Below are 52155 nucleotides of genomic sequence, written 5' to 3' on the forward strand. Positions count from 1 at the left end.
CGCTTAAAAATGGGATGATTACCGGGGCTTTGGCACGCGAAGCCTCGTAGGGTGGGTTAGCCGAAGGCGTAACCCACCGGGCGGCGGGTGCGGCGAGGGCAGACGGTGGGTATCGCTTCGCTCAACCCACCCTACCAATGCTAGCGCTTTGATGGAGAGGGTTTGTAACGACCGGATTGCAACTCGGCACGCCCAGAGGTGCCGTCTTTCGCGGCCGCTTTGAGCGCACGTTCTATCATGGCCCGGTCAGGGCGCTTTTGTGAACTGGTCGAAGATTTCATAGCTTTGTCCATTCCACTTATACCAATACCACAAGTCCGGCAGGTGACGATAGGTTGCTTCAAACAACTCCAATCCCCGATGATAGCGGCGTCTTATGTCCTTTTCAGGAATTCCGTGACCACCCATGGCCACGCGCTTTTCGACACGCGCGACGGCGAAGTCAGGCCCGGGGACTTCCAGAAAGATCAGGGTGACCGTGTACCCCTCAACCTGCCAAGCGGGAATTCTTTTGGTATATTGATTTGAGGAAAGCGTTGTTTCCACAATGAAATCCCGGTGGGCGGCAACCGTTTCCTCGAGTCGGCGGATGAGTTCTCTGCCGGCCGCCAATGGCGAAGCTGTCGTTGCGCTTTCTGCCTGTATCTCGTCAGCATTGAGGAACACTGCATTGGGGAAAGCCATCGGGACAAAGTGGCGGGCAAAAGTGGTTTTGCCCGCACCATTCGCGCCAGCTATGATAATAGCGTCCGGCATTCCGCTTTAATCAATCGCCTCTCTCTTCCGGCCATCCTCGGAGAGATAAATCTCCCCGCCCTTGTCCAGGAACTCGCGGCTTTTTTCCTCCATGCCCTTGCGGGCTTCGGCGGCCTGTTTTTCCAGGTCCATCCGTTCGTTCTCGGACATTCCGGCGGCGTAGTCGCGGACTTCCGCGGTGATCTTCATCGAGCAGAATTTCGGGCCGCACATGGAGCAGAAATGGGCCACTTTATGTGCGTCTTTCGGCAGGGTCTGGTCGTGGAAGTCGCGGGCGGTTTCGGGGTCGAGCGCCAGGTTGAACTGGTCTTCCCAGCGGAATTCAAACCGCGCGCGCGACAGCGCATCATCGCGCAGCTGCGCCGCCGGGTGGCCCTTGGCGAGGTCGGCCGCATGGGCGGCGATGCGGTAGGTGATCACGCCGACCTTCACATCATTCCGGTCCGGCAGGCCCAGATGCTCCTTGGGCGTCACATAGCAGAGCATGGACGTGCCAAACCAGCCGATCATCGCCGCGCCGATGCCGGAGGTGATGTGGTCATAGCCCGGAGCAATATCGGTCACCAGCGGCCCGAGCGTGTAGAAGGGGGCTTCGCCGCAGGCTTTGAGCTGCTTGTCCATGTTGATCTTGATCTTGTGCATCGGCACATGGCCGGGCCCTTCGATCATCACCTGGCAGCCCTTCGCCCAGGCGATCTTCGTCAGCTCACCGAGCGTTTCGAGCTCTGCAAACTGGGCCGCGTCGTTCGCGTCCGCAATCGCGCCGGGGCGTAGGCCATCCCCCAATGAGAAGGAGACATCATAGGCGCGCATGATGTCGCAGATTTCCTCGAAATGGGTGTAGAGGAAGCTCTCCTTGTGATGGGCGAGCATCCATTTCGCCATGATGGAGCCGCCGCGCGAGACGATGCCGCAGACGCGCTTTGCGGTGAGGTGGATATAGGCGAGGCGCACACCGGCATGGATGGTGAAATAATCGACGCCCTGTTCGCACTGCTCGATCAGCGTGTCGCGGTAGACTTCCCAGGTAAGGTCTTCGGCAATGCCGTTGACCTTCTCCAGCGCCTGATAGATCGGCACGGTGCCGATGGGCACGGGGCTGTTGCGGATGATCCATTCGCGGGTGTTGTGAATGTTGCGGCCGGTGGAGAGGTCCATCACATTGTCCGCGCCCCAGCGGGTCGCCCAGACCATTTTCTCCACTTCCTCTTCCACGGAGGAGGCAACGGCCGAGTTGCCGATATTGGCATTGATCTTCACAAGGAAGTTGCGCCCGATGATCTGGGGCTCAAGCTCGGCATGGTTGATGTTGGAGGGGATGATGGCGCGGCCACGGGCAATCTCTGAACGGACGAATTCGGGTGTGATGAATTCGGGGATCTCCGCGCCGAAGGAATTGCCCTGGTCAATCTGCGCGCGGGCGTTTTCGAGCGCCTGCTGCCGCCCGAGGTTTTCCCGCTCGGCCACATAGATCATCTCCTTGGTGATGATGCCGGCGCGGGCGAACTCGTATTGGGTCACCCTCTGGCCGGGCAGGCCGCGCAGGGGCCTGTGCTTCACCGGGAATTCGCGGGCGAGATATTTGCCGGTGGCGCCGCCATTGTCTTCGGGCTTTACGTCCCGGCCTTCATATTCCTCCACGCCGCCACGCTCCAGGATCCAGTCGCGGCGGCCGCGGGGCAGGCCTTTTTCCACATCGATCTCGGCGGCCGGGTCCGAATAGGGGCCGGAGGTGTCATAGACGCGCACCGGCGGCTCATTGGCAGACGGATGAAGGTCAATCTCCCGGTGGGGCACGGCAAGGCCGGGGGCGGGATGGGTATAGACCTTGCGGCTGGCGGGCAGGGCGCCGGTCGTGACTTTGGGGGCGTCGAAATCGCCGGGCTTGGTGGGCTTGTTCATCTGGGTCTCCAATCAACTGTGAAGACCCGGGAGCGTTTAGCGTCTCGGTTTCCGTTCCTACGCCGGCGCGACCCGGATCAGGTTCAAAGGGTGCTGGAGCGGTATCGGCCCCATCTCAGCGCTTGCCATGCGCGCCCCTCGGATAGGGGAACCATAGGGGAGATGGGCGGCCGGGGGAAGGGGGTGTGGGGAACCTTTGGCGCGGACGCGCATTGGTTAATTCGATAGGTTGAGCAGGGGCATCTGACACCAATGAAAGCGTTTCATGCAATCGTGACGGCCATTCTGGTCTTGTTCTTCGCCATCATGATGATCTTCCGCCTGGTAGACGGGTCCTTCGAATCCGCCGGCGCGCGGATGGACCGGATGATGGGCGCGGCGGCGACCGAGGCGAGCGCTGCAGCGAATGAGGTCGTCGAAGCGACCGACGCGGCGGTTGAGGATATCGCCGCTGATATTGCCAATGAGCGCGACGAGAACTGATCAGTCTGCGGCCAGGCTAGCGCCGACGGCCTTTTTCCATCTATTTGCCCGCTCGAGCTGTTCGTGGTCCTTGGCTGTCAAGGTTTCGGGAAGCTTGTAGAGTGCGTCCAGATAGGGCTTTGCCTTTTCTGCCAGCGGGCGGGCGCGGGCATCGAATTCCGCTTTCCGCGCCAGCATCTCGTCTTCTTCGAAGATCAGGTCACGAAGCATTTCGTGGCGCCAGTACCAGCCTCCATTTCGCATCTGGAAGTCTTCACTGTAATGATGGCCCCAGCCGGTGAGCACTTCAACTTCCTGGCCGTATAGCCGGGCGAGGTAAAAGTTGAGGTCACGGCGATGGCTGGGGCAGGAGGCTTGCAGCATCTGGAGCCGGGTTTCAGCCAGGACAAACAACGGCTGATCGGATTTCATGAAAACGTTTTTGTCCCACAGTCGGGCCTCGTCCGCCAAGCGGCTGGCGGAATGGGCTGCATATGGGCAGCCGGAATAAGGTTCTCCGGAAAGCAGGCGCGGGGGCATACCTGCCTCTGCCAGCGCCACCCCATAGGGCAGCACCCGGTCAATCAGTACGCCCGTGGCCTGACTGTACCCGAAGTAATCGATACTTGAGCCATCGGACTTCTTAAGGACGGCCGGGCCAATTCGCGGGTTCCATGAACTGTCATTGAGGCTGATCGCGCGCTCGGCAAGATCGACATAGTGGGCCAGCTTCTGCCTGTCCGGGGTGGCCTGGATTACGGCGCCCAGCAGCGTGGCAGCGAGGGCCTGAACATGAGTTCTGGCTTGGCAGGTTGCCACCGCCCATTCGGCCAGCGTTGCAACGGGCGCTGCGTCGGATTGCGCGCCTCGCCCAATGGATTCAACCATTTCATAGAGGCGTTGCTCGGCATCCTCGGGGCAGGGTTCGGCTTCTGCATGAGCGGTGATGCTGAAAGCCAGCAGGCTGAACGCGGCGAGGGCAAGGCGCATGAATGGGCGGCTCCGGGTTGGTGCTCGCCAGAAACTAACGGAGGGCCTGCGGGTCTCCTACCCCCGGAAGAGGGGCAACGACGAAACCATTAGGCCAAGGCGATCAACTGGAAAGTTAGGGGATAACCTAAGTATATTGACTCGCCCGGCGGCGCGCGATACTAAGGCATATGACTAACCATTCACCGATCGATCCTCACCTTCTCGACCGGGGTTTCAGTGCCCTGGCAGATGCGACGCGCCGGGACATCATTGCGCGACTGTCGACAGGGGAGGCAAGCGTGACCGATCTCGCGGCGGGCTATGACATGGCTCTCCCAAGTTTTCTGCAGCATGTGCGTGTCCTGGAAGCGGCGGGCCTCATAACCACGGTGAAAACCGGGCGTGTGAGAACTTGCCGGCTGGAGACGCAGCGTCTTGCCGACCTGGACCGCTGGATCACCCGTTATCAAGCCGCCTGGCAAAGCCGGCTCGACCGGCTCGGCGACTTGCTCAATCAAAAAGGAGATACCCAATGACCCATCAGACGATGGTGCACCGGACCGAAACACTCGAGAGAACCTATGCGGCGAGCCCCATGCGGGTGTTCCGGGCTTGGGAAGATCCAGAGATACGGCGTATCTGGGGTGCTCCGTCCACTGATGTCGAGATCCGCAATGAAGCCGCGGATTTCCGCGTTGGCGGCGAAGATATCCAGATCTGCATGGTGGGCGGCGAGCCGGTGGCCACGGTAGTCGGGCGCTATCTTGATATCGTGCCAGACGCGCGGATCGTTTATTCCGAGGCAATCAGCGAGGGATCCACACTGCTGGGCGTGAGCCTGATTTCGGCCGAGTTTATCGGCGTGGAAAACGGAACGCGTATGGTGCTTACCCTGCAGACAGTCGCGGTGGACGGTTCAGACCTGCTCGAAGGCGTCAAGGTCGGATGGACGAATGCGCTCGATAACCTTGCGGGCGTGCTGATCCCTGCCTGACGATCAGCGCTGGCTGTTGAAGAAGGTGAGAAGGGTGTCTTCGATCTGATAGCTGGCGGCGGCCCGCGAAGCCCATTCATGGCCGCCGGTTTCTGCGCTCAGGGCCAGCAGGGTTGAGCCTCCTGCGCAGGCGCGTCGGATTTCGGTCAGGCCGGGCGCAGGCGAGGCGATGCCTGGCGCGCCGCAGCCTTTGAGGCGGGCAAGCTCTACTTCCGCCTTTTCAAAACCAAGGTGCGGCTGCGTGCGCCAGCGTTCGGCTTTGTCATCCGGGTTGCCGGAATAACTCAGCACCTCGTCATCCTTGGCATGGTACATGAAGATCGACGTACGCGCGGGAAGGGCGGGTTGGTCGGCAAAGATGGCGCCGCTGATCGGGGCGATGGCACGGGGAGCGTCTTTCATCTGCCCGGCGACCCGGTAGGACAGCATCGCGCCGTTGGAATGGCCCACCAGGAATATCCGTGTGCGGTCTATTCCGATCTTGCGGTCAAGCGCGTCGACCGCCGCGTTGATGTAGGTGGCTTCATCGATGTTCTGGCGCTGGGCATAGGCGCAGCAATGGGCGGCGTTCCAGGTCCGCAGCTTTTCGCCGTCCCTGCGGGAGGAGCCGTTCATATAGACCACCGCATAGCCCGCTTCGGTGAAGGTGCGGGCCAGCTTGCGGGATTTTGACGCCATCCACTCTGCGCCGCCGCCGCCGCCATGGAAAACCAGCACAACGGGCATACCTCGGCGGGTGTCTTGCGGAGTGTAGAGAATAAACTCGCGTTGGTCCTTGCCTGCCTTCACCGAAAGGGTTTCGGCTTTGGGGGAGGGGCCCGGCGCGGCGGCTGCCACCCCTCCGAGCAGTATGCAGCTTAAAATCAGGGTCGCGATCAAGGGGCGCATCACACGTCTCCGGCAGCCAGTCCGTGTTCAACGTATGGCGGCTTTATCATCCGTCGCGCGGCCTGGAGAAAATTTCGGGCGCTTTGCCCTCGCTGTTCTCGTCAGCCGATCTTTGCCTTGGTTTCGGCGGTCCAGCCTACAAGCACCTCATCGCCCGTCTCGATCACCGGGCGTTTGATCAGAGTGGGGTTGCCCAGCAGCAAGCCTTCGAGAGTAACACCGCTCGCCCGCGCCTTGTCTTCGTCCGACAGGCTGCGCCAGGTGGTGGAGCTGCGATTGACGAGTTTTTCGCCCACCGCCGCAATCCAGCGTGGCAGTTTGGAGGGAAGGTCGGCCTCGGCGCGAATGTCCACAAACTCGGCGGGTTTTCCGGCCGCTTCGAGCTCCTTGATCGCCTTCTTGCAGGTGTCGCAGTTTTTCAGGCCGTAAAGCGTGGGCGTCATGGGGGGGCTCTTCCAATTATTGGTACGGGGTCTGGGAGGCAGATATGGCCGACCCGGAGGATCCGCAACCGGCTTATCCGACCTGTAAGAAGCGCTCAGCAGTCAGGCGGGATCGTCCACGAAAACCTCGCCATCGAGATCATCAAGACCCCGCTGCAGGTGCATACGCACATCCTGCACAGCTTCATTGTAGACTGCCGGACCGATCAGCGCCGTCATGCGGTCCACCAGTTCGCCCGCCTGGAACGGGCTGAGGGCAATGTCGAAATCCTGCGACGCCAGCTTGCAGAGTTCATCGACAAGGCGCTGGCGGCGTTCTGGCGAAAGGACGAGTGTTTTCATTCCCGGATGACGCCGACGATGGGGCCCATGTCCAGCCCGGTCTCGACGCGCTCCAGCGCTGGCACATACACCTTTGAGACCGCCCCATCGAGATAGAGCGCGTTGGGCGTGCCAAGCTCGTCCCGGAAGAGGCGCGCGAACGAATGGAAGTTCACGGAAACATCGCTGATGACGAAATAGACAGTGCGGCCATCTGCGCTGACGCCAACACCGTTGCGGCGGCGCAGGCTCGTGCCATCCGGATTGAGCGCCGGGTGAAGCTCGCCATCAATCACCAGCATCGGGCCGGACTGGGTGGCAAAGCGCGGCGGGGCATCCTTGAACCGCTCATCGAAGGCAAGGGTTTCGGAAACGCCCGCCCGGCCGTTATCGATCCAGAAGACCCCATTGGGCAGCATGCCGAAATTGCCGGGCCCAGCCGAGCGTACCAGGCCCATCTCCGCTTCGCCGTCCTCGATATAGAGGCCCACGGGCCGGCGGTCGTCATGATACATGCCGGCATTCATGGCGAAGACGAGGTTGCCCCCCTGAGAGGCTACGTGATTGGCCAGCCGGTCAAACTGGCCGAAGGGGGTGCCGGTCTCATCGCGCAGGAAAAGCCGGATTGTATCCTGCGAAGCATCAAACTCGCATACAAGATAGGGAAGGTTTTCAAAGGTTTGCGTCTTGCAGGGGCCTTCTTCCGCGCTGCCGCAGGCTGAAAGAACCGCGCCACAGAGGGCCAGGAGAAAGGGAGGCAAACGCATTCCTTGCAGGTTAATCATCAGCCGTGGATTCGCAACTGCGCCAAGTGTCTATGCTGTGAAAGCTGTCCTTTACCCCCCTTTGATAGTCTTGCGTTAAAGGGGTCCTCGATGAACCAGCCTTCCGCCGCCCACGCGCCGCCCGCCGGTCCCCTCCTGCACAGATTTGCCGGCTTGCCCTTTGTCGTGACCGTGTTTCTGTCAGCGGCGCTGGTCTTCCTCGTCCAGCCAATGTTTGCCCGCATGGCAACGCCGCTGCTCGGCGGGTCTCCGAATGTCTGGAATGTGTCGCTGGTTTGTTTTCAGGCGGCGCTGCTGGCTGGATATGCCTACGCCCACCTGCTGACGCATCTCGTGAAGTCGCTTTCCCGGCAGGTGATGGTGCATGGCGCGCTGCTCGTTATCGCCGCGCTTGTCCTGCCGTTTGAATTGACCGGCCTCTTTGGCGATCCAGATCCCGCGCGCCCGGCGCTCTGGCTGATCGGGGTGTTTGCCGTTTCGATCGCGCCGCCCTTCGCGATCATTTCGGCAACCGCCCCGCTGATCCAGGCATGGTATGCGCGCACGGGCCGGGACGATGCCCACGATCCCTACCATCTCTATGCCGCCAGCAATGCCGGTTCGCTCCTCGGGCTGGCAGCCTATCCGTTGCTGCTGGAGCCGCTCGCGCCGCTGGCAGGGCAGGCGATGGCCTGGTCGGCCGGGTATGGCGTGCTGCTGGTGCTGCTGATCGGCTGCGGCCTGCTGACGATGCGCGCGCCTGCCGAGGGAGCAGTGCCGGTTTCTACAAGCCAGGCGGCACGTAGCGCTGAGCCCTCTCCAAGCGTCTGGCGCCAGCGCCTCTGGTGGCTTGTTCTGGCCTTCGTTCCCTCCAGCCTTCTCGTCGGCGTGACCACGCATATCTCCACGGATGTGGCCAGCGCGCCCTTCCTCTGGGCGCCCCCTCTGATGCTCTATATCGGCAGCTTCATCGTGGTCTTCGCCAAACGGCCACCTATCAGCCTGCCGGCCGCGATGACCATCCTGCCGGTATGCGCGGGGCTTGCCCTCTTTGTGCTGACGAAGGTGTCGGGCGTGCCGACACTGCTTACCTTCGTTGTCCATCTGACGGCCCTGTTCTTCGCTGCCGTTGCCTGCCATGGCCTTCTGGCAAACGACCGCCCGGAGACGGGCCGCCTCACCGAATTCTATCTTCTGATGTCGCTGGGGGGTGTCCTGGGCGGCGCGTTCAATGCGCTGCTCGTGCCTGTCATCTTCACCACTGTCGCCGAGTATCCGCTGATGCTGTTGGCGGCGCTGCTGCTGATGCCTCAGCGTTACTGGCTTGGGCCGACCTGGATGATCGTGGTGGCGGCGGTTGCCGGCGGCTTGGCGATCATTGCGCAGTATGTGTACGAAGTTCCCGCCTTGGCGCGTGAGCCGGAGCGATCCTTCTTCGTGCTTCTGGTTCTGGCGCTCGTGGCGCTTTACGCAGTGCGCCGCTCCCGGCTTGCCAGCGTCGGCGCTGCCGCCGCAATCTGGGCAATAGGCGCCGCGACGAGCCCGACGGTGGGCACTTATTCAGAGCGCGGATTTTTTGGCGTGGTGAAGATCCACGACCGGGACGGCTACCGCGTCATGGTGCATGGTACCACGCTGCACGGCGCCCAGGCCCTCGGTGAAGAAGCCTGGCGGCCTGCCACCTATTATGCGCCGGAAACACCCATCGGCCAGGTCTTCGCAGGCCATACGCGCCCCGGCAGGGTTGGCGCGCTGGGCCTGGGGGCGGGGTCTGTGGCCTGCTATGCCGGGGAAGGGCAGCACTACACCTTCTATGAGATCGACCCCATCGTTGCCCGCCTCGCCAGCGATCCGGCACGTTTCACATACCTCTCTGAGTGCACGCCCGATGCGGACATTGTTCTGGGCGATGGCCGGCTCACCCTGGTTTCAGAGCCGGAAGGCGCATTCGACATTCTGCTGATCGATGCCTTCTCGTCAGACTCCGTACCCGCTCATTTGATGACCCGGGAAGCCGTCGCGCTTTATCTTTCCCGCCTGAAGGAAGACGGCGTCCTGCTGCTGCATGTTTCCAACCGCTATATGGCGCTCGAAACGGTCGTTGGCCGCGTCGCCGGTGAACTCGGCGCGCCCGCCCGCATGCAATATCACACCGTACGGGAAACGGGCTATCGCGCTCAATCCAGCGCAGTCGTGGCGATTGCCCGAAATGATCTCGCGCTCGCGCCCCTGGATTCCACCGGCGTGTGGAGTGTTCTGGAAAGCGATGGGGGCCGTGCATGGACGGACGACTATTCCAATATTCCCGGCGCCATCTGGGACCGCCTGGTGCACAAGCGCCGCTGATGCAGGGGCTGTTAGCCCTGCGTTTCTGAGCCTTCGGCCGCCAGGCGCTGCTTGCGCAGTTCGCTGGCGCGGACCTTGACGCTTTCCGACCGCAGCTGCCCGCAAGCGGCGAGAATATCCCGGCCGCGCGGTGTGCGGATGGGGGAGGCATAGCCTGCGCGGTTCAGCACTTCGGCGAAGGCTTCAATCGTCTCCCAGTCCGAACACTCATAGGGCGAGCCTGGCCAGGGATTGAACGGGATGAGGTTGATCTTCGAAGGCACGCCTTTCAGCAGCTTCACCAGATCGCGCGCTTCGGCCAGCGTGTCATTGACGCCTTTCAGCATCACATATTCGAAAGTCACGCGCTTGGAATTGCCAAGGTCCGGGTACGCACGGATCGCTTCGAACAGCGTTTTGATGTCATACTTTCGGTTCAGCGGGACGAGTTCATTACGCAGATCGTCATTGGTGGCGTGCAGCGAGATGGCCAGCATTGCGCCGGTGCGCGCGCCAAGCTCCGGGATCTTCGGGGCGACGCCTGCCGTTGAGACCGTAATGCGGCGCCGGCCGATGGAAATGCCATCGCCATCGGAAATCGTGTCGATCGCCTCGGCCACATTGTCGAGATTGTAGAGCGGCTCGCCCATCCCCATGAAGACGATATTCGTCAGGCGGCGGTCTTCATTGGAGGAGGGCCATTCGGCAAGCGCGTCGCGGGCGATGATGACCTGCTGGACGATTTCCTGCGCGGTCAGGTTGCGCACCAGCGCCTGGGTGCCGGTATGGCAGAAAGTGCAGTTCAGCGTGCAGCCGACCTGTGAGGAGACGCACAACGCGCCTGCCTTGCCGACATCCGGAATATAGACGCTTTCGCCTTCAACGCCGGGGGCGTAGCGGGTCAGCCATTTCTGCGTGCCATCGCGGCTCACCTGATGGTCGGCGATATCCGGACGGTCGATCTCGAACTTCTCGGCAAGCTGCGCGCGCAGATCCTTGGCGATGTCGGTCATCGCGGCAAAATCGGTCACCCCGAAATGGTGAATCCAGCGGCGCAGCTGGCGCGCGCGCATGCTGGCTGGCTTGGGCTCAAGGCCGAGGGCCTCCAGCTCCGCCTTGAGCGCGGGAACCGAAAGGCCCGTCAGGCGTTCCTTGCCAGGCACAGCGTTATTCCGGCGGCTGAGGTCGAGGGTTATTGTCATGGGCGGGCCTATAGCATGAGCAGACGCATAAGGAAAACGGCGCGAACATGGACAGAGTTTAACGCGCCAGAATTCGAAAATCCCTTCATTTCAGAGGGAAAATAGAAAATTCATCGCCCAGTTGGCCTCCGTTCATATTGATCATGCCACAGGCGGTAATGTTACTTCATCCACAGGGAGTCCTTCTCATGAAGAAATCAGTTCTCATCGCGGCCGCACTGATGCTGCCGATCGTTCATGCTTGCGAAACCGGCCCCAGTCAGCGCGTTCTCACCACGGGCGCTGCCGGTGCAATCCTCGGCGCTGGCGCCGGGATGATGGCGGGCGGTGACGACAGACGTAACGCGGCCATCGGCGCTGCCGTTGGCGCCGTCGCTGGCGCATCGGTTGGCGTCTACATGGACCGGCAGGAAGAAAAACTGCGTCAGCAGACTGCAGGCACCGGCATCGAGATCGAGCGTCAGGGTGATCAGATTGCTCTGACCATGCCCTCGGGCATTTCCTTCCAGCAAGGCAGCGCAACGATCCAGCCGAGCTTCTTTCAGACGCTGAACCAGGTTGCTGCCACGCTGAACGAGTACCCCTCGACCGCTGTTGACATCCGTGGCCACGCCTCTTCGGAAGGCGCCCGCGATTTCAACCAGCGCCTGTCGCAGCAGCGCGCCGATGCTGTGCGCGGCTACCTCGTCAACCAGGGTGTGCAATCGGTTCGTATGTCGGCTATCGGCATGGGCATCGACTATCCGGTGGCTGACAATTCGACCGAAGCGGGCCGGTCTCAGAACCGCCGCGTTGAGATCATCCTGACGCCGGTTACCCAGTAATCGCGGCAGGTTCAGGAACCTGAGCAGTCAGGCGGCGGTCTCCTTCGGGAGGCCGCCGCTTTTCGTTTGGCCGGTCAGCGGCAGGCTTCTTCGGCCTTGGCAATCGCGTCGGCCGAGCCGCTGAGGGAGAATCGGTAAGTGACATTCGTTCCGCGCGCTGACTGGGCGGTGACGGTCAGGCTGGAGCCTTTCTTCAGCGCGTCGACAATGCGCGGATCATCGGCATCGTCCGCAAAGCTCTCGCGGCCGGCAACAAACATCTGCCAGGAAGACCGCCCGATGGTGGTCTTGGGGGCTTTATCGGCCTTGAGATCATAGGTGACCCGGAAGCTCGGCTGGTTCCTGGCCTGGCCAGACTTCCAGCTGGTCACATAGTACCAGACATCGCCATGCTTGACCGAAGAGGGGGCCTTGGAGCTGGCCTCGGTGGCGGCATAGCAGATCAGATCACCGCCTTTTTCCTCGGTGAACACCGCCCAGTCCTTGAACCGTCCAAGCGCTTTTGGCTCGGCCACCGCAGCCCCCGAAATGGCGGCCGCCAGGATCACGAGACCGAGAGGCCGCGCGATACGTGTCGTTTTCTGTTGCATGTTGGATAAAATACTCACACATTACCTCCGACGCTCCCAGACCCATACACCGGGGGCTATCTCAAGCAAAACACCTGACGCGGGCACAACAGGGAAATTACAAGCGCCATGGTTGCCTTACCGTTCCTGAAGACAGACAATGCGCGTTCGTATCCCCGAAAGGCCCGGCGCGTGTTCGACCATACCGTCCGCATAGCAGACCCGGTCATGCGGGAACGGCATGCAGACCAGATGGCTGCCATTGCCGAACGCCGGTGCCGCAACGCCTTCTCCGAACTGTTCAGCTATTATGCCCCGCGCGTGAAGGCTTTCATGTTGCGCTTGGGGGCGGGGGACGCCGAAGCCGAGGAACTCGCGCAGGAGGTGATGATCGCCGTCTGGCAGAAGGCGGGAATGTATGACCGGCAGCAGGCCTCGGTCTCTACGTGGATTTTCAGAATTGCGCGTAACCGCCGGATCGACGCCCAGCGGCGCCAGCGCCGCCCCGAACTCAATGCAGACGATCCGGTGCTGCAGCCACCGGAGATCCAGACCCCAGATGAAACGGTATCCCGCGAGCAGCTGGACGCCGCCGTGCGCCAGCGGCTGGCCAGCCTGCCACAGGATCAGCTGATCCTGGTCCAGGCCGCGTTTTATGATGGTCTCTCCCATTCGGAGATCGCCAGAGCCTTCAATCTACCGCTGGGCACGGTCAAATCCCGTATCCGGCTGGCATTCATGCGGCTGAAAGGAGAACTGGAAGGCGGGATCTGACCCGGCAACTGCAATCTCCGGCTGTGTTTCCTTGACGAAATATCAAACCGGACAATGTTTGCTGAAAGGAATAGAGATACCCCTGACGCCAATGACTGCTGCCCCGCAAAACTCCTTCAGCGAACTCTACAGCGCCTATGCGGCGGGATGTATTGATCCCGCCTTTGCCATGATGCTGGAGGCCCAAAGTCTGATACGTGCCGATGTGCGCGGCTCGGTTGCCGTAAGCGAGATGATCGCTGGCAACTTCCTTGAGGCGGCGCCTGCGGCCCGGATGAGCGCCGGCGCGCTGGAGCGCACGCTCGCCCTGATCGACGCGCTCGAGGTTCCGGTTGAGATTCAGCGCGCTGCCGGAAAATCGGCTGGGGACGCAATTAACGAGTTGCTCAGCCTGCCTGAGCCTGTGCGTTCTGCGGCGCTTGATGCGGCAGGCCGGCAGGGCTGGCAGATGCTTGGGCTGGGCCTGAAGCGGCTCAAGCTGGATGTGGGCTCTTCCATGGATGTGGAGCTTTACCGGATCGCGGCCGGCTCCAGGATCCCGCGGCATTCCCATGGCGGCAACGAGTTCACGATGGTTCTTGCCGGCGGCTTCACTGATGAGCGGGGCACTTATGGGCCAGGCGATGTCAGCATGAATGGCCCCAACGATACACATCAGCCCGTCGCGGATGAGGACGAGGTTTGCTACGCCCTTGCCGTGCGCGATGGCGGCCTGCGGTTCACCGGTGTCATGGGCATGGTGCAGAAGCTGCTCGGCGTGCGCTGAAGGCTCAGCGGCCGGCTTTTTTTCTGTCAGGACCCTGAACATGTTTGCGGCGTGCGCCCTCCGGGCCGCCCGGCATGATGGGTTTGGGGCCATAGCCGCCCATCGAAAGATGCCGGTCATACATGACCAGAGCGCCCGCCAAGCTGACATTGATACAGAAACGGGTCGGGATCTTCACCACATGCGCGCAGCGCTCAAGCGCAGCGGCAGAGAGGTTGCCCTTTTCCGGCCCAAGGATATAGGCCGCCTGCGGAGGATGCCGGAAGACGGGCAGCTCCACGGCGTCATCGGTCAGCTCGATCCCGACCAGTTGGCAGCCTTTGGGCAGCTGCATCTCGTCCAGTGAGTCCCACTGATAATAGGGAATCTGGCCTGCGGATTTGGAGGTGTCCGATGCGTAGGCTTCCTTGAGATTGCGTTCTGCACCGATCGAGAAAACGAAGCTCGCGCCAAAGGCATGGGCCGTACGCATAAGCGCGCCGAGGTTCATCGGCTTGGAGATGCGCTCGGAGCCTATGGCGAAATAGCCCCGCATCAGAATGCCCCCAGCCAGAAGCGGCCAATCGCGACGACAATCAGCAGGGCAAGGGGGCCGGCCAGGGAAACCCGGCGGGCGAGCTTCATATGGGCAAGCGGTTTGGGATAGTCTGTCTCCAGATATTTCGCCGCCTCGGTGTCGGCCGGCTCCCGGCCCAGAGACAGGATGGCCGCGCGGTATTCGACATCATTCGGGCCGCCGCCAAACTTTGCGGCCAATGCCCGGCGCAGAACCATGGATATCATCATCCGCATCTGCGCGGCCAGCGCGATGGCAAAGACGATGATGACGGCGAGAGCCCAGAAAAGCACGGTCATAGGAAGGTTGCCACTTCGAAACGGCCTTTCCAGTCAGCTAGGCCGCGTTTCAGTCCGCTGGAATTGAACCCAGCTGCGAGGTCGCCATTGGCGGAGACGCCGATCATCCCGCCATTGCCGCCGAGACGTTTGACATCGTCCAGGGCGCCCCTGAGGGCAGGGGCCAGCGTCTCACCGCCATAGCGGATGCGGGCGGACACATCGGCGGCGGCGTTCGCCCGGATGAAATATTCGCCAAGACCGGTGCAGGAAATGGCGCAGCGTTCGTCCGCCCAGGTGCCAGCCCCGATGATCGGCGTGTCACCGATCCGGCCGGGGGTCTTGGAGAGAACACCGCCGGTGGAGGTGGCGGCGGCCATATCGCCATAGATGTCGAGCGCAACGGCGCCGACCGTGCCCATCTGCACTTTGCCGTCCTGGACGGTGTCTTCATCAACCGCCCCGTAATAACTTGCCGGATCAGTGACGCGGTCAAGGCCTGCGGCGCCGGCGATGGCAGCGGCGCCCTTGCCGACGATCAGCACGTTGGGGGTTTTCTCAAGCACGACGCGGGCGGCGCGGATGGGGCTTTCAAAGCCCTGCAGCGCGCCGACAGCACCGGCATTGCGTGTGCGCCCGTCCATGATGGCGGCGTCGAGTTCCCATTCCCCGGCCGTATTGGGGCTGGCGCCCTTGCCGGCGACATAAAGACCAGAGGCTTCCAGGTCGAGCACCATGGCTTCGACGACATCGAGCGCAGCTTCGCCGTTCGCGAGCGCCTCGGCCCCGCGTCTCAGCAGGCCTGCGATGTGTGCCTCTTCCGGGGCGTAGTCGCGGCCGGGGATCGGTCCGGCGCCGCCATGGATGGCGATGGCCCAGATTTTCGACATCGTTGCGGGTCCTTTCCCCTTGCGTAAGGCTTGGCGCCTGCTCGCGGCATGGCTACCGTCTGAAGGTCGAAACAACAAGCTTTGAAGGGAGAGGCATATGAAAGCCGTACTGTCGAAAGTGGTCGGTGGGCCAGAAACACTCGTGATCGAGGATGTGCCAGTGCCAACCCCTGGCAAGGGGCAGGTTCTGGTGCAGGTGAAAGCGTGCGGGGTGAACTATCCCGACGTGCTGATCATTCAGGACATGTACCAGTTCAAGCCGCCGCGCCCGTTCTCTCCGGGCGGGGAAGTGGCCGGGATTGTCTCGGCTGTGGGCGAGGGCGTTGCCCATGTGAAGCCGGGCGACCGGGTGCTGGCTTCCACCGGCAATGGCGGCATGGCCGAATATTGCCTCGCGCCGGCCCATGGCGTGATGCCGATCCCCGAAGGGATGCCGTTCGAGGAGGCCGCTGCCTTCCTGATGACCTATGGCACCTCTTACTACGCCATCAAGGATCGGGGCGATCCCAAGCCCGGCGAGAAGCTGCTGGTGCTGGGCGCTGCCGGCGGGGTGGGCATTGCGGCCGTGGAACTTGGTAAGGCCATGGGCCTGGAAGTGATCGCTGCCTGCTCCAGCCAGGAGAAGGTGGATTTCTGCCTGTCCAAAGGCGCGGACAAGGGCCTTGTCTATGAGCGCGAACTGGACCGGGACGGGCAGAAGAAATTCTCAGACGACATCAAGGCCGTTTCCGGCGGCGGGGTCGACATCATATATGACGGCGTGGGCGGCAATTATGCCGAGCCGGCCGTGCGCGCGATGAACTGGGAAGGGCGCTTCCTCGTGATCGGCTTCCCGGCGGGCATTCCGAAGCTGCCGCTGAACCTGACGCTCCTGAAAAGTTGCGATGTGCGCGGTGTATTCTGGGGCGCGGCGGTAGCGCGAGACCCGAAGGCCCACCAGCAGAACGTGAAGGAGCTGTTCGACCTCTACAAGGCCGGCAAGATCCGACCGCATGTTTCCAACACCTATCCGATGGAGCAGGCGGCCGATGCCATCCGTGAACTGCAGGACCGCAAGGCGCAGGGCAAGGTCGTGGTGACGATGTAGCATGCCGGGGAAATCAGCCACTCCGGATGAATTCATGGCGGCGCTTGCGCACCCCAAACGCGCAGAGGCCGAAGCCCTGCGCAAGATCATCCGGGGCCTGAAGGCCCCCCGCTTCGAGGAAGGCATTAAATGGAACGCGCCCAGCTATTCGCTTGGTGGTGTGCACTACCTCACCTTCAATTTCGGGGACCTGAAATCGGTTCGTCTGATTTTCCATTGCGATACGGCGCGCAAGGAAAATAAGGGCGGGCCGCCACTGATTGCCGATGAGACGGGGCTGCTGGTCTTCCAGTCCGATATTCGTGCCCTGGCGGCGTTTGGCGGAATGGAAGAGGTGACGGTAGCCGAGAAGAAGCTGCCTGGGCTCGTGAAGCGGTGGATTGAAGCGGCGCAGGCATAAGACCAGAAGCTCTGCCCGGCGCAGCGCTGCCCCGCAAAAGAAAAACCCCGCCGGAGTGATCCGGCGGGGTTTTGTTTGTGTCGGGATGAACCAGCCTTACTTGCGCTCGTCGACTTCTTCAAAGTCGGCGTCGACGACATCGTCATTGCTGGACTGGGGCGCGTCTTCCCCCTCAGTGGCGCCAGCACCCTGAGCGGCGTAGATGGCTTCGCCGAGTTTCATTGCGGCGTTCATCAGGGCCTGATGCTTGGCCGAGATGTCGGCGGTGTTGTCGCCGGCCGCGGCTTCTTTCAGATCGGCGATGGCTTTTTCGATCTCGCCTTTCACCACGTCGGAGACTTTCGAGCCGTGCTCGACCATCTGCTTCTCGGTCTGGTGGATCAGGGCTTCGGCGTGGTTCTTGGCTTCGACCAGTTCGCGGCGGGCCTTGTCACCGGCGGCGTTGGATTCAGCTTCAGCCATCATCTTCTTGATGTCGGCTTCAGAGAGGCCGCCATCTGCCTGGATGGTGATCTGCTGTTCCTTGCCGGTGGCCTTGTCCTTGGCCGAGACCGAAACGATGCCGTTGGCGTCGATGTCGAAGGTGACCTCGATTTGCGGCAGGCCGCGCGGGGCCGGGGCAATGCCTTCGAGATTGAACTGGCCGAGCTGCTTGTTGTCAGCAGCCATTTCGCGCTCGCCCTGGGCAACCTTGATGGTCACCGCAGGCTGGTTGTCCTCTGCCGTCGAGAAGACCTGGGACTTCTTCGTCGGGATCGTGGTGTTGCGCTCGATCAGGCGGGTGAAGATACCGCCAAGGGTTTCGATGCCGAGCGAGAGCGGGGTCACGTCGAGGAGGACCACGTCTTTGACGTCGCCTTGCAGGATGCCGCCCTGGATCGCGGCGCCGATGGCGACGACTTCATCCGGGTTGACGCCCTTATGGGGCTCGCGGCCAAAGAATTTCTTCACCGCTTCCTGGACGGCCGGCATGCGCGTCATGCCGCCGACGAGGACGACTTCGTCAATGTCGGAAGGAGACTTGCCGGCATCCTTCAGAGCTTTCCTGCACGGCTCGATGGTGCGCTGGACGAGGTCTTCGACCAGGCTTTCGAACTTGGCGCGCGTCAGTTTGATGTTGAGGTGTTTCGGGCCGGTCGCGTCTGCCGTGATGAAAGGCAGGTTCACTTCATACTGGCTGGCCGAAGACAGCTCTTTCTTGGCCTTTTCGGCTTCTTCCTTGAGGCGCTGGAGGGCCAGCTTGTCGGCCTTCAGGTCGATGCCCTGTTCCTTCTTGAACTCTGCAGCCAGGAAATCGACGACGCGCAGGTCGAAGTCTTCACCGCCGAGGAAGGTGTCCCCATTGGTGGAAAGCACTTCGAACACGCCATCACCGATTTCGAGCAGTGAGACGTCGAAAGTGCCGCCGCCAAGGTCGTAGACGGCGATGGTCTTGTTGCCGCCCTTGTCGAGGCCGTAAGCGAGGGCTGCGGCGGTCGGCTCGTTGATGATGCGGAGCACTTCAAGGCCGGCGATGCGGCCAGCATCCTTGGTGGCCTGTCGCTGGGCATCGTTAAAGTAGGCCGGGACGGTGATGACGGCCTGGGTAACCTTGGAGCCGAGATAGGCTTCAGCGGTCTCTTTCATCTTGGTGAGGATGAAGGCGGAGATTTCCTGCGGGGCGTAATCCTTGTCGCGGCCTTTCACCCAGGCGTCGCCGGCAGGGCCTTTGACGATGGCGAAGGGGGACAGTTCCTTGTCCTTCTGCGCGGTCGGATCGTCGAAGGTGCGGCCGATCAGGCGCTTGATGGCGTAGAAGGTGAAGTCAGGGTTGGTCACCGCCTGACGGCGCGCGGGCATACCGATGAGGCGTTCGCCGCTTTCAGTGAAGGCCACCACCGACGGGGTCGTGCGGGCGCCTTCTGCGTTTTCGATGACCTTGGCCTGGCCGCCTTCCATGACGGCCACGCAGGAGTTGGTGGTGCCGAGGTCGATACCGATGATCTTGCTCATATATGTCTCTCTCTTTCGTCAGCCGCCACTGGCTTCGTTTGGGTTCGGTCTGCTCAGCAGCCCCGCGCCGCCAATGGCTCTATCAAGGGTTCAGTTTTGAGCAGCGAGTTGGGGGATTAAATCCGCTCGCTTCTTTGGCCCTCGATATGGGGAACTGTGGGGCAGGCTCAAGAGGCCATGACAGATTTGCCCCATAGGCGCGCTCTATGACGCGGGCAACCTGTTCCGATTTGAAAATCATTCTCAAAGAGCGCATATGTCCTCTCATGAGAATGAGGTTTCCCCCATGCCGCGCCCGGCCCTTAAGACCCTGACCTATAGCGCCATGCACTTTGCCGTGGCCATCTCCGTCGCCTTTGCCCTGACCGGCAGCTGGCATGCCGCGCTGGCGATCGGGATGATCGAGCCGCTGGTGCAGACGGTGGCCTATACGCTGCATGAGCGCGCCTGGGAACGGATCGGCATTGGTGGCCGTCGCGTACCTGAGGCGGCGGCCGAGGCGGTTGGCTGAAGGGGTATTCTCCCACGGAACAGCTGGCCAGCCGGGCAGGGCTGAGGCAGGGTTGGCTCCGGAAAACTCTGGGAGAAATTCATGCGCCTGTTGGCAGCCGCCAGTGTGACGGCGATTTCACTTGTTCTTCTGGGCGCGTGTGGGCCCGCGAGCGTGCCAGCCGACCAGCCTGATGCGGTCGAAGCTGCTGCCGATGCTGAGGAAGCGGCCGGACCTGAGACAGCGGCGGCGAGCGCGCCACGGCTGGAACAGCTGTGGGTAACCGATGGCTTCGACGCGCCTGAGGGCGCCGCCCTTGCGCCTGATGGCAGCTATTTCATTTCCAATGTGACCGGGGACGGCAGCACAAAGGAAGGCAAGGGGTTTGTGTCCAAGCTGGGGGCGGACGGCACAGTGCTGATGCTGCGCTGGGCCGAGGGGCTGGACGCGCCCAAGGGCATGACGGTGCTGGGCGATACCCTCTATGTGGCCGATATCGACCAGGTGGTGACATTCGACGTCCATAACGAAACAAAACGGGACACGATCAGCATCGACAGCGCCCAGATGCTGAACGACATGACGGTCTGGCAGGGCGAGGTGCTGGTTTCAGACTCCGGCGCGGCGAGCATTCACCGGTTGACACCGGAAGGTCCGCGGCTCCTGGGCGCCTCCACCGATTGGGCAGGCATCAATGGCTTGCTGGGGGATGGCGAGCGGCTGCTGATCTCAACGATGGCCGAGGGCTATCTGATCGAACTGCGCGGCGCTGACGCTGAGCAAATCCTGGCGCGCGGCATGAAGGATGCTGACGGTGTTGGCCTGGTGCCGGGCGGCGGGTATCTGGTGTCGAGCTGGCCGGGCCATATCCATTATGTCAGCGAAGACGGGCAGGTGACGACGCTGCTGGATACCCAGGCAGGCGGCATCCTGCAGAATGACCTGTCCGTGTTCGGCGATGTGGTGATCGTGCCCAACTGGCTGCCGGGCACGGTTACGGCGTGGCGGGTGGTGCGGGACTGATCCCGCACCTTAGCCGCATCCGTATTCAGTTCGCCGGGCCGGTGCTGACGGCCACCATGGCGGCGCGCAGGGTGCGATCGCCAATACGCCAGCCGGGCTGGAAGAGCTGCGCGATGGTGCCCGAAGGCTGCTCCGACGGGATTTGCGCCACGGCCTGATGGACGTTGGGGTCAAACGGCGCGCCGGGATCTGCCGCCACAGGCACAACGCCGTGCCGGGAGAGGGCGGTGTTGAGTTCCTTGGCGGTCATCTCAATGCCACCGAGGAGGTTTTTCCCGGCATCTGTAAGCCCGCCGCGCTCGCTTTCGGGCAGGGCGTCAAGGGCGCGGGCGAGATTGTCCGATACGCTGAGCAGGTCAGCGGCGAATTTCTCGATGGCATAGATGCGGGCTTCGCTGACCTGGCGGTCAGCCCGCTTGCGGGTGTTGTCGAGGTCGGCCAGCAGGCGCAGGATCTGGCCGTTCATATCGGCCTTCTCTGCCTCAAGGCGCACAATCAGCTCCTCGACCGTGACGGTTTCTTCCGCCTTGGCTTCAGGGTTTACACCGGCGTCGATTTCAGCGGCTTCACCCGGTTTGTTTTCGTCGCTCATCACTTCCCATCCTTTCCGCGCCGGGACGAGAGGATCTCCCCCACGACCTTTGCGGTATAATCTACCATCGGGATCACCCTGGCATAATTGAGCCGTGTTGGCCCGATCACTCCGAGTGCCCCGATCACATGTTTTGTGCCGCCCATATAGGGTGCCACGATCACACTTGAACCAGACAACGGAAAAAGCCTGTTTTCTGACCCGATGAACAGACGCACGCCGCCCGCTTCGCGCGTTGTGTCGAGAATTTCAAGCAGGCTTTGCTGCCGTTCAAGCTCGTTGAACAATTGCCGCACCCGGTCGAGATCCTGGGCGGCCTTGGCGTCTTCCAAAAGATTGGCGCGGCCCCGCACGATCAGGCTGCGGCCGCGGCCCGGCGCGTCTCCGCCCCATTCGGCAAGGCCTGCTTCGACGAGGGCTGTGGTGGCCGCGTCCAGCGCCGCGCGCCGGTCCTGCAGTTCGGCGCGCACCTCGCTGGCCGCCTCGGCCAAGGTGCGGCCCTTGAGGCGCGTGGAGAGGTAGTTTCCCGCCTCGATCAGCGCGGTGGCAGGCAGGCCATCTGGCACCTTGAGGATGCGGTTTTCAACGTCGCCGTCCTCGGTGACAAGCACGCAGAGGGCCTCTCCGCCGGCAAGGGGAACAAATTCGACATGCCGCACCGCCGCGTCCCGGGCGGGGGAGGCGACAAGGCCTGCCCCCCCGGCAAGGCCGGAGAGGATGTCGGAGGCTTCCCCCAGAACCGCTTCCAGATCGGTGCCCGCGGAGGCCAGCCGGTCGTCGATCTGTTTCTTGTCTTCCCGGGAAGGGTCTCCGTATTCGAGGAAACCGTCGACGAAGAGGCGCAGGCCCTTGTGGGTGGGCGCGCGGCCGGCAGAGATGTGGGGGGCGTCGAGCAGGCCGAGGTCTGTCAGGTCTGCCATCACATTGCGGATGGAGGCCGGGGAGAGGGCAATGCCCGCCTTGGAAAGGGTGCGCGAGCCGACCGGCTCGCCCGTTGCCAGATAGCCCTCGACGATCTCCCGGAAAATGTTCCGGGAGCGCTGGTCGAGCCGTTGCATGAGGCTGAGGATGTCTGACTGGTCCGCCATGTCTCTGGATTAAGGGCGGTACATGCGCGGTTCAATAGTGTTGATGGGGCCAGCCTTAGATGGTGAGGCCGGATCCGGCATCCCGGTCGTCAGCCTTGCGCCAGACGAAGTAGGAATAAACCGCAGCAATGAGGGCAGCGGAGACCACCAGGACCGACAGCTGCAGGCCCAGCCAGATGCCGCTGAAGAGAAAGGCGCCCGCCATACCCAGGGCGCCGGCAACCATGAACAATGGGCCCGCCAGGCGGTGGGTCTTCTCCCAGGCGATGTCCGAAGACAGGGTCCAGGGGGTGCGGATGCCGAACATGAAGCTGGAGCGGGTTTTCGGCAGGTAATTGCCGATGACGATGAAGAGGGCGCCGCAAGCCGCGATCACCAGACGGACCATCGTGTCGGAGTAAAGGGTATCCTCCCCGGTTCCCAGCATGCCGAAGGCGATGCCGCCTTGAACGAAGGTCAAGAGCGTCATGACGCCGACCCATGTCGCCAGATAGGCCCGCCGCCCGGTATCGATATTGCGTTTGCGCGGATCAATCGCCGGGACGAGCGCGAGAAGGAGGCCGGTCAGAAGCACGGTGCCTGGAAGGATCAGCAGATAGACCCAGGCGTCACTCTTGCTCGCAAACTGATCTGCCTGTCCGTCCGAGCCCCAATGAACCGGAATATCGCCGGTTTCGGGCAGGGCGTTCCAGGTGGTGAGCGCGATGCCGGATGTGAGCAGAAAGGCGATGGCCGATGCGATCAGGCCGGTGCGGATAAAGGGTTTCATTCGGCTGCCTCCTTAAGGTCGTCATCGCCATTGTCCCGGCCCAGCAGCCCGAGCAGGGCGGTGGCTGCGTCTTCCAGAACGCTTGTGTTCACGCGGTAGAGGATCTGGTTTCCCTGCCGCTCGGCTGTAATCAGCTCGGCCTCCTTCAGCACCGCCAGATGGCGGCTCATGGTTGGCCAGCTCGCCTCGAACTCTGCTGCAAGGTCGCCGGCGAGGCGGGGCCCCTTGCGCAGCAGGGCGAGAAGCTGCCGGCGGGCCGGATGGGCCAAGGCTTTGAAAACGCTGTTTTCCATATCTGCTAATTAGCAATTATGCTAATATCGAGTCAAGAGCTATTTTTGGGTTTAGCTAAATAGATCTATGGCCGGGTCAGTTCAGCCCTTCGATCTGGCCGTGGGCATTGAGGTGGATATGCTCGGCGGCGGGGCGGCGCGGAAGGCCAGGCATGGTCATGATGTCGCCGCAGATGGCGACAACGAAGCCCGCCCCGGCAGCGAGGCGCACTTCCCGAAGACGGACCACATGGCCTTCCGGCGCGCCGAGCAGGGCAGGGTCTGTGGAGAAGCTGTACTGGGTCTTCGCCATGCACACGGGCAGGTGGCCAAAGCCGGCCTTTTCCCATGCGGCTAGCAGGTTTTTCACCGCGCGGGCTGCCTCCACCCGGTCTGCCCGGTAGATGGATTTCGCCACGGCTTCGATCTTTTCCAGCAGGGAGAGATTGTCCGGGTACAGCGGCTTGAAATCGGCAGTGCCGTCTTCGATCAGTTTGACCACGCTGCGGGCGAGGGTTTCAGCGCCCTTGCCGCCTTCGGCCCAGTGGGTGCAGAGCGCGACGGATACGGAGAGTTTTTCGCAATAGGCCTGCAGGGCGTGAACTTCGCCTTCGGTGTCGGTAGTGAAGCGATTGATCGCCACGACGACCGGCAGGCCAAAGCTGCGCAGGTTTTCGATATGGCGGGCGAGATTGGCGAGGCCCTTTTCCAGCGCTTCATAGCTGACCTTGCTCAGCTCATCCTTGGCGAGGCCGCCATGCATCTTCAGCGCACGGATGGTGGCAACGAGAACCACGGCATCGGGCGCAAGCCCCGCCTGGCGGCATTTGATGTTGAGAAATTTCTCGGCGCCAAGGTCTGCGCCGAAGCCGGCTTCGGTGACAACATAGTCGGCCATTTTCAGAGCAGCGCTTGTGGCGATCACGGAGTTGCAGCCATGGGCGATGTTGGCGAACGGGCCGCCATGCACGAGGCAGGGGTTGTTCTCCAGCGTCTGGACAAGGTTTGGCAGCATCGCGTCGCGCAACAGCGCCATCATCGCGCCGGTGGCCTTGATGTCAGCGGCGGTAACGGCGACCTTCTCACGCGTATAGCCAACGATAATGCGGGACAGGCGGGCCTCCAGATCTTCCGCATCTGTTGCAAGGCAGAGGATGGCCATCACCTCGGAGGCGACGGTGATGTCGAACCCGGTTTCGGAAGGGGCGCCGTTGCCGGGCCCGCCAAGGCCGGAGACGATATTCCTCAGGCTACGGTCGTTCATGTCCATCACGCGGCGCCAGCTGGTGCGCACGGTTTCCAGCTTGGGCTCACCGCCCCAATGAATGTGGTTATCGACGAGGGCGGAGAGAAGATTGTGGGCCGAGGTGATGGCGTGGAAGTCGCCGGTGAAATGCAGGTTGATGTCTTCCATCGGCACGATCTGGGCAAGGCCGCCGCCGGTGGCGCCGCCCTTCATGCCGAAACAGGGGCCGAGTGAGGGCTCGCGCAGGCAGAGAAGTGTGTTCGCGCCGATGCGGTTCATCGCGTCGGCAAGGCCGATCGAGGTGGTGGTCTTGCCCTCCCCGGCGGGGGTGGGGTTGATGGCGGTGACGAGGATCAGCTTTCCGTCTGGACGGGCGGACTGGCGCTGCAGGAAGCCGGCCGAGAGTTTTGCCTTGTCGTGGCCGTAGGGGATGATGTCTTTCGGGGCCGCGCCAATGCGGGCGGCGATGTCCTGGACCGGCAGTTTCTTCGCCGCGCGGGCGATCTCGATATCTGTGGCCATCGCTATTCTGCTCTCCCGTTGACAGCTGCCGGTGTAGACAGGCGCAGCAAAACCCGCAAATCAGGCCATCAGCTAGAAGGATTCCCGAAGATGCCAAATCTTGTTCGCCCCTCGGGCCGCGCTTTTGACCAGCTGCGCCCGATTTCGCTTGAAACCGGCGTCGCGCGCTATGCCGAAGGATCGTGCCTCGCCAGGTTTGGTCACACGCATGTGCTGTGTACCGCCAGCTGGGAAAAGGGCGTGCCCGGCTGGATGAAGGGCAAGGGCGAGGGCTGGGTGACCGGCGAATATGGCATGCTGCCGCGCGCCACCCACACCCGCGGGCGCCGCGAGGCCGCCGCTGGCAAACAGTCCGGACGCACGCAGGAAATCCAGCGCCTGATCGGGCGTTCCATGCGCTCAGTGGTCAACCTCGCCGCCCTTGGCGAGAACACGATCACCATCGATTGCGACGTGATCCAGGCTGATGGCGGCACGCGCACGGCGTCGATCACCGGCGGCTTTGTGGCCCTCGCCATGGCCTGCCGTTATCTTCAGACCGAAGGTGTGATCAAGGCGGAGCCGATCCTGAAACAGGCCGCCGCGATCTCGGTGGGTCTCTTCCAGGACATGCCGGTGCTGGACGTGGATTACCCTGAGGATTCAGCCGGTGAGGCGGACATGAACGTGGTGATGAGTTCTGATGGGGGCTTCATCGAAGTGCAGGGCACCGGCGAATCCCGCCCGATGTCGCGCCCGGAACTGGATGAGATGATGCGCTTGGCCGAGAAAGGCTGCACGGAGCTGTTTGCGGCGCAGCGGGCCGCGCTGGGGCTCTAAGCAGGCTTCAGCCGCTGATCAGCTGGTTTGCCGTCAGGGCGAACAGAGTGGCGATCGTCAGGTTACAGAGGGTGCCGAGCAGGTAGTAAGACGGGTTCTGCTGGATCTTGTCGCTACGCACGAACTGTTTGACCCCGATGATAATCGCCAGGGCGCTGAACTGCTGGGCGCTGACCAGAATGAAGATCAGGAGTGTTTCACACAGCCCAATCCAGAAGCCGGTCGATCCCAGATCAAAGACGCGGCCCTTGGTGCTCTCGGGAAGGGCGCCGCCCTCGGTGGCGGGAGTGTCGCCGGATTTGAGGCGGGGGATGCCAAGGCGGATGATCAGCGTGGAGAGAACGTGCGATCCAAGCGCCATGCCTACCAGGATGGAGATATCAATGGGATTCAATTGATTTCTCCAAAACAATGATATTCGATTGATTGTGGGTGCGCAGCCGGTTGATTATCTGATTTTCTGCTTCGATCACCAGATCTATCTCCGCCCGGCGGACTGCGTCAGAAACTGATTGCGGATATTTGCCCAGCCGTTGGGCAACCGCTTTTTGTGACAGGCCTTCGGCCAGGAGGGCGTAAACCAGAAACTGATAGTCCGTCATCCGGGCGATGAAGCCTTGGCAGAGGTTCGTCAGCAGGGTGAGCTCAATATCGCGAGCATCCTGGAAAATATGCCATTCGCCAAACCGGTTCTGACGCTTCAGCCGACTGATGGCGGCATTGCCGACAGTGAAGACCTCCCCGCCGATTTGGCGGATATTGGAGGTTCTGGCCCCGATCCGGCCGAATACGACCGCGAAGCGGAATGCCATTTGAATGCCAAGGCCCCCCCGCAGCGTACGCACAATCTGGAAAGCGGCCTCCGGATGCTGCAGCAATCCGGCAATTTCATCGCCATAACTGATTTCCAGCGGCAGGATGATGTTGGCCGCGTGGCGCTCGTTCATCTGGGCCAGCAGGGCTTCCAATTGCCCAAGAAGTTCGCCGCCTTTTTCCGCGCCAAAATCGCTCGAGCCTTTCAGGTCACAAAGAAGAAGACAGGCGTGATCGGGGGGGAGCATAAATCAATGATAATTCATTGATTCCTAAAAATCAATCCAATGTCATTGATCTCTATTCAGCCGCAACCTGGCGTTCATCTTCCTCACCTTCGGTGTCGAAGACGAGCAGGTCGCCCGGCTGGCATTTCAGCTCGCGGCAGAGGGCCTCCAGGGTCGAGAAGCGGATGGCCTTGGCCTTGCCGGTTTTCAGGATGGAGAGGTTGGCGAGGGTAACGCCCACGCGCTCGGAAAGCTCAGTCAGAGACATGCGGCGTTCCAGAAGCACACGGTCGAGGGTCACGCGAATGGTCATGTCCGTCTCTGTGCTCCTCAGATCGTCATTTTTTCTTCGTCGCGAAGGCGGGTGCCTTCCCGGAAGACTTGGGAAAGGATGAACAGCGCCGCCACGGAAATCCACAGTATGAGCTGGGTTGAGAGCTTTGGCGGCGCGTCTCCGACGAGGCTGGGCATGGCGCGCACCACCAGGAGGGTCGCAATCCGGATGATTTCCATCGCGGCGATGGCAACACCAATGCGCGACAAGCGCCCGGCATTCTCCGGCACGAAGGGATCGCCCTCTACCAGGGTCAGCAGGATGCGGCGCATCTGGACGCAGATGAAGATCACGCCAGGCACGATGACGCAGAGCAGGCCCAGCGCGATGACGAAGCTGCCGGGCGATACACCGTCCGCCAGCGCCTCGATGCCGGGCAGGGAGGCTTCGCCATTGGATAGGCTCGCGATCAGGCCAAGGCTCAGCACGGGAATGCCGATGACACCGAAGGCGCCTGCAATCCACATCGCTACGGTGACCAGAACGGTCATCGCCTCTGCCATCGAATTCCGGCCTGTCTTTGTCATACCCGGCCTTTTCACCCAGTTCGGTTGATGGTTTATGAAGCGGAACTTTGCCTGCGCGCCATCCCGTTATTACCGAATAACGATATATGCATTCGCGCATAAAGCAAGAATGGAGCCACATATCTGTGAATAAAGCTACGGCTATGCCCCGCCTCGTCCCCGGAAAACTCGTGGCAGCTACACACAACAAGGGCAAGGTGTCCGAACTGAAAGATCTGTTCGCGCCCCATGGTTTTGAGGTTGTTTCTGCTCTGGAACTCGGTCTGGATGAACCGGAAGAAACCGAGAATAGTTTTGCGGGCAACGCCCTGCTGAAGGCCCGCGCCGCCATGAAGGCGACGGGCCTGCCGGCGCTGTCGGATGATTCGGGCCTGTCGGTGACCGCCCTGGGCGGCCAGCCGGGTATCTATTCGGCACGCTGGGCGGGCGAACCCCGGGATTTCCACAAGGCGATGGAAAAGGTGGAGTCAGAACTCAAGGCTTCAGGATCGGCAGACCGCTCAGCCAAATTCGTCTGCGTGCTGGCGGTTGCCTGGCCCGATGGCACGGAAGCTGTCTATGAGGGCGAGGTGCATGGCACGCTCGTCTGGCCGCCGCGGGGGGAGAGGGGGTTTGGTTATGACCCGGTCTTTGTGGCCGATGGTGAAACGGAAACGTTCGGCGAAATGGAGCCGGAGCGGAAACATGCGATGAGCCACCGGGCGCGGGCGGTTGAAAAACTCCGGGCGGCGCTGCTCGCATGACCCAGGTTTTTGCCCCGTTCGGCCCGCATTTCGGTTTCGGTCTTTATGTCCATTGGCCCTATTGCGCGCGCATCTGCCCGTATTGCGATTTCAATGTCTATGCCGCCAAGGACCGGGTGACTGAGCCGCTGGTGTCGGCCATCGCCGGCGACATTCGCGCCCATCGCCGCAAGGTGCCCGAGCACGGGGCGCTCGATACGGTGTATTTCGGCGGCGGCACACCCGCGCTGCTGCGGCCTGAGCAGGTGGCCGAAATTCTGAAAGCGGCGTCCGACACGTTCGGCATCAAGGAAGGCGCCGAGATAACGCTCGAGGCCAACCCCAACGATGTTCTGAGGGCGGATCTTCCGGGGCTGCGCCGGGCGGGCGTGACGCGCCTGTCGATCGGCGTGCAGTCGATGCGGGATGCTGCGCTGGCTTTCCTCGGCCGCGATCATGATGCCGAGGCGGGCGCCGAAGCGGTGAAGCGGGCGCTGAAAGTGTTCGAGTCCGTTTCCATGGATCTCATCTATGCGCGCCCTGGCCAGTCGCCCGCCAACTGGGAGGCAGAACTTGCCGATGCGCTGGCGCTAGGCGCGCCGCACCTGTCGCTCTATGAACTGACTTTCGAGCCCGCAACGGCCTTCGGAAAAGCGGCCGCCCGCGGAGATATTGTTCCGATGCCGGATGATGCGCAGGCAGACCTTTATGAACTTACCCAGCAGATGACGCTCCGGGCTGGGATGCCGGCCTATGAAGTGTCAAATCACGCCGCTTCGCCCGCCCACCAGTCGCGCCACAATCTGGTTTACTGGCGGGGCGGGGACTGGATCGGGGTTGGCCCGGGCGCACATGGCCGTCTCTCGGTCAGCGGCAACCGCTATGCCACCGAGGCTGAGCGGCGCCCGGAAGCCTATATAGCCGGCGTGCAGATGCTGCAGGAAGGCTGGGCGGATGCGGGCAAGCTTCCTCCGCTCGACATTGCGCGCGAGTTGCTGGCCATGGGCCTGCGGGCGGCAGAGGGGGTGGATCTGCGGCGGGTGGAGCTCGTTTCTGGCAAGCAGGTGCCCCGCGACAAGCTGGCGGTGTTTGCCGAACAAGGCTGGGTAAAAATGCAGGGGTCGGAGCTTTCCCTCACCGAGAGCGGCCGGCTGCTGGCGGACGCTCTGACGGCGCAGCTCGCGCCCTGAGGCGGCCCTCAGGCGCGCGGATGAGCGGCGGCGTGAACTTCGCGCAGGCGCGAAGAGTCGATGCCCGTATAGACCTGCGTTGTGGAGAGCGAGGCGTGGCCCAGCAGCGTCTGGATGGCGCGCAGGTCTGCCCCGTTCGCCAACAGATGGGTGGCGAAGGCGTGGCGCAGTGCGTGGGGCGTGGCCGTTTCCGGCAGACCCAGATAGGCGCGCATCCGCTGCATCAGGCCCTGGATAAGACGCGGGTTCAGCGCGCCGCCCTTTGCGCCCCGGAAGAGGGGTTTGTCCCGCGTCAGCGCCCAGGGGCAGATTTCCGCATACGAATGGATCGCTTCGCGCACTGCCGGGATCAGCGGCACGATCCGCACCTTGCCACCCTTGCCCTTGATGCGCAGGCGCTCCGGCGCCGGAAGGTCAGCGCCCGTCAGGCTGAGGGCTTCTGAGATACGAAGGCCTGCGCCGTAAAGCAGGGAGAGCACCGCGGCGTCCCGCGCGCTGATCCACGGCTCCTGATCAGGCTCGCTCTCGGCTTCGGAGATGAGATCGCGGGCCGCATCTATGGAAACCGGGCGGGGCAGGCGCTGGGGCCGGCGGGGGCCTTGCAGATAGCCCACTTCGGCATTGTTGATGCCATGGGCGCGGTCTACCCAGCGATAGAGCGCCTTGATGGAGGAGAGGATGCGCGCCACGCTCGCGTCTGACAGCCCTTCGCGGCGGCGTTCAGCGAGGTAGGCGCGGATATCGCGCGCGCGCACATCGGCCAGCATGGCAAGCGATGGTTCTCCGCCCATATGCACGCGCAGGAAGGCGAGGAAGAAGGAAAGATCGCTGCCATAGGCCTCCACCGTCTTGGCGGCCATGCGGCGCTCACGGGTCAGATGGTCGAGGAAGGCGGGCAGAACGTCCATCCCGCCAGGGTGGCACGGCGCCGTTAAGGATGGCTGAAGGCGCGTCTAGTCCGGCCGGGCCGCGATGGCTTCGATCGTATCGATCATGCGCGGCCAGCCAGCCATTGCGCCGCCATAATAATGCGGCTGGCCCTTCCGGAAGCCGCTTTGTTCCATGCGCAGGCGCGTGCCGGTGGGCGTTGGCGTGAGGGTCCAGGTGACGGTGCTGCGCAGGCCGGTTGCGTCGTCGCCGGCATTCCAGCTGTAGGCGAGCGCGCGACCAGGTTCGATGGCCAGAACTTCGCAATCGACGGTGCCCCAATCGGCGCGCAGTTGGAACCTGTGGCCGGCGATGGGCGCGAACGCGTTCTTCATCAGCCATTCTTCGATCAGGTGGGGCGTCGTGAGCGCGCGCCAGATCTTTTCGGGCGGATGGGCAATGTCGCGTTCGATCACAATGGAGCGGGTCTCGGTCATTTCTTCTTTCCGGAGGCATTCAGCTCTGCGGCGGCACGGATGAGCGCGGTGAAGGCCTTGGTGTTGAGTTTGTCGTCCTTATAAAGATCAATGGCGCGACGCGCATTGCCTTCCAGGCTGGCATTGAAGAGGCCCTGTGGATCTGGCAGCGTCGCGCCTTTGGCGAAGGTCAGCTTGACCTTGTCCTTGTAGGTTTCGCCTGTGCAGAGGATGCCGTTCTTTTCCCAGACCGGCACACCGCGCCATTTCCATGTTTCGGTAACACCCGGCAGGGCGGCATGGATCAGCCGGCGAGCCTCGGCGAGCGCCTCTCCGCGCCAGTCTGCCAATTCGGCAATTCGTGCGTCAATCCGTTCGGAGGCAACAGCCTGTTCGGTCTTGTCCGGGGATCTTGGCATTTAGAGCTTTTCTCCGGGCAAGCGGCTTGCCTGCCTCACCCAATCTGTGAACTGATCTTCGTCGAGCTTGTTTTCGTATATGTCCAGATAGCGTACTTCGGGGTGTTTTGAGGTGCCCGTCGGTGCGGGGGCAAGCGACGTGCCCCGGAAGAAGGTGACTTTGATGTATTTGGTGAAACAGTGATAGCTGAGGAACCAGCTGTCTTCTTCCACGCCATAGAAGGGAGAATTCCATTTCACGGCCTTCCTGACGCCCGGCACAGCCTTTTCGATAAGCGCGTCGAGCCGTTCTCCCACGCCGCGCTTCCATTCCGGCATGGCGGCAATATAGGCCTGCACCGGCGCATTCCCGAACCCTTTCGGGATCTGTGGATTGCCGCCGGACAGGAGAACGGCCTTGCCGCTCATTGCGGGGAAGGTTTCCGGCGGCGCCCGCCCATCACATACGGCAGGACGAAAAGATAGAGCCCGGACAGCACCAGCAGCGCGAGCGGCGCCAGCGGGGTCAGGAAAACCCATTCCGCAGGCTGATATCCGAAACCCTGCGCTGCGAAGAGGCCCGTGACCAGCAGTGTAAAGATTATGGACACCCAGCGGTGCCCCTGCCGTATCAGTTTGTTCCAGTTCATTGGTCCATCCTGTTCAGGAGATCTTCGAGATTGTCGAAACGGTGTTCCCAGAAGGCGCGCATCTCCTGCGTCCAGTCGATGAGAGATGCCAGCGCGCCGATTTCGGGACTGTAATGCGTCTCGCGTCCCTCCTGCCGGCCGGAAACCAGGCCAGCTTGCCGCAGCACGCCGAGATGCTTGGACACTGCCGGTTGGGAAATGCCGGCGCCGGCGGTGAGCGCATGCACCGACTGTTCGCCCTCCCGGCACAGGCGCTCAAAGATCGCCCTGCGGGTAGGATCGGACAGGGCCCGGAAGATGTCGCCGTGTTCAACCATATCAAACCCATAACCAGATGATTATGGGTCTGTCAAGAACTCATAGCCAATCAGTTATGGTTCGGTGCCTTCCCAGTCGATCACCCAGTCGATCTCGTCTTCCTCGAATACGGTATCCTCCGAGACTGTTTGTCCGCGGACGGAATGGCCGAGTTCGTGGATGCGCTCTCGGTCGCCGCAGACAAGGTGGTGCCAGGCGGGCAGGGGCTTGCCCTCCTGGATCAACCGGTAGGCGCAGGTGCGCGGCAGCCAGTCCACCTGCTCGACAACCACGGGCGTGAGCTGCACACAGTCGGGAACATGCTGCCTGCGATTGGCGTAATCCGAACACTGGCAGGTGCTGCCATCCAGCAGCTTGCAGTGCAGGCGTGTATAGGCGAGCGCCCCGGTGTCTTCATCCTCCAGCTTGACGACACAGCATTTGCCGCAGCCATCGCACAGGCTTTCCCATTCCTCCGGGGTCATTTCCTCCAGGGTCTTGGTTTTCCAGAAGGGTTTGGGCCTTGGCATCCCGTCAGGCTTTCAGGGCCGCCCAATCGGGCGTCTTGTCGATCACGCCGCTGGCATACCAGCAGGCTGAGGTGACGTGTTCGCCGCTGGCCTTGATGTCGTTCATGATGGCGGTGACGAGCTTCTTGCCCAGGCCGCGTCCGCCGATGGCATCCGGCACGATGGTGTGGGTGATGTGGCGCACGCCCGGCTGGCGGCGCTCATAGGTGAGGTAGGCTTCCACGCCGTCAACGATCAGGCTGTAGCGCTGGCGCGCCGCGTCATGGGTGATGTCTTGGCTCATGCGAAAATATCCGTCTGTTTGCTGGTAAGCTGTTTACGGATCCAGCCGGGCAGGAGGAAGAAGGCAATGCCAGTCAGCCAGACGGGCGTAATCACCAGCCCCGCCCCAAGGAAGGCGCCCACGATATAAGCGCCGCCCGCCTCCGAGCCTGCCTCCGCCGTGACCCCGATGACGGCGGCCACAGCAAAACCGATGCCGGCGAGAATCCAGATCACGCCCAGTATCCTCAACAGGATGCCCATCGTCCCGCCTCCCTCAATCCGGCGTGTTTAGGCCAGCACATCCTGCCATTCGGGGTGTTTCCCGATCTGCGCCTTGGCAAAGGGGCAGAGGGGAATGATCTTGATGCCGGCCGCGCGGGCGTCCTCCACTGCGCGCTGCACCATTGCCTGGCCAGCGCCCTTGCCCCGCAGCGCGTCGGGAACGCCGGTATGGTCAATGATCAGGCGTGTCGCGCCAGCCTTGGAATAGGTCATCTCGGCGGTATGGCCATCGATGGTGACGAGATAGCGCCCGCCGGTTGGGCCGTCCTCGCGTTTGACGTCCAGGTCGCTCATGCCGGGGCTCCTTTGCTGGCTTTGGCCGAAGGTGGTGCAGGCGCGGCAAAAGCGCAATGCCCGGCCCCGTTTCCATTTCCGGCGCGGCGGGCTAGGGCAGGGGCATGACGCGGCTGCTGACCCATCCGGAGATCGAGTGGCGGGAGGATGGGACCCCCGTCGCCACGGCGTTCGGAGATGTCTATTTCTCGGTGGAGGACGGCCTTTCGGAGACACGCGCAGTGTTCCTGAGGGGCTGCGGTCTGCCCGGCGCCTGGGCGGGGCGGCGCCAGTTCACGGTGGCCGAAACCGGCTTTGGCACCGGCCTCAATTTCCTCGCCCTCTGGCAGCTCTGGCGCGAGCATCGCCCGCACCCGCAGGCACGGCTCAGCTTTGTCAGCTTTGAAGCTTTCCCGTTGAAAGCCGAAGACGCAGCGCGGGCGTTTGAAACCTGGCCGGAACTTCGCCCCCAGGCAGATCAGTTGCTGGCGCGCTGGCCGGGGCCGGTTCGGGGCGTGCGCCATCTCCTCTTCGAGGAAGACGGCATCGACCTCATCCTGCATCTGGGCGAGATCGCGCAGATGCTGCCGGCCAGCCGCTTTCAGGCGGATGCCTGGTTCCTCGATGGGTTCAGCCCGGCAAAGAATTCCGGCATGTGGGCCGAGGAGATTTTTCCGCTGATCGCGGCGCGCTCGGCGCCGGGCGCGCGGGCCGCGACGTTTACCGTGGCGGGGGATGTGCGGCGCGGGCTCGCGGCGGCGGGGTTTGAGGTGCAGAAGGCCGAGGGCCACGGCCGCAAGCGTCAGCGGCTGGAAGCGTTCTATCCGGGCGAAGCGGCCGTGCCGGCTCCGCCGCGGCGGGTGGCAGTTCTGGGCGCTGGCGTTGCGGGGGCATGTGTCGCTCACCGGTTGGCACTGGCGGGTGTTGAGGCGGTTGTATTTGATCCGTCCCCGGAGGTAGCTTCAGGGGCGAGCGGTAATCCCCTCGGCCTGATGATGCCGCGCTTGGATGCGGGCGAGACGGTCGAAGCGCGCCTGTTGATTGATGCCTATCTGGCCGCGCGGGATTTCTATCGCGGCCGCCCCGGCGCCGCGCTGACCGATGTGCGCCAGCCGCCACGCAACGAGACCGAGGTGAAGCGGTTTGAGAAACTGCTGGCCGACCGGCCCTTTCCGTTGGAAGACCTTGAGGCCATTGCCGGGGGCGGCTTGCTGCACAAGCGCGCGGTGATCCTCCGTCCAGGGCAGATCGTCCGGTCGCTGCTGGAGGGGGTCGAATTACGCCTGGGCGCCTCGCCAGAGGTAGACCTTGCTGCGCGCCGCGTGAATGGCGAGGCGTTTGACGCCATTGTGATCGCCAGCGGTATGGCGCTGCGCACGTTGCTGCCGGGCATCGAACTGACCGGGCGGCAGGGCCAGGTGGAACATCTGACGGGCGCCGTTGAGGCTCCGCCTTCGGCAATTGCTTCGGGCACATACTGTATCGCGCTCGGGCAGGAGCGTCTCTGGGGCGCAACGTTCGAGCCGGCCGGAGAAGACGGCAGCGCCGCCATCAGCGAGGCCGCGCGGGCGGAAAACCTGGAAGGGATAAAATCTCTTTCCCCCTGGTGGGTGCATGAAGCGCAGAGGGGCGGGGCCGTGTCGCGCGCATCTGTACGGGCGACCACGCCAGACCGGCTGCCGCTGATTGGCCCGGCGCCGGATACCGAAGTGATCTCAGCGCTCTGGGCGCGCGGGACGGAGCCGGAAGCCTGGCCGGTTTTACCGGGTATCCATGTAGTGGGGGGATTTGGCAGCCGGGGCTTTACCTGGGCGCCCTGGGCCGCGGGAATTGTGGTCTCGGCGCTCTGCGGAGGCCCGGCGCCGGCGGATATGCCTTCTCTCAGGGCGGTCAACCCATCGCGGCAGATCCTCCGGCGTCTGAAGAAGGCGCGCTGAGCCTCAGGGCGCCTGGACGAAGAAGACCCGGACGCCGCCATTCTCGTGGCGTTCGAGGTTCACCGAGAGGCCTGCCACTTCCAGTGACATGTTGCCCGCGATGGAGCTGAGGATGACGGTGGCCGCCAGGATTGCGACGGCCAGTCCGCCGAGTAGCCAGTTGTTATGCACGAGATGCCCCTGTTTCATTGATCCGGTCCTTAGACGGAGTAGGTGTGGGTGGGCGACAAGCCCGGTCAGTTGCCTTTTTCGAGGTCGCGGAATTCCTGGCGCAGGCGCCATTCATCCGAGGTCACGGCGCGCTCGAGATTCTTGAGGCGCTCGTCGAGGTCCATGAAAGTATACTTGATGGTGCCGAAGGTTGCGCGCGGACGGTCCTGCACGCCGCGCCAGAAGGCGTCTTCATCCGGGCTCATCGAGCCATACCCGATGGGCATGCGCGGCGTGATCATCCAGACGACAACATAGGTTACGATGGCGATCGGGCCGAGGCCGAACAAGGTCAGCAGGACAAGCAGTACACGGACGAGGATGGGTTCCCAGCCGAAGCGCTCGGCGATGCCGCCGCAGACGCCGGCAATAACCTTGTCCTGGCGGGAGCGGTAGAAGCGTTTCGGGTTCGGGGAGTGGTAGGGGTCGTAGGGGCGGGACATTTCCTGTCTCCTTATTCGTCAAAGGTGGTGCGGCGGGGGCGCGGAGGTGGGCGAGGGCTTTCTGCGTTGCGGGCTTCGAGCAGGGATTCCAGGGTCTCGATGCGGCGCTCCATTGCCTTGGCGGAGCGCCAGAGATCCTCGAGCATGCGCTCATCGTCCGGCTGCAGGGTCTTCTGGCGCCGCCAGAGCGTGATGTAGTGAAACACCATGCCCGGCAGCACCACAAAGATGGCGATGATGGCAAACAGAGGGATGAGGCTCTCGTTCATGACTATTCATCGCCCCCGGCGGCGGCGCGTTCCTCACGCGCTTGGGCGATCAGGCCCGGCGTGCAGATGACGGCCAGGAAGCCAAAGAGGCAGACCAGTGAAAAGACCATTGATCAGCCCTCCGACTTCTTCGCCGGTGCTTTGCCTTTGCGGGCTTTCAGCGCGGCGAGTTCCTTCTCGATGGACTCGTTCTGCTCAAGCTCGGCAAATTCCTGCTCCAGGCTCGGCTCGCGGCCGCGGATGGTGTCGGCATAGGCTTCCATCTCGTCGACTTTGCGCTCCAGCTGGTTGTAGCGGATGATCGCCTCGTCGGCGCGGCCATCATACATCTGGCTGCGCATACGGATCCGCTGTTCGGCGGCTTCGCGGCGCATCACCAGGGCGCGATGCTTGGCTTTGGCTTCGTCGAGTTTGGCCTGCAGTTTCGTCAGGTCTTCCTGGCGGCGGTCGAAGGCTTCCTCGGCGGTTTTCATCGCATGATGACGGCGCTCGATTTCGGTTTCGCATTTCTGCTTGGCGATCAGCGCGCCGCGGGCAAGGTCTTCACGGCCCTTGTCGATGGCAAGCTCTGCCTTGGCGGCCCAGTCATCGCGGGTGGCGGTGAAATGGGCGATTTCGCGCTCCATTTCTTTCTTGTCAGCCATCGCGCGGGCGGCGGCGGTGCGCACTTCCACCAGCGTGTCTTCCATTTCCTGGATGATCAGGCGGGCAATTTTTTCGGGGTTTTCGGCGCTATCCAGCATCGCATTGAGGTTGGAGTTGATGATGTCGCCGAGGCGGGAGAAGAGACCCATGGGAATTTCCTTTCGTGACTGGAGATCAGAAGAAGAGGCCGCCGAGCAGCACGCCTGCGGCAAAGAACATCCACGTCTCCGCCCGGCGCGAGGCGAGCCAGCGGCCAAAGCGGCCGGCATCGGTGCGCGGTGTGTAGGGATCGTCCTGGTAGCTCATTTCTGGTTCGTCCTTGGTTTTCAGTGGTTGGCAACGCCCGTCGCCCTGATGCCAATACCATTTCAAGAGCCGTGCCAGTTTGGGATTAATTTCATAACGCCTTGATATTTATATCAAAAAAACTTTTCGGCGCCTTTGCGTTAAGAAGTGAAAGGCTAGCTACACTAAAAATCTGGTAGAACTAGCTAAGTATGTTGGCTATTTTGGCCAAATGGAGCAGCGGACAACTCACCTCATAGGCGAATCTGCCGCCTGGCTCAGCGCGCTGGAGCAGGCGAGCCGACTGGCGCCGCTCGACCGGCCCGTGCTGGTGATCGGGGAACGCGGCACCGGCAAGGAGCTGGTGGGCGAGCGATTGCACTTCCTGTCCAAGCGCTGGGAAGGCCCGTTCGTGAAGGTCAATTGCGCGGCGCTTTCGGAAACCCTTCTGGATTCAGAGCTTTTCGGCCATGAGCGCGGCGCGTTTACCGGCGCGACCGAGATGCGGCGCGGCCGGTTCGAGATGGCGGACGGCGGCACCATCTTCCTCGACGAGATCGCCACAGCCTCCCAGCAGGTGCAGGAAAAGCTGCTGCGGATCGTGGAATATGGGGAATTTCAACGGGTTGGCGGCTCCAAGGTGCTCACGACCAATGTCCGGATCGTTGCGGCGACGAATGCCGATCTGCCGGCGATGGCGGAGGCTGGGACCTTCCGCTGGGACTTGCTGGACCGGCTGTCTTTTGACGTGGTGACGCTGCCGCCACTGCGGGCGCGGCATGGCGACAAGACGCTGCTGGCGCAATTCTTTGCCCGGCGGATGGCGGTTGAAATGGCTCAGGATTTTCCGGGGTTTGCGCCGTCTGCTCTTGAGGCGATCGAGGCCTGGCACTGGCCGGGAAACATACGCGAGCTGCGCAATTTTGCCGAACGGCTGACCCATCGCGCGCTGCTTTCGGCCCCGCAGGAACAGGTGCGGTTCGAGCCTTCGGCGCTCGATCCCTTTGCCTCCCCCTGGCGGCCGAAGGAGGCTCCGAAAAACTCCAACCATTCCTCCAATGAGGGGGCAAAAAACTCCAACGGTGTTGGCGTTTTCATCGGCGCCTCCACCCCTGCGGGCCCTGGCGAATTTCAGCCTGCCGAGCGGCCGGCAACGCCGGCGCGCGGGTTTGAGGATGCCGTCCGCCTTTTCGAGATGCAGCTGATCGACGGCGCCCTGGCAGACGCTGGCGGGCATCAGGGCCGGGCGGCCGACGCGCTGGGCCTCACCTATCACCAGCTGCGCGGCCTGCTCAAAAAACATGGCTATGCCCGCCGCGCCGAATGAGCCGGCATCGCCTGCTCAGGACAATTGCCTAGAGCCGCGCGCCGCTAACACATTAGATTTCAGACAGATGTGGCGGCGCATTACGGAAGTGAGTCGCCACTGGCAGCTTCCTGATGCATACTTATGTTCAGGATAGCTCTTATGGTCACAAGCAAAGGAGACGCCCATGCAAATTCAGATCACCGGCCGGCATATGGAACTGGGTGAGGCGTTGCGAGGGCGGATCGAAGAGGGGCTTGAGGCAGCCGTCTCCAAATATTTCAGCCGCACGGGTGACGCCAACGTTTTCGTATCCCAGCAGGGTCCGTTTGTGGAAGTGGACTGCAATGTTCACCTGCCATCGGGCATCATCCTGCAGTCGACCGGCAAGGCCAACGACCCCTATGCGGCGCTGGAAGTCAGTCTCGACAAGATGGAAAAGCGGGTGCGCCGCTACAAGCGCCGCCTGAAGGACCACCACGCCAATGGCCAGCCCGCCCTGCCGGCGGAAATGGCACCTGAAATCCTGTTCCAGGCCAGCGACGACGACGACGCCGAAGATTCGGTGGATACGGGAGTCGAGGTCGGCGAGGCACCCCTTACGGTTGCAGAAACCAAGGTTCAGATCCGCACGATGACCGTTTCCGAGGCAGTAATGCAGCTGGAATTGCAGGACGTTCCGGCGCTGATGTTCAGAAATGCTAGCCATGACGGCCTTAATATGGTCTACCGCCGCCCCGATGGGCACATTGGTTGGGTTGACCCCGCCAACACGCCCCGGAATTAACGCGACGCGCCACGGAAAGTTGTTTGATGGCCACCGATCTGAGTGCTCTGCTGCAAGGTGGGGTGATCATCCCCTTTCATGAGGCGACCAGCCGGAAACAGGCCATCCACGTCCTGTGCGAGGCCTTGAGCGAGGCCACGGGCATCGGTGCGCGGGCCATCGAGGACGCCGTGATGGAACGCGAACGGCTCGGCTCTACGGGTGTAGGGGAGGGCGTTGCCATCCCGCACGCCCGTCTGCCGGGGCTTTCCGCGCCTGTTGGCGGCTTCCTGCGGCTCGCGCATGGGGTCGATTTCGAGGCGATCGATGACCGCCCCTGCGATCTCATCTTCATGTTGCTGGCGCCCGATGGGGCGGGGGCAGATCATCTGCGCGCCCTGGCCCAGGTCAGCCGGTTTTTCCGCCAGGTCGCCGTGCGCGACGGGCTGCGCAAGGCGCGCAATGAAAACGAGATCAAGGCCCTGATCTGCAAGGATCCCGTAGCCGGCCACTGATCTGGTCTCGCCTGAATAATCCGGATACAGAAAACCCCGCCTCGATGAGGCGGGGTTCTTTGTTTCTGCGCTGAGCGCGGTGATCAGCCTTCGGCAGGCGATGGCTCACCGAAGCCGCGATTGCGCAGCAGCGGCTCGATGCCCGGGTCAGACCCACGGAAGTTGCGGTAAAGCTCGTCGGTCTCGCGCAGGCCGCCGGATTCGAACACCCACTGTTTCAGCTTCGCGGCGATCTCCGGATTGAAGATGTCGCCGGACTGTTTGAAGGCGTCAAAGCCGTCCGCATCCAGAATTTCTGCCCACAGGTAGGAGTAGTAACCAGCCGAATAGCCGCCGGCGAAGATGTGGGAGAAATAGGTCGAGCGGTAACGCGGCTCGATGATTTCCGGGATGTTGTACTTGCGGAGAACTTCCAGTTCAAAGTCGCGCGCGCTGGTGATCTTCGCGGCTTCTTCCGAAGACAGCATGTGCCAGTGAAGGTCGATCAGCGAGGCGGCGATGAACTCGGTGGTCTTGAAGCCCTGATTGAAGGTCGAGGCATTGTTCATCTTGTCGACGAGTTCCATCGGGATCACTTGGCCGGTCTGGTGATGGCGCGCATACATCGCCAGCACCTGCGGCTCGCTCCACCAGTGTTCCATCACCTGGGAGGGGAACTCCACATAGTCAGGCCCGCCATAAACGCCCGAGAAGCTCGGATAGCGGATCTGCGTCAGCAGGCCGTGCAGGCCATGGCCGAATTCGTGGAAGAGGGTTTCCACTTCGGTGGGTGAGAGCAGGGTCGGCTGGCCGGCCGCCGGGGTCACCAGGTTCATGTTGTTGGTGATGATCGGGCGGATGCGCTCGCCGTCCATGTCCGAGGAAGACCGGTAGGAGCTCATCCAGGCGCCGCCGCGCTTGGAAGACCGGGCATACATGTCCACCATGAAGAGGCCGAGATGCTCGCCGGTGGCAGCATCCTTGACTTCATAGGACTTCACAGCCGGATTCCAGCCCGGCACGCTGACTTCTTCGATGGAAATATTGAAGAGGCGCGAGGCAACTTCAAATGCGCCATCAAAGGTGGCGTCGAGCTGGAAGTAGGGGCGCAGCTGGTTTTCATCGAAGGCGTATTTGTCCTGACGGACTTTCTCCGAATAGAACCACCAGTCATGGCCGAGGATTTCATGCCCGGCGATCTGTTCCATGTCCGCCTGTTCTTCGGCGGCGCGTTTGAGGCCGGGTTCAAGAACCTTCTGCAGGAATTCCAGCGCCGCTTCCGGCGTGTGCGCCATCCGCTGTTCCAGAACATAATGGGCGTGGCTCTTATAGCCCATCAGCTCGGCGCGCTTGGCGCGAAGCTGGGCGAGCTTGATGGCCAGCGGGCCGTTATCGTAGTCGCCGGAGGAGGCCACGTTGCGGTAGCCGTCAAACAGCTGGCTGCGCAGCTCGCGGTCTTCGGCGCTCGACATGAAGCCTTCGAAGAAGGAGCGGCTGAGGCCGACGGCCCATTTGTCTTCGCCTTCCACCTTCACAGCGTTCTTGAAGTCATCCGTCAGGCCACCGAGGCGGGCCGGGTCGGTGATTTCCAGCTTGAAGGCGTTGGTGGCGTTCAGCAGGTTCTGGCCATAGGTGGTCGTCAGGCCGGAGATTTCGGCGTTGAGCTGGGCGATTTCGGCCTGGGCCGCCGGGGGAAGGCCCGCGCCGGCGCGCACGAAATTGCGATGGGTCAGCTCAAGCAGGCGGGCTTCCTGCTCGTCGAGGCCGAGGCGGTCGCGCTGGTCATAGACGGCTTTGACGCGCGCAAAGAGTTTCGGGTTGAAGGTCACCGCATCCTGCTCGCGGGTGAGCATCGGATAGATTTCGCCTTCAAGCTGGTTGAGGGTGTCGTTGGTGTCGGTGTTGGTGATGTTGCCGAAAACGCGGATCACCTTGTCGAGCGACTGGCCGGTTTTCTCCAGCGCCAGGATGGTGTTCTCGAAGGTCGGCTCGTCGGGATTGTTGACGATGGCGTCGATCTCGGCGCGCATCTCGACGATGCCCTTCTTGACCGCCGGCATGTAATGCTCGTCCTTGATCTCAGCGAAAGGCGGCACGCCATAGGTGCCGGTCCATTCGGCGCGGAAGGGGTTTCCTTCCAGCTCAGCGTCGCTGATCTCGATTTCGGGCAGCTCGATCTGGCTGGCGATCTCGGCTTCGGGTTTGGGCGCTTCAGACGCGCCGCAAGCGGCGGTGGCAGCAAGAACAAGAGCAGCGGCGCCGCCCTTCAGCATTTCGGACATTTTCATCATGCTTCCTCTGGCAATGAAGATTGCACGCGGTTTAGCCGCCGGAGGCGCAGATTTCCAGTGAAACGGTCAGAAAGGGGCGATTTACCCCCGAGATTGACCCGAATGGCGTAAGTTTCGGCTCAGCGGGGCAGCGCGGAGACGACGCGGTGGTACTCTTCCAGGGTTTCCTCGAAGATCTGGGCAACCGGCTTCACCTCCTTGATGCGCCCTGCTACCTGGCCGGTGAGCGCAATGCCCGCTTCCAGATCGCCGCCGAAATAGACGTCCTGCGTCTTGGCGAACTCGCCGAAAATGTTGGGGCTGCCTTCCTTTTCGATCCGGCTGGTGCGCTGCGTGCGCAGGGCGCGCAGGGCGGGGCCGGGGCCCTGGCGGTTGAGGAAGACCGTGTCGGTAGCGTCGGCGCCCACGATGGCGTCCTTCCAGTTGGGGTGGGCCGGGCTTTCGGCGCTGGAGAGGATGCGCGTGCCCATCAGCACGCCTTCCGCCCCCAGGGCAAACGCTGCTGCCATGCTGCGCCCATCGGTGATGCCGCCGGCGGCGACGACCGGCGCGTCCACCGCCTCGCACACCTGCGGGATCAGCACCATGGAGGCGACATCCTTCGCGTTCTTGAAGCCGCCGCCTTCGCCCCCTTCCACGATCAGCCCGTCAACGCCCGCCTCGATGGCGCGCATCGCTCCGGAGAGGGAAGGGACAACATGGAAGACCGTGAGCCCGGCTTCCTTCAGCGTGGCGGTGTATTTCATCGGGTCGCCGGCCGAGGTGGTGACGAATTTGATGCCCTGGTCGATGATGAAGGGGATGATATCCGGATCGCGCACAAAGGCCTGGGCGACGTTCACGCCGAAGGGCTTGTCCGTCAGGGTTTTCATCTTCCTGATCTCTTCACGGATGGCGCCGAGTTCACCGGATGAGGTTTCGATGATGCCCATGCCGCCAGCATTGGAGACGGCCGAGGAAAGCTGAGCGCGCGCGATCCAGCCCATCGCGGCCTGGACGATCGGCTTTTCGATGCCGAGCATTTCGGTGATGCGGGTCTTGACGGGTTTGGCGGGCATGGGCGGGTTCCTCCGGGACGTTTCTTTGTATGGGTTGGATGAGTGGGGCCGCTAACGCGGCGGGAGGCAAGGGGGGGGGCGTTCAGCCCCCGCGCGGCATGGGCGTGCCGTAAAGCCCTGCGAAATGCCGCGCAATCAGGCGGGCGGACGGGAGGAAATCGTGGCCGCCGGCCTGATTGTAGGTGACATCCGGCGTGCGAGGAGAGCCTTCGGCGAGCACGAGGGTCGGCGCGTTGTGTTTCCCCGGACCTAGCAGATCGGCAATCGGCCCGCGCGGGTGCTCAATGCCGACATAGACGACATGCAGCGTTTCTCTGAGCGCCGGATACCAGGCAAGCAGGCCCCAGATTTCCGCGCATTCCGGGCAAAACTCCCGCTGACCATTGGCGGCAAAACCCGGTGGCAGGAGGAAAAGCGTATCGCGGGGCATGGGGAAACTCCTGTCAGCTGCTGAAGAAACCGAAAAGACCCTGGCCCGCTTGCAGGGTGAGCCAGAGCAGCACGCCGAAATAGATCAGAGTCGCAAGAATGAACAGGTAGCCGCCGATCACCACCAGCCCGTCCCGCTGGGACATCCCGATGGACAGCAATACGATCGCGAAGGCGGGCAGGGTGTTGGTAAAGGGAATGAGGCCGAACGGCGCCATCATCAGCACGGCGGCAAATATGATCGCGGTGCCATTCAGGCGCGCGGGCAGGCCCGCGGCGGTGATGCCCCGAAACCGGGGGCGCACCACGCGCTCAACCCGCATGACAATACGCATACCCCGCTTCAGCGTGCCCTTGAGTTTCTCGGAATTGAACTCCTTGTGGGCGAGGCGCCGGGGAATCCAGGGCATCCGGTTACCCGTGATCCCGGCGGCGATCAGAATGATCGCGGGCCCGAACACGCCGCTGACTCCCGGAATGGAGACCGGCAGCAGGAAAGGAATGGCCAGAAGCGCGCAGAGAAAGAGAAGGCCCTGTTCGCCGATCAGGTCCAGCAGGCGGCGCAGGGTGATGGTCGGCGTGTCGATAGCGGCCAGCGTACGTTCCAGGGTCACATGGAGCGGGTCATTTGTGTCCTGAAAGTCCTGTATGGCCGGCGTGCTCACATGCGCTCCTGTCGTCTTGCTCCGGCAGATAGGGTGGCAATTAGGGGGAAATAAGGGCGGCCAGAACGGAGAAGCCAGGTTTTATGGCTTGCCGGGCAGCCGGTGGAAATTAGGGTGGCGGTAAAACCGGCCGGAGGAAAAGATGAGCGCAGCATACGATATCACGCAGGACAATTGGCAACGGTTCACCCTCGAGCGGAAGGGGCGTGTGCTGACGGCCTATATCACCTCTGATCACCCTGTGAACGGGGTAGACGAGCAGATGCACACCGAACTCGCGCTTGTCTTCAACTGCCTGCAGCGGGACAGCGAAAGCGATCTCATCATCCTCTCGGCCCGGGGCCGTGCCTTCTGCGCGGGCGGAGATTTTGACTGGTTCGAGGAACAGATTGCCCATCCCGAACGCTTCCGCGCCATCGGCTGGGACGCCAAGCAGATCGTGGTGACCCTGCTGCAGATGGAAAAACCGATCCTTTGCCGCATGAATGGCGCTGCCGCCGGGCTGGGCGCCACCATCGCGCTGCTCTGCGATGTGATCATTGCCGATGAGACCGCCAAGATCGGCGACCCGCATGTGAAGGTTGGCCTGGTTGCGGGGGATGGCGGCGCGCTGATCTGGCCGCAGCTGATCGGCTTTGCCAAGGCCAAGGAGTTGCTGATGACCGGCGACCTGCTGGACGCCAAAGAGGCCCAGCACCTCGGCCTTATCAACTATGCTGTGCCCGCATCGGAGCTCGACGCGAAGGTGGATGAGATCGCGGGAAAGATCATGGCCAATCCGAAATGGGCCGTCCGCTGGACCAAGACGACCGCCAACATCCCCTTGCGCGCGCTCGCTGCGCAGCTGATGGACGCCTCCATCGGCTGGGAGAGCGTGTCCAATTATCTCGGCGACCGGAAAGAAGCGGTGGCCGCCTTCAAGGAGCGCCGCGCGGCGAAGCTGACGGGGGAGTGACCCCCCTCAGCGCCGACCGGGGTGGTTTGCCTCCAGGAAGTTCAGGGATTCGGAGAGGATTTCTTTCCGAGCTGTGGTGCTGCGCAGGTAGTGATCCTGTCCGTTCATCTCAATAAACGTTAGGCCGGAGCGCGTTCCCCACGCTTTGGCGAAATTTCTGGATTGCGAGACCTGCACGACCGAGTCGCTTTTCCCGTGAAAGATCATGACGGGAACGGAGTATTCGCTCGTCCGTGCTGCGGGGGTCACGCTCCTGCGCATCTCGGGAGCGGAAAACTTGTCGCCGCCAACATAGCGCGCCCAGTATTGATAACCTGCCGCGTCCGTTTGGTAACTCGCCATATGGCCAAATATGTCGGTCACCGGCGAAACCGCGATGACGCAAGATACCTCCCCGGACGAATTCAGGCCGCTCATGAGGGCGGCGTAGCCACCATAGCTGGCGCCGACAACACATGCGCCCCCTTCTTTGGAGAGCCCTTCAGCTGCGGCCCAGCTGGCGGCGTCGATGATATCATCAATCATCTTGCCGCCGAACTCTCCAAACCCGGCGTCCCGGAAGGCTGGTCCGTATCCTGAGGAGCCGCGGAAGTTTGGCTGGATGACCGCATATCCGGCCTTGGCGTATGCTTGTGGCCACCAGTCAAAAGTCGCATTGTCGCGCGATTCAGGGCCTCCATGCGGCATCACGATAACCGGGAAGGGGCCGTCCGATTTGCTCTTTCCTGGGGGCAGGGTCAGATATGCCGGTATTTCAAGGCCATCACGCGCCTTGTAGGCAAAGGGCGAGACGCTGCTGGCGGCGTCCTCGGGAAGGTGAGGCGCGATACTTCCCAGCGGGGAAATCTCGGAACTGTCGGCATCATAAAGAAAATACTCGATCGGCTTGCCCGCGCTCTCTGCCGAGATCGTCATCATCGAGCGGTCTCTCGACATCGAACGTATACGCACTTCTTTCTGGAAAATCTCTTCCAGTTCCGCCTGAAGGGAAATCAGGGTCGGGTCGGTATACATATGACCCACCAGATCGTCTTCATAGGCAAAGCCGTAGATGGTGCCACGATCCTCGTCTCTCATGACGCCGAGATTGCCGATCTCCTCTCCATCGATCACGATGGGCGCGATTTCCCCATCGCTTATGCGAATGGTGTGAAGGCCGTACAGATCGCCATGGTCTACCCGCACGATGACGCTTTTGCTGTCATCGGACATGCCGATCACATCCATGGGCCAAACCGGCGCATTCCTGAGTTCAAAAAAGCGGCGGTTATCCTTCGCCGTTTCAAGAGCAAATTCCCCGCGTTGATCATTGTAGATGATATTCACGAGGGGATCGCAATTCTTGTCAACGAGAGTGCCCGCGATCGAGGCATTCCGGAATTTCAGCGCCTTGCCGCGCCCTGAGGCCAGGTCAACCTCATATTGCTGGCTGCGGATTCCGGATTTGACCGCGCGGATCCTGCTGCCGGTCTGGGCGTCCTCCGTAGGCCGGACAGTCAGTTGCATCAGGATTTTGTCCGGCTTGGCAGAGCAGGTGGACACAACATTTGTCGTGTCCAGATAAAGCCCGACATTTGTCAGCAACATCGTCAGTTCGCCCGTCGTCACGTCGAAGGAAAGGGCTCTGCGGAACTCATACTCCTGAGGCCTTTCCAGCATTTTCAAGGACGTAAAAGTCGCTGAATTGCTGATGATGTGCTTGTCGCTGGCCCAATAGAAATTCAGGAGGCGCGTTTCCTCAGATCCTTGCAGCAGGCGTGGCTCTCCCGGCGACTGCATGTCGTACACACAGATGGAGGGCCAGCCCGTGGGGCTGCATCCCAATGCCACGTACCGGCCGGTGGGGGATATCTGCGCGTCCCAGACATTGTCGGCCTGGCCGTAAAGGCTGGGAATATCTGCAGAGGCCGTGCCGGCAGCCAGCCAGCAGGCAATTCCAGTCATCATCGCGAGGAAGTTCTGGCGCATGGATCGTTCTCCTCTCGGCGGCGGAAAGTTTCGTTTCTTGAGAATCAATGGCAATCCTGCGGCGAAAAGACAACCCGCTCATCGCGGCCGGGGCCACCGGCGCCGCCTTGCAAGCGGCCGGGATTTGACGCCGCGCCTTGCCCGTACTAAATCCCATTCCGTGGTGATTTGGCCGGCCGGCTTGCAGCCACGTTAAACAACTCGCTAAAGGGCCGAGATGCAGGGAAACCGGGGTTCCGGGCCTGCCTTTCTCCCAGATTGCGGCGCTGTTTATTGGACCTGAAGCGGGCCGAAGAGGACGTTTGAGCCATGCCGATCCGGATTCCCGATACGCTGCCTGCGCGTGAAACCCTTCTCAAAGAGGGCGTGGCGGTGATGCGCGAGACCGATGCCATCCGGCAGGACATCCGCCCGCTGCAGATCGGCCTTCTGAACCTGATGCCCAACAAGATCCGCACCGAGACGCAGATTGCGCGCCTGATCGGCGCCTCGCCGCTGCAGGTGGAGCTGACGCTGGTGCGCGTGGGCGGGCATACACCCAAGAATACGTCGCAGGAGCACCTGATCAGTTTTTACCAGACCTGGGAAGAAATCCGGGAGCGGAAGTTTGACGGCTTCATCGTGACTGGCGCGCCGGTGGAAACGCTGCCGTTTGAAGAGGTCAATTACTGGGATGAGCTGACCCAGATTTTCGACTGGACCGAGCGCAATGTGCATTCCCCGCTCTATATCTGCTGGGGCGCGATGGCGGCGGCCTATCATTTCCACGGCCTGCCGAAACACCTGCTGGAGGCTAAAGCCTTCGGCGTATTCCGCCACCGCAATCTTGATCCGGCCTCGCCCTATCTTTCGGGCTTTTCGGATGATTTCTCCATTCCCGTTTCGCGCTGGACCGAAGTGCGCCGCAATGAGGTTCTGGAGCGGCCTGAGCTCCGCCTGCTGATCGACAGCGATGACACCGGACCTTGCCTGCTGGAAGACCGCGCGCGGCGCAGCCTCTACATGTTCAATCACGTGGAATATGATTCCTTCTCCCTGAAGGAAGAGTTCGAGCGGGACCGGGAAGCGGGCAAGCAGATCCAGGTGCCCTATGGCTACTTCCCCGGCGATGATCCCACCCGCCAGCCGCTCAACCGGTGGCGCAGCCATGCCCATCTGCTGTTCGGCAACTGGATCAACCAGACCTACCAGTCCACGCCGTTCAGCCTTGACGAAATCGGCGGTTAGCGGAGAAGTGCGGCATGACCTATTTTGCCGCAGAACCTGACCATGTGACCGAAATCCGCCGCCAGCTTTCGCGATGGGTGGCCGAAAGGATGCCGCGCGAGAAGCGCCGGCAATGGGACCGGGAAGCCACCTGGGACCGGGCCCTCTTCCGTGAAATCGCGGAGATGGGCCTGATCGGCCTCACCATTCCGGAGGAATATGGCGGGCAGGGGGAGGACATTTACGCCGCCGCCGCCGTGATTGAGGAACTCTGCCAGGGCGGGCCCAGCATGGCCGGGCCCTATATTCACGCGGCCTTCTATGGCGGGCTCAATATTTCCGAGAACGGATCGAAAGCCCAGAAGGAAGAGCTGCTGCCCAAGCTGGCGCGCGGAGAGATATTCCTTGCCTATGGCCTGTCGGAGCCGAATGTCGGCGGTGACCTTCCAAGTGTCGAGACGCGGGTGGAGCGCCAGGGAGACGAGATCGTCATCAAGGGCGCCAAGCGCTGGTGCACGGGGGCGGACTGGGCGGATTATACCTACTGCCTCTGCCGCTCGGGTGAGCCGGGCGCCCGGCATGGCAATCTCACTTTCGTCCTTGTGCCAACAAAGGCCAAGGGCGTCAGCATGGCGCCGATTGAGCATGCAAACCTGCGCTACACCCATTCGATGGATGTGTTCCTGGATGATGTGCGTCTGCCCGAAAGCGCCATCGTTGGCGGCCCGGAAAAATGGAACCGGGGCTGGGACGCGCTCGCCGGCCGGGCACTGGACGTGGAGAAGATCGAGATTACGGCGGTTGCCTTCGGCCTTGCCCGCGCGGCGCTGGAAGAAGCCTGGCGCTATGCCGGGGAGCGCGAACAGTTTGGCAAACGCATCGGCCAGCATCAGGCGATTGCCCACAAGCTCGTCACCGCCCGGACGAAACTCGCCGCCTGCCGCCACATGCTTTATCACGCGGCGTGGCTGGCGGGCACGGGCCAGCCCTGCTCGGCAGAGACGGCGATGGCCAAGCTTTATGTGGCCGATGCCGGCGTGGAGATCGGTCTCGCCTGCCAGCAGGTGATTGGGGCCTATGGCCTGTCAGACGCCTATGACATCGAGCGCAACCTGCGCGACCTTCTGGGCATGCCGATCGTGGGCGGATCATCCGATATGCAGAAGAACAACCTTGCGCGCATGTGGCGGCTTTGATGGACACTGCTGCAGCGCCGGAACTCTCCTATGCGGCGTATTTCAACGACCCGCTGAAGCGGGCGCTGGTGCGCGCCGTGGAGCGGGCGACGGGGCAGCCAAAGCTGGCGCGCCTCTATGAGCGCTACCGCGCCGGTGAACTGGGCGAGACCGGCTTCTTCGATGCCGCCATCCGCCTGCTGGATCTGACAATAAGGTTCGATGAGGTCCGCCTCGCCGCCCTGCCGGCCGAGGGGCCGCTGGTGATCGTGGCCAACCATCCCTTCGGCGTGCTGGATGGGCTGGTGATCAGCTGGCTGGTAGGCCGGCGGCGGCAGGATTTCCGGGTGCTGACCAATTCAGTGCTTGATGCCGTGCCCGAGGCCAAGCCGTATCTGCTGCCGGTAGACTTTGCCGGAACGCGCGAGGCGGTGGCCGCCAACATCGCCATGCGGCGGGCGGCGCTCGCGCATGTAAAGGGCGGGGGCTGCGTGATTGTGTTCCCGGCGGGCGGGGTCTCCACCACGCCCGGCCCGTTTGACCCGCTCGCGGTGGATGATGACTGGAAGCCGTTTACCGCCAAGCTGATCACCCATGGCCGGGCCGCCGTGACGCCGGTTTTCTTCGAGGGGCAGAATTCGCGCCTCTTCCAGATCGCCTCGCATCTGTCGCTGGAATTGCGCCTGGCCCTCGTTTTCCGGGAGGTCCGCCGGCGGATGGGCAAGACGCTGACGGTGGGGATCGGTGAAACATTGAGCCCCGCAATGTTGGAGGCGGCCGGAAAAAGGCGCAATCTGATGGCGTTCCTGCGCGAGCGAACCTATGGGCTTGCGCCGGAGGGCCGCGCTTTGCGATACCATGCGGCAACGGCCCGTTTCATGGCGAAGAAGCCGCGCGTGTTCCGCGGACCGGAGGGGTAGAGATGAGCGATAGCTTTGGCGAAGCCGCCGATACAGCCATGGAACATGCCGGCGCGGATGCGGCCGCCGGTCTTGGCGGGGCCAGGGGGAAGCCCGCCGGAACCCATTGCCTGAACTGCGGCGCCCCGCTGACCGGGGATTTCTGCCATCAGTGCGGCCAGAGCGCGCAGAGCCTGCGCCAGCCTTTCTGGGCACTGCTGGCGGAGAGCGTCGAGACATTGTTCTCACTCGACAGCCGCGCGGCGCGCACCCTGCCGGGATTGCTGTTGCAACCTGGCAAGGTCACCCGCGCCTATCTGGATGGCCAGCGCGCCCGCTTCATTCCGCCTTTCCGGCTCTATGTGCTCGCTTCGCTCGTCTTCTTCGTGTTGCTGCCGCTGGTGACGGGGCAGGGCCTGTCGCTCGTGCCGGGCGGCAACCAGAATTTCGACGAAGCCCGCACCCAGATCGAAAGTGCCTATGCCGCCGGGGAGATGACCGAGGAGGAATATCAGGCCGCGCTGCAGGGTATCTCCGAAGCCGAGAACATTTGGAGCAGCGGGCCGAGCATTTTTATCCCGGATCCTCCAGCGGTCCCCGGCGCGGAAGAGGCGGCGCCCGCCGAGTCCCCGGAAGACCCTGAATGGGCCGGTTTCATGCCCAAGGACGCGCTGGAAGCTGTCCGGAATGCCGGGGCCAGCGGGGACGAGGAAGCAGCCCGCTTTGCCGAAGTGATGGATAATCCCGGCCGGCTGGAAGAACAGACGCGGGAATGGATTCCGCGCCTGATGTTCGTGATGCTGCCGGTCTATGCCCTGTTACTGGCGCTGGTCTATCTCTGGCGCCGGCAGTTCCTGTTCTTCGATCACCTCATCGTGTCGCTGCATTTCCATTCGGCGCTTTTCCTCGCCATGGCGCTCGGTATGCTGGCCGGCTATCTGGTCGGCCCGGGCTGGGTGACGCTCGCTCTCCTCGTCTATTCCAACTGGTATCTCTACCGGTTGAACCGCGTGGTTTATGGGCGTGGGCGGTTCACCTCAGTGCTCCGCGTGCTGACGCTCGACAGCATCTATTTCTTCATTCTGATGTCGACGCTGCTGGTCGCGGTAATCCTGGGCGCGCTGTCCATATGATCAAGCCGGAGAAGCTCCGGGCGGAGGCGCTGAAGCTTCCCCATGCCCTTGAGCGCCCGCATTTTGACTGGGCGAGTTTCCGGGTGGACGCCCAGAAGGGCAAGATATTCGCCACCCTGCCGCCCCATCATGAGTTTTCCAATGTGTTCCTGACGCCGGACGAGCAGAGGATGCTATGCGCGGCA

Annotated in this window: 66 protein-coding genes and 2 riboswitches (1 of these 68 only partly in view); of the genes, 24 read left to right on the forward strand and 42 right to left on the reverse strand. The window is 62.4% G+C overall.

From position 1 onward, the window contains the following. Positions 1-246: 246 nt before the first annotated feature. Together HPO_RS14655 and thiC are read right to left on the reverse strand one after the other, a co-directional pair. Complete coding sequence (locus HPO_RS14655) at positions 247-756, reverse strand: ATPase (protein WP_035600333.1); 510 nt, start codon at positions 754-756, stop codon at positions 247-249. A 6-nt stretch (positions 757-762) separates the two neighbouring features. Then, positions 763-2658 carry a phosphomethylpyrimidine synthase ThiC gene (thiC, locus tag HPO_RS14660; RefSeq protein WP_035600335.1) on the reverse strand — a complete coding sequence of 632 codons (1896 nt, stop codon included), beginning with the start codon at positions 2656-2658 and terminating at the stop codon, positions 763-765. 37 nt (positions 2659-2695) lie between these two features. After that, positions 2696-2807: riboswitch (TPP riboswitch) on the reverse strand. A 103-nt stretch (positions 2808-2910) separates the two neighbouring features. Here thiC and HPO_RS14665 point away from each other — a divergent pair. Next, positions 2911-3141, forward strand: coding sequence for a hypothetical protein (locus HPO_RS14665; protein WP_035600337.1), 231 nt, complete (start codon positions 2911-2913; stop codon positions 3139-3141). On the opposite strand, the gene HPO_RS14670 is transcribed toward HPO_RS14665, so the two are convergent. Then, entirely contained in the window at positions 3142-4110 is a 969-nt protein-coding gene (locus HPO_RS14670; RefSeq protein WP_035600338.1) for a hypothetical protein, read from the reverse strand. A 170-nt stretch (positions 4111-4280) separates the two neighbouring features. Between HPO_RS14670 and HPO_RS14675 the strand changes: the two genes are divergently transcribed. Together HPO_RS14675 and HPO_RS14680 are read left to right on the forward strand one after the other, a co-directional pair. Further along, positions 4281-4628, forward strand: a complete 348-nt coding sequence (locus HPO_RS14675; RefSeq protein ID WP_035600340.1) for an ArsR/SmtB family transcription factor — start codon at positions 4281-4283, stop codon at positions 4626-4628. Next, positions 4625-5086 carry an SRPBCC domain-containing protein gene (locus tag HPO_RS14680; protein WP_035600341.1) on the forward strand — a complete coding sequence of 154 codons (462 nt, stop codon included), beginning with the start codon at positions 4625-4627 and terminating at the stop codon, positions 5084-5086. The genes HPO_RS14675 and HPO_RS14680 overlap by 4 nt, the downstream gene beginning before the upstream one ends. A 3-nt stretch (positions 5087-5089) precedes the next feature. Here the strand turns inward: HPO_RS14680 and HPO_RS14685 are convergent, their stop codons facing one another. The 4 genes from HPO_RS14685 to HPO_RS14700 form a co-directional block, all read right to left on the reverse strand. Then, the gene (locus tag HPO_RS14685) at positions 5090-5974 is read right to left on the reverse strand and encodes a CE1 family esterase (protein WP_035600342.1); all 885 of its coding nucleotides are present in this window, start codon (positions 5972-5974) and stop codon (positions 5090-5092) included. A 101-nt stretch (positions 5975-6075) separates the two neighbouring features. Next, the gene (locus HPO_RS14690; protein ID WP_035600345.1) at positions 6076-6417 is read right to left on the reverse strand and encodes an ArsC/Spx/MgsR family protein; all 342 of its coding nucleotides are present in this window, start codon (positions 6415-6417) and stop codon (positions 6076-6078) included. A 102-nt stretch (positions 6418-6519) separates the two neighbouring features. Then, on the reverse strand, positions 6520-6759 hold the full coding sequence (locus tag HPO_RS14695) for a DUF2164 domain-containing protein (RefSeq protein WP_035600347.1): 240 nt from the start codon (positions 6757-6759) through the stop codon (positions 6520-6522). Continuing rightward, positions 6756-7505, reverse strand: a complete 750-nt coding sequence (locus tag HPO_RS14700; protein WP_035600349.1) for a phosphodiester glycosidase family protein — start codon at positions 7503-7505, stop codon at positions 6756-6758. Before HPO_RS14700 ends, HPO_RS14695 begins: the two co-directional genes overlap by 4 nt. Before the next feature lie 108 nt (positions 7506-7613). On the opposite strand from HPO_RS14700, the gene HPO_RS14705 reads away from it, so the two are divergent. Then, positions 7614-9848, forward strand: a complete 2235-nt coding sequence (locus HPO_RS14705) for a spermidine synthase (protein WP_035600351.1) — start codon at positions 7614-7616, stop codon at positions 9846-9848. A gap of 11 nt (positions 9849-9859) precedes the next feature. Here HPO_RS14705 and rlmN read toward each other — a convergent pair whose 3' ends face one another. Beyond that, the gene (rlmN, locus tag HPO_RS14710; protein WP_035600354.1) at positions 9860-11029 is read right to left on the reverse strand and encodes a dual-specificity RNA methyltransferase RlmN; all 1170 of its coding nucleotides are present in this window, start codon (positions 11027-11029) and stop codon (positions 9860-9862) included. Between the two features lie 188 nt (positions 11030-11217). Here rlmN and HPO_RS14715 point away from each other — a divergent pair, with 188 nt between their 5' ends. Beyond that, a complete protein-coding gene (locus HPO_RS14715) occupies positions 11218-11853 on the forward strand; it encodes a YiaD family glycine zipper/OmpA-like lipoprotein (protein ID WP_084324349.1) in 636 nt (211 codons plus the stop codon). Between the two features lie 74 nt (positions 11854-11927). Here HPO_RS14715 and HPO_RS14720 read toward each other — a convergent pair whose 3' ends face one another. Further along, positions 11928-12443: an invasion associated locus B family protein gene (locus HPO_RS14720; RefSeq protein WP_241767933.1), complete on the reverse strand. Its 516-nt coding sequence runs from the start codon at positions 12441-12443 to the stop codon at positions 11928-11930. Positions 12444-12551: 108 nt separating this feature from the next. On the opposite strand from HPO_RS14720, the gene HPO_RS14725 reads away from it, so the two are divergent. Beyond that, positions 12552-13196, forward strand: a complete 645-nt coding sequence (locus tag HPO_RS14725) for a sigma-70 family RNA polymerase sigma factor (protein ID WP_233349187.1) — start codon at positions 12552-12554, stop codon at positions 13194-13196. 91 nt (positions 13197-13287) lie between these two features. After that, positions 13288-13962, forward strand: a complete 675-nt coding sequence (locus tag HPO_RS19900; RefSeq protein ID WP_051612655.1) for a ChrR family anti-sigma-E factor — start codon at positions 13288-13290, stop codon at positions 13960-13962. Positions 13963-13966: 4 nt separating this feature from the next. Here the strand turns inward: HPO_RS19900 and HPO_RS14735 are convergent, their stop codons facing one another. The 3 genes from HPO_RS14735 to HPO_RS14745 are packed head-to-tail and all read right to left on the reverse strand — an operon-like array spanning position 13967 to position 15686. Then, on the reverse strand, positions 13967-14497 hold the full coding sequence (locus HPO_RS14735; protein WP_035600362.1) for an RNA methyltransferase: 531 nt from the start codon (positions 14495-14497) through the stop codon (positions 13967-13969). Beyond that, positions 14497-14817 (reverse strand): hypothetical protein, encoded by a 321-nt coding sequence (locus tag HPO_RS14740; protein WP_035600364.1) that lies wholly within the window; start codon positions 14815-14817, stop codon positions 14497-14499. Before HPO_RS14740 ends, HPO_RS14735 begins: the two co-directional genes overlap by 1 nt. Further along, positions 14814-15686 (reverse strand): isoaspartyl peptidase/L-asparaginase family protein, encoded by an 873-nt coding sequence (locus tag HPO_RS14745; protein WP_035600366.1) that lies wholly within the window; start codon positions 15684-15686, stop codon positions 14814-14816. Before HPO_RS14745 ends, HPO_RS14740 begins: the two co-directional genes overlap by 4 nt. Before the next feature lie 97 nt (positions 15687-15783). Between HPO_RS14745 and HPO_RS14750 the strand changes: the two genes are divergently transcribed. Both HPO_RS14750 and HPO_RS14755 read left to right on the forward strand, forming a co-directional pair. Next, positions 15784-16773, forward strand: coding sequence for an NADPH:quinone oxidoreductase family protein (locus HPO_RS14750; protein ID WP_035600369.1), 990 nt, complete (start codon positions 15784-15786; stop codon positions 16771-16773). 34 nt (positions 16774-16807) lie between these two features. Beyond that, positions 16808-17173, forward strand: coding sequence for a DUF1801 domain-containing protein (locus HPO_RS14755; RefSeq protein WP_162174053.1), 366 nt, complete (start codon positions 16808-16810; stop codon positions 17171-17173). 96 nt (positions 17174-17269) lie between these two features. Here the strand turns inward: HPO_RS14755 and dnaK are convergent, their stop codons facing one another. Beyond that, the gene (gene dnaK / locus HPO_RS14760; RefSeq protein WP_035600371.1) at positions 17270-19165 is read right to left on the reverse strand and encodes a molecular chaperone DnaK; all 1896 of its coding nucleotides are present in this window, start codon (positions 19163-19165) and stop codon (positions 17270-17272) included. Positions 19166-19451: 286 nt separating this feature from the next. Here dnaK and HPO_RS14765 point away from each other — a divergent pair, with 286 nt between their 5' ends. Together HPO_RS14765 and HPO_RS19905 are read left to right on the forward strand one after the other, a co-directional pair. Then, the gene (locus HPO_RS14765; protein WP_035600485.1) at positions 19452-19676 is read left to right on the forward strand and encodes a DUF2061 domain-containing protein; all 225 of its coding nucleotides are present in this window, start codon (positions 19452-19454) and stop codon (positions 19674-19676) included. 81 nt (positions 19677-19757) lie between these two features. Continuing rightward, positions 19758-20678, forward strand: coding sequence for an NHL repeat-containing protein (locus tag HPO_RS19905; RefSeq protein WP_051612657.1), 921 nt, complete (start codon positions 19758-19760; stop codon positions 20676-20678). A 25-nt stretch (positions 20679-20703) separates the two neighbouring features. On the opposite strand, the gene HPO_RS14775 is transcribed toward HPO_RS19905, so the two are convergent. The 5 genes from HPO_RS14775 to HPO_RS14795 form a co-directional block, all read right to left on the reverse strand. Then, positions 20704-21270: a nucleotide exchange factor GrpE gene (locus HPO_RS14775; protein ID WP_035600372.1), complete on the reverse strand. Its 567-nt coding sequence runs from the start codon at positions 21268-21270 to the stop codon at positions 20704-20706. Then, positions 21270-22358: a heat-inducible transcriptional repressor HrcA gene (gene hrcA, locus HPO_RS14780; RefSeq protein WP_051612658.1), complete on the reverse strand. Its 1089-nt coding sequence runs from the start codon at positions 22356-22358 to the stop codon at positions 21270-21272. Before hrcA ends, HPO_RS14775 begins: the two co-directional genes overlap by 1 nt. Before the next feature lie 55 nt (positions 22359-22413). Continuing rightward, complete coding sequence (locus HPO_RS14785) at positions 22414-23127, reverse strand: SdpI family protein (RefSeq protein ID WP_035600373.1); 714 nt, start codon at positions 23125-23127, stop codon at positions 22414-22416. After that, positions 23124-23420: a metalloregulator ArsR/SmtB family transcription factor gene (locus HPO_RS14790; protein WP_035600375.1), complete on the reverse strand. Its 297-nt coding sequence runs from the start codon at positions 23418-23420 to the stop codon at positions 23124-23126. The genes HPO_RS14785 and HPO_RS14790 overlap by 4 nt, the downstream gene beginning before the upstream one ends. A 76-nt stretch (positions 23421-23496) precedes the next feature. Further along, complete coding sequence (locus HPO_RS14795; RefSeq protein ID WP_035600377.1) at positions 23497-25167, reverse strand: formate--tetrahydrofolate ligase; 1671 nt, start codon at positions 25165-25167, stop codon at positions 23497-23499. Positions 25168-25257: 90 nt separating this feature from the next. On the opposite strand from HPO_RS14795, the gene rph reads away from it, so the two are divergent. Beyond that, on the forward strand, positions 25258-25986 hold the full coding sequence (gene rph, locus HPO_RS14800; RefSeq protein ID WP_035600379.1) for a ribonuclease PH: 729 nt from the start codon (positions 25258-25260) through the stop codon (positions 25984-25986). A gap of 7 nt (positions 25987-25993) precedes the next feature. On the opposite strand, the gene HPO_RS14805 is transcribed toward rph, so the two are convergent. From HPO_RS14805 to HPO_RS14820, 4 genes are read right to left on the reverse strand one after another with little or no spacing between them, the layout of a single operon-like run. Then, positions 25994-26380, reverse strand: a complete 387-nt coding sequence (locus HPO_RS14805; RefSeq protein WP_035600381.1) for a hypothetical protein — start codon at positions 26378-26380, stop codon at positions 25994-25996. Beyond that, the gene (locus HPO_RS14810) at positions 26367-27047 is read right to left on the reverse strand and encodes a SatD family protein (RefSeq protein WP_035600382.1); all 681 of its coding nucleotides are present in this window, start codon (positions 27045-27047) and stop codon (positions 26367-26369) included. The genes HPO_RS14805 and HPO_RS14810 overlap by 14 nt, the downstream gene beginning before the upstream one ends. Positions 27048-27099: 52 nt before the next feature. Further along, on the reverse strand, positions 27100-27339 hold the full coding sequence (locus HPO_RS14815) for a helix-turn-helix domain-containing protein (RefSeq protein WP_011648280.1): 240 nt from the start codon (positions 27337-27339) through the stop codon (positions 27100-27102). Positions 27340-27356: 17 nt separating this feature from the next. After that, positions 27357-27887 carry a DUF2975 domain-containing protein gene (locus HPO_RS14820; protein WP_241767934.1) on the reverse strand — a complete coding sequence of 177 codons (531 nt, stop codon included), beginning with the start codon at positions 27885-27887 and terminating at the stop codon, positions 27357-27359. 143 nt (positions 27888-28030) lie between these two features. Between HPO_RS14820 and rdgB the strand changes: the two genes are divergently transcribed. Together rdgB and hemW are read left to right on the forward strand one after the other, a co-directional pair. Next, the gene (gene rdgB, locus HPO_RS14825; protein ID WP_035600383.1) at positions 28031-28630 is read left to right on the forward strand and encodes an RdgB/HAM1 family non-canonical purine NTP pyrophosphatase; all 600 of its coding nucleotides are present in this window, start codon (positions 28031-28033) and stop codon (positions 28628-28630) included. Further along, positions 28627-29799, forward strand: a complete 1173-nt coding sequence (hemW, locus tag HPO_RS14830) for a radical SAM family heme chaperone HemW (RefSeq protein ID WP_035600385.1) — start codon at positions 28627-28629, stop codon at positions 29797-29799. The genes rdgB and hemW overlap by 4 nt, the downstream gene beginning before the upstream one ends. Positions 29800-29807: 8 nt before the next feature. On the opposite strand, the gene HPO_RS14835 is transcribed toward hemW, so the two are convergent. From HPO_RS14835 to HPO_RS14880, 10 genes are read right to left on the reverse strand one after another with little or no spacing between them, the layout of a single operon-like run. Next, positions 29808-30707, reverse strand: coding sequence for a tyrosine recombinase XerC (locus tag HPO_RS14835; protein ID WP_035600388.1), 900 nt, complete (start codon positions 30705-30707; stop codon positions 29808-29810). Positions 30708-30752: 45 nt separating this feature from the next. Continuing rightward, a complete protein-coding gene (locus tag HPO_RS14840; protein WP_035600389.1) occupies positions 30753-31163 on the reverse strand; it encodes an SRPBCC family protein in 411 nt (136 codons plus the stop codon). Next, positions 31160-31561, reverse strand: a complete 402-nt coding sequence (locus tag HPO_RS14845; protein ID WP_035600391.1) for a DUF1801 domain-containing protein — start codon at positions 31559-31561, stop codon at positions 31160-31162. Before HPO_RS14845 ends, HPO_RS14840 begins: the two co-directional genes overlap by 4 nt. Then, positions 31562-31969 (reverse strand): DUF1801 domain-containing protein, encoded by a 408-nt coding sequence (locus HPO_RS14850; RefSeq protein WP_035600392.1) that lies wholly within the window; start codon positions 31967-31969, stop codon positions 31562-31564. Continuing rightward, positions 31966-32190 (reverse strand): hypothetical protein, encoded by a 225-nt coding sequence (locus tag HPO_RS14855; RefSeq protein WP_035600393.1) that lies wholly within the window; start codon positions 32188-32190, stop codon positions 31966-31968. Before HPO_RS14855 ends, HPO_RS14850 begins: the two co-directional genes overlap by 4 nt. Then, positions 32187-32507, reverse strand: a complete 321-nt coding sequence (locus HPO_RS14860; RefSeq protein WP_035600395.1) for an ArsR/SmtB family transcription factor — start codon at positions 32505-32507, stop codon at positions 32187-32189. Before HPO_RS14860 ends, HPO_RS14855 begins: the two co-directional genes overlap by 4 nt. A 54-nt stretch (positions 32508-32561) precedes the next feature. Next, positions 32562-33017, reverse strand: a complete 456-nt coding sequence (locus HPO_RS14865) for a YcgN family cysteine cluster protein (protein ID WP_035600397.1) — start codon at positions 33015-33017, stop codon at positions 32562-32564. Between the two features lie 4 nt (positions 33018-33021). Next, a complete protein-coding gene (locus tag HPO_RS14870) occupies positions 33022-33300 on the reverse strand; it encodes a GNAT family N-acetyltransferase (protein ID WP_035600399.1) in 279 nt (92 codons plus the stop codon). After that, positions 33297-33542 (reverse strand): hypothetical protein, encoded by a 246-nt coding sequence (locus HPO_RS14875; RefSeq protein ID WP_035600402.1) that lies wholly within the window; start codon positions 33540-33542, stop codon positions 33297-33299. The genes HPO_RS14870 and HPO_RS14875 overlap by 4 nt, the downstream gene beginning before the upstream one ends. A 27-nt stretch (positions 33543-33569) precedes the next feature. Continuing rightward, on the reverse strand, positions 33570-33857 hold the full coding sequence (locus HPO_RS14880; protein ID WP_035600404.1) for a GNAT family N-acetyltransferase: 288 nt from the start codon (positions 33855-33857) through the stop codon (positions 33570-33572). A 104-nt stretch (positions 33858-33961) separates the two neighbouring features. On the opposite strand from HPO_RS14880, the gene mnmC reads away from it, so the two are divergent. Next, positions 33962-35773, forward strand: a complete 1812-nt coding sequence (mnmC, locus tag HPO_RS14885; protein WP_035600406.1) for a bifunctional tRNA (5-methylaminomethyl-2-thiouridine)(34)-methyltransferase MnmC2/FAD-dependent 5-carboxymethylaminomethyl-2-thiouridine(34) oxidoreductase MnmC1 — start codon at positions 33962-33964, stop codon at positions 35771-35773. Positions 35774-35776: 3 nt separating this feature from the next. On the opposite strand, the gene HPO_RS14890 is transcribed toward mnmC, so the two are convergent. The 5 genes from HPO_RS14890 to HPO_RS21110 form a co-directional block, all read right to left on the reverse strand. Beyond that, the gene (locus HPO_RS14890; RefSeq protein ID WP_035600407.1) at positions 35777-35962 is read right to left on the reverse strand and encodes a hypothetical protein; all 186 of its coding nucleotides are present in this window, start codon (positions 35960-35962) and stop codon (positions 35777-35779) included. A gap of 47 nt (positions 35963-36009) precedes the next feature. Continuing rightward, complete coding sequence (gene pspC, locus HPO_RS14895; protein WP_035600409.1) at positions 36010-36426, reverse strand: envelope stress response membrane protein PspC; 417 nt, start codon at positions 36424-36426, stop codon at positions 36010-36012. 11 nt (positions 36427-36437) lie between these two features. Further along, positions 36438-36695, reverse strand: coding sequence for an envelope stress response membrane protein PspB (gene pspB / locus HPO_RS14900; RefSeq protein ID WP_035600410.1), 258 nt, complete (start codon positions 36693-36695; stop codon positions 36438-36440). A 113-nt stretch (positions 36696-36808) separates the two neighbouring features. Continuing rightward, the gene (gene pspA, locus HPO_RS14905; RefSeq protein ID WP_035600412.1) at positions 36809-37489 is read right to left on the reverse strand and encodes a phage shock protein PspA; all 681 of its coding nucleotides are present in this window, start codon (positions 37487-37489) and stop codon (positions 36809-36811) included. Between the two features lie 25 nt (positions 37490-37514). Beyond that, positions 37515-37646 carry a hypothetical protein gene (locus HPO_RS21110; RefSeq protein WP_255417544.1) on the reverse strand — a complete coding sequence of 44 codons (132 nt, stop codon included), beginning with the start codon at positions 37644-37646 and terminating at the stop codon, positions 37515-37517. Between the two features lie 211 nt (positions 37647-37857). Between HPO_RS21110 and pspF the strand changes: the two genes are divergently transcribed. From pspF to HPO_RS14920, 3 genes are all read left to right on the forward strand, one after another. Continuing rightward, entirely contained in the window at positions 37858-38952 is a 1095-nt protein-coding gene (gene pspF / locus HPO_RS14910; RefSeq protein WP_035600415.1) for a phage shock protein operon transcriptional activator, read from the forward strand. A 166-nt stretch (positions 38953-39118) separates the two neighbouring features. Next, positions 39119-39718 (forward strand): ribosome hibernation-promoting factor, HPF/YfiA family, encoded by a 600-nt coding sequence (gene hpf, locus HPO_RS14915; protein WP_035600417.1) that lies wholly within the window; start codon positions 39119-39121, stop codon positions 39716-39718. A gap of 26 nt (positions 39719-39744) precedes the next feature. Next, positions 39745-40212 (forward strand): PTS sugar transporter subunit IIA, encoded by a 468-nt coding sequence (locus HPO_RS14920; RefSeq protein ID WP_035600419.1) that lies wholly within the window; start codon positions 39745-39747, stop codon positions 40210-40212. A gap of 83 nt (positions 40213-40295) precedes the next feature. Here HPO_RS14920 and HPO_RS14925 read toward each other — a convergent pair whose 3' ends face one another. From HPO_RS14925 to HPO_RS14940, 4 genes are all read right to left on the reverse strand, one after another. Continuing rightward, positions 40296-42473, reverse strand: coding sequence for a M3 family metallopeptidase (locus tag HPO_RS14925; RefSeq protein WP_051612661.1), 2178 nt, complete (start codon positions 42471-42473; stop codon positions 40296-40298). A gap of 128 nt (positions 42474-42601) precedes the next feature. Beyond that, complete coding sequence (locus HPO_RS14930; protein WP_035600420.1) at positions 42602-43540, reverse strand: NAD(P)H-dependent flavin oxidoreductase; 939 nt, start codon at positions 43538-43540, stop codon at positions 42602-42604. Positions 43541-43622: 82 nt separating this feature from the next. Continuing rightward, entirely contained in the window at positions 43623-43970 is a 348-nt protein-coding gene (locus HPO_RS19910; protein WP_051612659.1) for a DUF3088 family protein, read from the reverse strand. Between the two features lie 13 nt (positions 43971-43983). Next, entirely contained in the window at positions 43984-44634 is a 651-nt protein-coding gene (locus HPO_RS14940; RefSeq protein ID WP_084324351.1) for an exopolysaccharide biosynthesis protein, read from the reverse strand. Between the two features lie 142 nt (positions 44635-44776). On the opposite strand from HPO_RS14940, the gene HPO_RS14945 reads away from it, so the two are divergent. Further along, positions 44777-45589, forward strand: coding sequence for an enoyl-CoA hydratase/isomerase family protein (locus tag HPO_RS14945; RefSeq protein WP_035600421.1), 813 nt, complete (start codon positions 44777-44779; stop codon positions 45587-45589). Positions 45590-45595: 6 nt separating this feature from the next. Here the strand turns inward: HPO_RS14945 and HPO_RS14950 are convergent, their stop codons facing one another. Further along, the gene (locus HPO_RS14950; protein ID WP_035600422.1) at positions 45596-47557 is read right to left on the reverse strand and encodes an alpha/beta hydrolase family protein; all 1962 of its coding nucleotides are present in this window, start codon (positions 47555-47557) and stop codon (positions 45596-45598) included. Between the two features lie 150 nt (positions 47558-47707). Next, positions 47708-47785: riboswitch (SAM riboswitch) on the forward strand. Between the two features lie 81 nt (positions 47786-47866). Here HPO_RS14950 and metA point away from each other — a divergent pair. The 5 genes in view from metA to HPO_RS14975 are tightly spaced (at most 14 nt apart) and all read left to right on the forward strand, a layout consistent with a single transcriptional unit that may run on beyond the window. Further along, complete coding sequence (gene metA / locus HPO_RS14955) at positions 47867-48784, forward strand: homoserine O-acetyltransferase MetA (RefSeq protein ID WP_035600424.1); 918 nt, start codon at positions 47867-47869, stop codon at positions 48782-48784. A gap of 14 nt (positions 48785-48798) precedes the next feature. Continuing rightward, a complete protein-coding gene (locus HPO_RS14960; RefSeq protein ID WP_035600426.1) occupies positions 48799-49959 on the forward strand; it encodes an acyl-CoA dehydrogenase family protein in 1161 nt (386 codons plus the stop codon). Then, a complete protein-coding gene (locus tag HPO_RS14965) occupies positions 49959-50858 on the forward strand; it encodes a lysophospholipid acyltransferase family protein (protein WP_051612660.1) in 900 nt (299 codons plus the stop codon). The genes HPO_RS14960 and HPO_RS14965 overlap by 1 nt, the downstream gene beginning before the upstream one ends. 2 nt (positions 50859-50860) lie before the next feature. Further along, positions 50861-51970: a DUF3667 domain-containing protein gene (locus HPO_RS14970; RefSeq protein ID WP_035600428.1), complete on the forward strand. Its 1110-nt coding sequence runs from the start codon at positions 50861-50863 to the stop codon at positions 51968-51970. Beyond that, positions 51967-52155: the 5' portion of an MmcQ/YjbR family DNA-binding protein gene (locus tag HPO_RS14975; protein ID WP_035600430.1), read on the forward strand. 162 nt of this gene lie beyond the right edge of the window; 189 of the gene's 351 nt are visible here — the first part of the coding sequence; it begins with the start codon at positions 51967-51969; its stop codon lies beyond the right edge, outside the window. Before HPO_RS14970 ends, HPO_RS14975 begins: the two co-directional genes overlap by 4 nt.

This window comes from Hyphomonas polymorpha PS728 (genome assembly GCF_000685315.1).
In the GTDB taxonomy this organism is placed as follows: Bacteria; Pseudomonadota; Alphaproteobacteria; order Caulobacterales; family Hyphomonadaceae; genus Hyphomonas; species Hyphomonas polymorpha.

Bases quoted from the DNA above. Each gene is read 5' to 3' on its own strand.
- thiC (WP_035600335.1), bottom strand. From the start codon at position 2,658: ATGAACAAGCCCACCAAGCCCGGCGATTTCGACGCCCCCAAAGTCACG.
- HPO_RS14790 (WP_035600375.1), bottom strand. From the start codon at position 23,420: ATGGAAAACAGCGTTTTCAAAGCCTTGGCCCATCCGGCCCGCCGGCAG.
- HPO_RS21110 (WP_255417544.1), bottom strand. From the start codon at position 37,646: ATGAGCTACCAGGACGATCCCTACACACCGCGCACCGATGCCGGCCGC.
- HPO_RS14965 (WP_051612660.1), top strand. From the start codon at position 49,959: ATGGACACTGCTGCAGCGCCGGAACTCTCCTATGCGGCGTATTTCAAC.
- HPO_RS14655 (WP_035600333.1), bottom strand. From the start codon at position 756: ATGCCGGACGCTATTATCATAGCTGGCGCGAATGGTGCGGGCAAAACC.
- HPO_RS14685 (WP_035600342.1), bottom strand. From the start codon at position 5,974: ATGCGCCCCTTGATCGCGACCCTGATTTTAAGCTGCATACTGCTCGGA.
- HPO_RS14945 (WP_035600421.1), top strand. From the start codon at position 44,777: ATGAGCGCAGCATACGATATCACGCAGGACAATTGGCAACGGTTCACC.
- HPO_RS19900 (WP_051612655.1), top strand. From the start codon at position 13,288: ATGACTGCTGCCCCGCAAAACTCCTTCAGCGAACTCTACAGCGCCTAT.
- HPO_RS14960 (WP_035600426.1), top strand. From the start codon at position 48,799: ATGACCTATTTTGCCGCAGAACCTGACCATGTGACCGAAATCCGCCGC.
- hemW (WP_035600385.1), top strand. From the start codon at position 28,627: ATGACCCAGGTTTTTGCCCCGTTCGGCCCGCATTTCGGTTTCGGTCTT.
- HPO_RS14720 (WP_241767933.1), bottom strand. From the start codon at position 12,443: ATGCAACAGAAAACGACACGTATCGCGCGGCCTCTCGGTCTCGTGATC.
- HPO_RS14865 (WP_035600397.1), bottom strand. From the start codon at position 33,017: ATGCCAAGGCCCAAACCCTTCTGGAAAACCAAGACCCTGGAGGAAATG.
- HPO_RS14855 (WP_035600393.1), bottom strand. From the start codon at position 32,190: ATGAACTGGAACAAACTGATACGGCAGGGGCACCGCTGGGTGTCCATA.
- HPO_RS14670 (WP_035600338.1), bottom strand. From the start codon at position 4,110: ATGCGCCTTGCCCTCGCCGCGTTCAGCCTGCTGGCTTTCAGCATCACC.
- HPO_RS14665 (WP_035600337.1), top strand. From the start codon at position 2,911: ATGAAAGCGTTTCATGCAATCGTGACGGCCATTCTGGTCTTGTTCTTC.
- HPO_RS14680 (WP_035600341.1), top strand. From the start codon at position 4,625: ATGACCCATCAGACGATGGTGCACCGGACCGAAACACTCGAGAGAACC.
- HPO_RS14875 (WP_035600402.1), bottom strand. From the start codon at position 33,542: ATGGGCATCCTGTTGAGGATACTGGGCGTGATCTGGATTCTCGCCGGC.
- HPO_RS14810 (WP_035600382.1), bottom strand. From the start codon at position 27,047: ATGCTCCCCCCCGATCACGCCTGTCTTCTTCTTTGTGACCTGAAAGGC.
- pspA (WP_035600412.1), bottom strand. From the start codon at position 37,489: ATGGGTCTCTTCTCCCGCCTCGGCGACATCATCAACTCCAACCTCAAT.
- HPO_RS14740 (WP_035600364.1), bottom strand. From the start codon at position 14,817: ATGACCGTGCTTTTCTGGGCTCTCGCCGTCATCATCGTCTTTGCCATC.
- HPO_RS14690 (WP_035600345.1), bottom strand. From the start codon at position 6,417: ATGACGCCCACGCTTTACGGCCTGAAAAACTGCGACACCTGCAAGAAG.
- rdgB (WP_035600383.1), top strand. From the start codon at position 28,031: ATGCCCCGCCTCGTCCCCGGAAAACTCGTGGCAGCTACACACAACAAG.
- HPO_RS14675 (WP_035600340.1), top strand. From the start codon at position 4,281: ATGACTAACCATTCACCGATCGATCCTCACCTTCTCGACCGGGGTTTC.
- HPO_RS14745 (WP_035600366.1), bottom strand. From the start codon at position 15,686: ATGTCGAAAATCTGGGCCATCGCCATCCATGGCGGCGCCGGACCGATC.
- HPO_RS14820 (WP_241767934.1), bottom strand. From the start codon at position 27,887: ATGACAAAGACAGGCCGGAATTCGATGGCAGAGGCGATGACCGTTCTG.
- pspF (WP_035600415.1), top strand. From the start codon at position 37,858: ATGGAGCAGCGGACAACTCACCTCATAGGCGAATCTGCCGCCTGGCTC.
- metA (WP_035600424.1), top strand. From the start codon at position 47,867: ATGCCGATCCGGATTCCCGATACGCTGCCTGCGCGTGAAACCCTTCTC.
- rph (WP_035600379.1), top strand. From the start codon at position 25,258: ATGCCAAATCTTGTTCGCCCCTCGGGCCGCGCTTTTGACCAGCTGCGC.
- HPO_RS14950 (WP_035600422.1), bottom strand. From the start codon at position 47,557: ATGCGCCAGAACTTCCTCGCGATGATGACTGGAATTGCCTGCTGGCTG.
- HPO_RS19905 (WP_051612657.1), top strand. From the start codon at position 19,758: ATGCGCCTGTTGGCAGCCGCCAGTGTGACGGCGATTTCACTTGTTCTT.
- dnaK (WP_035600371.1), bottom strand. From the start codon at position 19,165: ATGAGCAAGATCATCGGTATCGACCTCGGCACCACCAACTCCTGCGTG.
- HPO_RS14705 (WP_035600351.1), top strand. From the start codon at position 7,614: ATGAACCAGCCTTCCGCCGCCCACGCGCCGCCCGCCGGTCCCCTCCTG.
- HPO_RS14930 (WP_035600420.1), bottom strand. From the start codon at position 43,540: ATGCCCGCCAAACCCGTCAAGACCCGCATCACCGAAATGCTCGGCATC.
- HPO_RS14815 (WP_011648280.1), bottom strand. From the start codon at position 27,339: ATGACCATTCGCGTGACCCTCGACCGTGTGCTTCTGGAACGCCGCATG.
- HPO_RS14700 (WP_035600349.1), bottom strand. From the start codon at position 7,505: ATGCGTTTGCCTCCCTTTCTCCTGGCCCTCTGTGGCGCGGTTCTTTCA.
- HPO_RS14860 (WP_035600395.1), bottom strand. From the start codon at position 32,507: ATGGTTGAACACGGCGACATCTTCCGGGCCCTGTCCGATCCTACCCGC.
- HPO_RS14880 (WP_035600404.1), bottom strand. From the start codon at position 33,857: ATGAGCGACCTGGACGTCAAACGCGAGGACGGCCCAACCGGCGGGCGC.
- HPO_RS14735 (WP_035600362.1), bottom strand. From the start codon at position 14,497: ATGCGGGGCTATTTCGCCATAGGCTCCGAGCGCATCTCCAAGCCGATG.
- HPO_RS19910 (WP_051612659.1), bottom strand. From the start codon at position 43,970: ATGCCCCGCGATACGCTTTTCCTCCTGCCACCGGGTTTTGCCGCCAAT.
- HPO_RS14890 (WP_035600407.1), bottom strand. From the start codon at position 35,962: ATGAAACAGGGGCATCTCGTGCATAACAACTGGCTACTCGGCGGACTG.
- HPO_RS14725 (WP_233349187.1), top strand. From the start codon at position 12,552: ATGGTTGCCTTACCGTTCCTGAAGACAGACAATGCGCGTTCGTATCCC.
- HPO_RS14695 (WP_035600347.1), bottom strand. From the start codon at position 6,759: ATGAAAACACTCGTCCTTTCGCCAGAACGCCGCCAGCGCCTTGTCGAT.
- pspC (WP_035600409.1), bottom strand. From the start codon at position 36,426: ATGTCCCGCCCCTACGACCCCTACCACTCCCCGAACCCGAAACGCTTC.
- pspB (WP_035600410.1), bottom strand. From the start codon at position 36,695: ATGAACGAGAGCCTCATCCCTCTGTTTGCCATCATCGCCATCTTTGTG.
- hrcA (WP_051612658.1), bottom strand. From the start codon at position 22,358: ATGGCGGACCAGTCAGACATCCTCAGCCTCATGCAACGGCTCGACCAG.
- HPO_RS14775 (WP_035600372.1), bottom strand. From the start codon at position 21,270: ATGAGCGACGAAAACAAACCGGGTGAAGCCGCTGAAATCGACGCCGGT.
- HPO_RS14750 (WP_035600369.1), top strand. From the start codon at position 15,784: ATGAAAGCCGTACTGTCGAAAGTGGTCGGTGGGCCAGAAACACTCGTG.
- mnmC (WP_035600406.1), top strand. From the start codon at position 33,962: ATGACGCGGCTGCTGACCCATCCGGAGATCGAGTGGCGGGAGGATGGG.
- HPO_RS14765 (WP_035600485.1), top strand. From the start codon at position 19,452: ATGCCGCGCCCGGCCCTTAAGACCCTGACCTATAGCGCCATGCACTTT.
- HPO_RS14870 (WP_035600399.1), bottom strand. From the start codon at position 33,300: ATGAGCCAAGACATCACCCATGACGCGGCGCGCCAGCGCTACAGCCTG.
- HPO_RS14850 (WP_035600392.1), bottom strand. From the start codon at position 31,969: ATGAGCGGCAAGGCCGTTCTCCTGTCCGGCGGCAATCCACAGATCCCG.
- HPO_RS14835 (WP_035600388.1), bottom strand. From the start codon at position 30,707: ATGGACGTTCTGCCCGCCTTCCTCGACCATCTGACCCGTGAGCGCCGC.
- HPO_RS14925 (WP_051612661.1), bottom strand. From the start codon at position 42,473: ATGTCCGAAATGCTGAAGGGCGGCGCCGCTGCTCTTGTTCTTGCTGCC.
- HPO_RS14920 (WP_035600419.1), top strand. From the start codon at position 39,745: ATGGCCACCGATCTGAGTGCTCTGCTGCAAGGTGGGGTGATCATCCCC.
- rlmN (WP_035600354.1), bottom strand. From the start codon at position 11,029: ATGACAATAACCCTCGACCTCAGCCGCCGGAATAACGCTGTGCCTGGC.
- HPO_RS14755 (WP_162174053.1), top strand. From the start codon at position 16,808: ATGGCGGCGCTTGCGCACCCCAAACGCGCAGAGGCCGAAGCCCTGCGC.
- HPO_RS14785 (WP_035600373.1), bottom strand. From the start codon at position 23,127: ATGAAACCCTTTATCCGCACCGGCCTGATCGCATCGGCCATCGCCTTT.
- HPO_RS14970 (WP_035600428.1), top strand. From the start codon at position 50,861: ATGAGCGATAGCTTTGGCGAAGCCGCCGATACAGCCATGGAACATGCC.
- hpf (WP_035600417.1), top strand. From the start codon at position 39,119: ATGCAAATTCAGATCACCGGCCGGCATATGGAACTGGGTGAGGCGTTG.
- HPO_RS14845 (WP_035600391.1), bottom strand. From the start codon at position 31,561: ATGCCAAGATCCCCGGACAAGACCGAACAGGCTGTTGCCTCCGAACGG.
- HPO_RS14715 (WP_084324349.1), top strand. From the start codon at position 11,218: ATGAAGAAATCAGTTCTCATCGCGGCCGCACTGATGCTGCCGATCGTT.
- HPO_RS14840 (WP_035600389.1), bottom strand. From the start codon at position 31,163: ATGACCGAGACCCGCTCCATTGTGATCGAACGCGACATTGCCCATCCG.
- HPO_RS14795 (WP_035600377.1), bottom strand. From the start codon at position 25,167: ATGGCCACAGATATCGAGATCGCCCGCGCGGCGAAGAAACTGCCGGTC.